At 34.3% G+C, this 57,671-nt stretch carries 44 protein-coding genes (1 of these 44 cut by a window edge); 37 read left to right on the top strand and 7 right to left on the bottom strand.

From position 1 onward, the window contains the following. Positions 1–45: 45 nt before the first annotated feature. From AC52CF_RS06340 to AC52CF_RS06355, 4 genes are all read left to right on the top strand, one after another. On the top strand, positions 46–927 hold the full coding sequence (locus AC52CF_RS06340) for a toprim domain-containing protein (protein WP_214590362.1): 882 nt from the start codon (positions 46–48) through the stop codon (positions 925–927). Next, the gene (locus AC52CF_RS06345) at positions 924–1,562 is read left to right on the top strand and encodes a hypothetical protein (protein ID WP_214590361.1); all 639 of its coding nucleotides are present in this window, start codon (positions 924–926) and stop codon (positions 1,560–1,562) included. The genes AC52CF_RS06340 and AC52CF_RS06345 overlap by 4 nt, the downstream gene beginning before the upstream one ends. Positions 1,563–1,958: 396 nt before the next feature. After that, positions 1,959–3,431, top strand: a complete 1,473-nt coding sequence (locus AC52CF_RS06350; protein ID WP_214590360.1) for a caspase family protein — start codon at positions 1,959–1,961, stop codon at positions 3,429–3,431. A gap of 110 nt (positions 3,432–3,541) precedes the next feature. Next, the gene (locus AC52CF_RS06355; RefSeq protein WP_214590359.1) at positions 3,542–4,663 is read left to right on the top strand and encodes a hypothetical protein; all 1,122 of its coding nucleotides are present in this window, start codon (positions 3,542–3,544) and stop codon (positions 4,661–4,663) included. 355 nt (positions 4,664–5,018) lie between these two features. Here the strand turns inward: AC52CF_RS06355 and AC52CF_RS06360 are convergent, their stop codons facing one another. Further along, positions 5,019–5,939 carry a hypothetical protein gene (locus tag AC52CF_RS06360; RefSeq protein WP_317195194.1) on the bottom strand — a complete coding sequence of 307 codons (921 nt, stop codon included), beginning with the start codon at positions 5,937–5,939 and terminating at the stop codon, positions 5,019–5,021. A 1-nt stretch (position 5,940) separates the two neighbouring features. Further along, positions 5,941–6,756 carry an RNA polymerase sigma factor gene (locus AC52CF_RS06365; protein WP_214590358.1) on the bottom strand — a complete coding sequence of 272 codons (816 nt, stop codon included), beginning with the start codon at positions 6,754–6,756 and terminating at the stop codon, positions 5,941–5,943. A 397-nt stretch (positions 6,757–7,153) separates the two neighbouring features. Between AC52CF_RS06365 and AC52CF_RS06370 the strand changes: the two genes are divergently transcribed. The 8 genes from AC52CF_RS06370 to AC52CF_RS06405 all read left to right on the top strand — a co-directional run bounded on the left by AC52CF_RS06370 (position 7,154) and on the right by AC52CF_RS06405 (position 20,785). Next, complete coding sequence (locus tag AC52CF_RS06370) at positions 7,154–7,378, top strand: helix-turn-helix domain-containing protein (protein WP_214590357.1); 225 nt, start codon at positions 7,154–7,156, stop codon at positions 7,376–7,378. Between the two features lie 141 nt (positions 7,379–7,519). Continuing rightward, positions 7,520–9,118 (top strand): class I SAM-dependent DNA methyltransferase, encoded by a 1,599-nt coding sequence (locus tag AC52CF_RS06375; protein ID WP_214590356.1) that lies wholly within the window; start codon positions 7,520–7,522, stop codon positions 9,116–9,118. Next, entirely contained in the window at positions 9,115–10,887 is a 1,773-nt protein-coding gene (locus AC52CF_RS06380) for a restriction endonuclease subunit S (protein ID WP_496517953.1), read from the top strand. The genes AC52CF_RS06375 and AC52CF_RS06380 overlap by 4 nt, the downstream gene beginning before the upstream one ends. Before the next feature lie 34 nt (positions 10,888–10,921). Next, on the top strand, positions 10,922–12,790 hold the full coding sequence (locus tag AC52CF_RS06385) for a DUF262 domain-containing protein (RefSeq protein WP_214590354.1): 1,869 nt from the start codon (positions 10,922–10,924) through the stop codon (positions 12,788–12,790). Further along, positions 12,771–14,924, top strand: coding sequence for a DUF262 domain-containing protein (locus AC52CF_RS06390; protein ID WP_214590353.1), 2,154 nt, complete (start codon positions 12,771–12,773; stop codon positions 14,922–14,924). The genes AC52CF_RS06385 and AC52CF_RS06390 overlap by 20 nt, the downstream gene beginning before the upstream one ends. Before the next feature lie 3 nt (positions 14,925–14,927). After that, positions 14,928–18,098 carry a type I restriction endonuclease subunit R gene (locus AC52CF_RS06395; protein ID WP_496517954.1) on the top strand — a complete coding sequence of 1,057 codons (3,171 nt, stop codon included), beginning with the start codon at positions 14,928–14,930 and terminating at the stop codon, positions 18,096–18,098. Between the two features lie 31 nt (positions 18,099–18,129). Further along, complete coding sequence (locus tag AC52CF_RS06400; RefSeq protein WP_214590351.1) at positions 18,130–19,893, top strand: AAA family ATPase; 1,764 nt, start codon at positions 18,130–18,132, stop codon at positions 19,891–19,893. Beyond that, positions 19,877–20,785: an HNH endonuclease family protein gene (locus tag AC52CF_RS06405; RefSeq protein ID WP_214590350.1), complete on the top strand. Its 909-nt coding sequence runs from the start codon at positions 19,877–19,879 to the stop codon at positions 20,783–20,785. The genes AC52CF_RS06400 and AC52CF_RS06405 overlap by 17 nt, the downstream gene beginning before the upstream one ends. A gap of 420 nt (positions 20,786–21,205) precedes the next feature. Here AC52CF_RS06405 and AC52CF_RS06410 read toward each other — a convergent pair whose 3' ends face one another. Together AC52CF_RS06410 and AC52CF_RS06415 are read right to left on the bottom strand one after the other, a co-directional pair. Continuing rightward, positions 21,206–21,403 (bottom strand): hypothetical protein, encoded by a 198-nt coding sequence (locus tag AC52CF_RS06410; protein ID WP_214590349.1) that lies wholly within the window; start codon positions 21,401–21,403, stop codon positions 21,206–21,208. A gap of 1 nt (position 21,404) precedes the next feature. Beyond that, complete coding sequence (locus AC52CF_RS06415) at positions 21,405–22,718, bottom strand: hypothetical protein (RefSeq protein WP_214590348.1); 1,314 nt, start codon at positions 22,716–22,718, stop codon at positions 21,405–21,407. A gap of 535 nt (positions 22,719–23,253) precedes the next feature. Between AC52CF_RS06415 and AC52CF_RS06420 the strand changes: the two genes are divergently transcribed. Together AC52CF_RS06420 and AC52CF_RS06425 are read left to right on the top strand one after the other, a co-directional pair. After that, positions 23,254–24,702: an ATP-binding protein gene (locus AC52CF_RS06420; protein WP_214590347.1), complete on the top strand. Its 1,449-nt coding sequence runs from the start codon at positions 23,254–23,256 to the stop codon at positions 24,700–24,702. Between the two features lie 334 nt (positions 24,703–25,036). Next, on the top strand, positions 25,037–25,237 hold the full coding sequence (locus AC52CF_RS06425; RefSeq protein WP_250902172.1) for a helix-turn-helix domain-containing protein: 201 nt from the start codon (positions 25,037–25,039) through the stop codon (positions 25,235–25,237). Between the two features lie 648 nt (positions 25,238–25,885). Here AC52CF_RS06425 and AC52CF_RS06430 read toward each other — a convergent pair. Both AC52CF_RS06430 and AC52CF_RS06435 read right to left on the bottom strand, forming a co-directional pair. Then, positions 25,886–27,376 (bottom strand): contractile injection system tape measure protein, encoded by a 1,491-nt coding sequence (locus AC52CF_RS06430; RefSeq protein ID WP_375181478.1) that lies wholly within the window; start codon positions 27,374–27,376, stop codon positions 25,886–25,888. Between the two features lie 46 nt (positions 27,377–27,422). Next, on the bottom strand, positions 27,423–27,743 hold the full coding sequence (locus AC52CF_RS06435) for a hypothetical protein (protein ID WP_271247892.1): 321 nt from the start codon (positions 27,741–27,743) through the stop codon (positions 27,423–27,425). A 510-nt stretch (positions 27,744–28,253) separates the two neighbouring features. On the opposite strand from AC52CF_RS06435, the gene AC52CF_RS06440 reads away from it, so the two are divergent. The 18 genes from AC52CF_RS06440 to AC52CF_RS06525 all read left to right on the top strand — a co-directional run bounded on the left by AC52CF_RS06440 (position 28,254) and on the right by AC52CF_RS06525 (position 51,351). Further along, complete coding sequence (locus AC52CF_RS06440) at positions 28,254–28,799, top strand: Pvc16 family protein (RefSeq protein ID WP_116098399.1); 546 nt, start codon at positions 28,254–28,256, stop codon at positions 28,797–28,799. A gap of 41 nt (positions 28,800–28,840) precedes the next feature. Beyond that, on the top strand, positions 28,841–30,226 hold the full coding sequence (locus tag AC52CF_RS06445; protein WP_375181477.1) for a phage tail sheath family protein: 1,386 nt from the start codon (positions 28,841–28,843) through the stop codon (positions 30,224–30,226). Positions 30,227–30,305: 79 nt separating this feature from the next. Next, on the top strand, positions 30,306–32,111 hold the full coding sequence (locus AC52CF_RS06450) for a phage tail sheath family protein (RefSeq protein WP_375181476.1): 1,806 nt from the start codon (positions 30,306–30,308) through the stop codon (positions 32,109–32,111). Positions 32,112–32,151: 40 nt separating this feature from the next. Then, the gene (locus AC52CF_RS06455) at positions 32,152–32,583 is read left to right on the top strand and encodes a phage tail protein (protein ID WP_076394813.1); all 432 of its coding nucleotides are present in this window, start codon (positions 32,152–32,154) and stop codon (positions 32,581–32,583) included. A gap of 25 nt (positions 32,584–32,608) precedes the next feature. Then, positions 32,609–33,997, top strand: a complete 1,389-nt coding sequence (locus AC52CF_RS06460; protein WP_375190984.1) for a phage tail sheath family protein — start codon at positions 32,609–32,611, stop codon at positions 33,995–33,997. A 41-nt stretch (positions 33,998–34,038) separates the two neighbouring features. Continuing rightward, positions 34,039–34,470 (top strand): phage tail protein, encoded by a 432-nt coding sequence (locus AC52CF_RS06465; protein ID WP_076394813.1) that lies wholly within the window; start codon positions 34,039–34,041, stop codon positions 34,468–34,470. A 2-nt stretch (positions 34,471–34,472) separates the two neighbouring features. Beyond that, positions 34,473–34,940, top strand: a complete 468-nt coding sequence (locus AC52CF_RS06470; RefSeq protein WP_087711256.1) for a phage tail protein — start codon at positions 34,473–34,475, stop codon at positions 34,938–34,940. Positions 34,941–35,139: 199 nt separating this feature from the next. After that, positions 35,140–35,301, top strand: coding sequence for a DUF5908 family protein (locus AC52CF_RS06475; RefSeq protein ID WP_165796595.1), 162 nt, complete (start codon positions 35,140–35,142; stop codon positions 35,299–35,301). Next, complete coding sequence (locus tag AC52CF_RS06480) at positions 35,301–36,020, top strand: CIS tube protein (protein ID WP_214590341.1); 720 nt, start codon at positions 35,301–35,303, stop codon at positions 36,018–36,020. Before AC52CF_RS06475 ends, AC52CF_RS06480 begins: the two co-directional genes overlap by 1 nt. 1 nt (position 36,021) lies before the next feature. Then, positions 36,022–37,767: a type VI secretion system tip protein VgrG gene (gene vgrG / locus AC52CF_RS06485; RefSeq protein WP_375190985.1), complete on the top strand. Its 1,746-nt coding sequence runs from the start codon at positions 36,022–36,024 to the stop codon at positions 37,765–37,767. Positions 37,768–37,769: 2 nt separating this feature from the next. Beyond that, positions 37,770–38,060, top strand: a complete 291-nt coding sequence (locus AC52CF_RS06490) for a PAAR domain-containing protein (RefSeq protein WP_076394823.1) — start codon at positions 37,770–37,772, stop codon at positions 38,058–38,060. A 113-nt stretch (positions 38,061–38,173) separates the two neighbouring features. Then, complete coding sequence (locus AC52CF_RS06495) at positions 38,174–38,584, top strand: GPW/gp25 family protein (RefSeq protein WP_087711249.1); 411 nt, start codon at positions 38,174–38,176, stop codon at positions 38,582–38,584. Positions 38,585–38,673: 89 nt separating this feature from the next. Next, the gene (locus tag AC52CF_RS06500) at positions 38,674–41,748 is read left to right on the top strand and encodes a baseplate J/gp47 family protein (RefSeq protein WP_375182117.1); all 3,075 of its coding nucleotides are present in this window, start codon (positions 38,674–38,676) and stop codon (positions 41,746–41,748) included. A 24-nt stretch (positions 41,749–41,772) separates the two neighbouring features. Then, the gene (locus AC52CF_RS06505) at positions 41,773–44,622 is read left to right on the top strand and encodes a baseplate wedge protein (protein ID WP_375190986.1); all 2,850 of its coding nucleotides are present in this window, start codon (positions 41,773–41,775) and stop codon (positions 44,620–44,622) included. A 12-nt stretch (positions 44,623–44,634) separates the two neighbouring features. Continuing rightward, positions 44,635–47,598: a PKD domain-containing protein gene (locus tag AC52CF_RS06510; protein ID WP_214590337.1), complete on the top strand. Its 2,964-nt coding sequence runs from the start codon at positions 44,635–44,637 to the stop codon at positions 47,596–47,598. Between the two features lie 4 nt (positions 47,599–47,602). Further along, positions 47,603–47,866 (top strand): hypothetical protein, encoded by a 264-nt coding sequence (locus AC52CF_RS06515; protein WP_214590336.1) that lies wholly within the window; start codon positions 47,603–47,605, stop codon positions 47,864–47,866. A 104-nt stretch (positions 47,867–47,970) separates the two neighbouring features. Next, complete coding sequence (locus AC52CF_RS06520) at positions 47,971–50,346, top strand: hypothetical protein (protein WP_214590335.1); 2,376 nt, start codon at positions 47,971–47,973, stop codon at positions 50,344–50,346. Between the two features lie 93 nt (positions 50,347–50,439). Beyond that, positions 50,440–51,351 (top strand): hypothetical protein, encoded by a 912-nt coding sequence (locus AC52CF_RS06525; protein WP_214590334.1) that lies wholly within the window; start codon positions 50,440–50,442, stop codon positions 51,349–51,351. An 85-nt stretch (positions 51,352–51,436) separates the two neighbouring features. On the opposite strand, the gene AC52CF_RS06530 is transcribed toward AC52CF_RS06525, so the two are convergent. Beyond that, complete coding sequence (locus tag AC52CF_RS06530) at positions 51,437–52,099, bottom strand: S24 family peptidase (protein WP_206608152.1); 663 nt, start codon at positions 52,097–52,099, stop codon at positions 51,437–51,439. Between the two features lie 933 nt (positions 52,100–53,032). Between AC52CF_RS06530 and AC52CF_RS06535 the strand changes: the two genes are divergently transcribed. From AC52CF_RS06535 to AC52CF_RS06555, 5 genes are all read left to right on the top strand, one after another. Further along, a complete protein-coding gene (locus tag AC52CF_RS06535) occupies positions 53,033–53,188 on the top strand; it encodes a hypothetical protein (RefSeq protein WP_157967284.1) in 156 nt (51 codons plus the stop codon). A gap of 350 nt (positions 53,189–53,538) precedes the next feature. Further along, positions 53,539–53,709 carry a hypothetical protein gene (locus AC52CF_RS06540; RefSeq protein WP_157967283.1) on the top strand — a complete coding sequence of 57 codons (171 nt, stop codon included), beginning with the start codon at positions 53,539–53,541 and terminating at the stop codon, positions 53,707–53,709. A gap of 49 nt (positions 53,710–53,758) precedes the next feature. Beyond that, positions 53,759–54,124, top strand: a complete 366-nt coding sequence (locus AC52CF_RS06545) for a hypothetical protein (RefSeq protein WP_336715291.1) — start codon at positions 53,759–53,761, stop codon at positions 54,122–54,124. Positions 54,125–55,271: 1,147 nt separating this feature from the next. Continuing rightward, entirely contained in the window at positions 55,272–55,415 is a 144-nt protein-coding gene (locus AC52CF_RS06550; RefSeq protein WP_496517955.1) for a hypothetical protein, read from the top strand. Between the two features lie 223 nt (positions 55,416–55,638). Then, positions 55,639–57,671 carry the 5' portion of a phage tail family protein gene (locus AC52CF_RS06555; RefSeq protein WP_496517956.1) on the top strand. The gene runs 1,945 nt beyond the window's last position, so only the first 2,033 of its 3,978 coding nucleotides appear in the window; the start codon lies at positions 55,639–55,641; its stop codon lies off the right edge, out of view.

Below are 57,671 nucleotides of genomic sequence, written 5' to 3' on the forward strand. Positions count from 1 at the left end.
GGCGAATTAAAAAAACTTTATAAACAAAACACAAAAATACAATTTATGAACTGTAAACAATTCAACAGCATATCGTTGGAAGAAGTCCTGCTTTCTCTCGGACACCTTCCTACGAAACAAAATGAAAAAGAAGCCTGGTATCTTAACCCCTTTGCCAGCGAATCGCAGGCCTCTTTTAAAATTAATAAAAGCCTAAACTATTGGTATCTCTTTTCAGAAGGAATTGGTGGAAATAACACAGACTTTATGAAGAAATACCTGAATACTTCCATTAATGGAGTTTTGAACTGGGCAGACAGCCAAAATTTTTCTTCTTTTCAAAATCAAAATGTTCCCTATCAGAAATTTGAGAATCTTCCTAAAACGTATGAGATAATAGAAATAAAAAATGTTCAGCATCCGGCACTTCTGGAATATTTGAATGAAAGAAAAGTGCAAAGCCAAGCCGAATATTTAAATGAAATTCATTACCGAATGAATGACAAAAACTATTTCGGAATTGGTTTTAAAAACGATTCTGATGTTTATGAAATTCGCAATAAATATTCAAAAATATGCCTGGGTAAAAAAGATATTTCAACAATCAAAAACGGTTCCGATTCCCTTCGGATTTTTGAGGGCTTTTTCGACTTTCTTTCTTTTAAAACTATAGAAAATCAATTGGCAAAAGGACCGTCTGATTATCTCATTTTGAACTCTGTTTCTATGATTCAAAATATTAAAAATTCACTTGGAAAATATGATAAAGTAGAGCTTTATTTTGATAATGATGAAGCAGGAAATCGCGCTGTAGAAATCATTCGCAATGAAACAAACAATCCAGAAGATTGCCGGGTTCTGTATTCAGATTTCAAGGACTTGAATGAATATCTTATTAAGAAAACCGAAGAAGTTCAAAAACAATATAAATCTGTATTTAAGAGATGAGAAATTCAAAAACTTTTGCTGTGAACTTATTTGAGAAAATGTTTGATTTAAATTCGAAAAATAAAATCGGCGCAAATACTATAGCTGTTTTTACTTTCATCCTCTACAAATGTGAAGATCCACGAAAAGAAATTGTTTTATCAGACTATCAAATGGCAAGAGAGCTTGGTCTTTCCAGGCAAACGGTCATCACTGCAAAAAATAAGCTCAAACTTTTAGGACTTTTAGATTACAATAGAAATCCGGGTTTTCCAAATCGTTTTATTTTAAATGGAAACCCAATGCTAAAAGTAACACCAAAAACCTATGAAATAATACATAAGCCGATTGATGGATTAAAAACCATTGTGGAATCGGAAAATAATACCAAAAGTTTATTTTCAAAATATCCAAACTTAGAACAGTTTATGGATTTTGCAAAAACTTTAAAAGACTATTCAGAAAAGCTGGATGATTTACTGATTCAAAAATTTCAAAAATGGGAGCAAGCAGATTGGGAAAATTCAATTGGAAGACCTATTTTGAATTGGCAAGCTACTCTCGAAAAAAATATGAATACGCTTGATGTTTCACACTTTAATGGAAACTCTTCGTTATCTAATCTTCCAAAAATTAAAAGACCGAAACTAGATTAAAATCAACTACTCCGACTGGTCTAAGTTAAGGTAGACTAAATAAAATTTCTGACTTATGAAAACTCTATAGCAAGATGTGTCTTTGTATATACAAAATTTTCATTTTGTACCTCCAAAGACTCTCTTGCCTTTTCTGCGAAAAGGGTGAAAAAACTTCGGAACTCGTTTTTTTTTCTTTGGGAATCTTTTTTTTAAGGTTGAAAATCCAAAAATTTTAAATCGATTGAGAGGATTGATAGTGAAGAGAAAAAGTATTCAATTAATAATCAGATCATCAAAATAAATTTTATATTAGTGGTGGTAATAGCTTTACTAAAGTTAAATAAATCAGATTGACTCAGTACGTAAATTTGGAACTTAGTGGCAAGATTACCATAAACTATACATTAAATTATCATGACACAAGAAAGAAGATTTGCAATTATTATAGGTATTAATGATTATGAAATTAATCCCCTTGATTTCTGCGTAAATGATGCAAATGCTGTTGCAAAAAAATTAGAAGAAAAATGTTTATTTAAAAATGAGGATATATTTTTAATAACAAGTGACGAAGTAAAAACTACAAAAGATATAACTGGGCATTTTGAAAATTCATTAAAACAAATAGGAAATAATTTAATACCAACTAAAGACTCAATATTTTTCTTTTTTGCTGGTCATGGGAAATATCAATTTGAAAATTCAGGATTACAGTTTCATGATAGTTTTACACAAATCTCTGATGTCTTTGACAAAATAAATGAATTAAAACCTAAACATCAATGTTACGTCATAGATGCTTGCGAGTCAGGAGGTAAAGTTTTAACAAGAAGTACTGCAAATCAAAATTTTATAGATAGATATATTGCAAAAAGTTTTGGGACTTTGTTTATGTATGCATCTACAGAAGATGAAACAGCTAGAGAAATTTCAGATATAAAGCACGGGTTATTTACTTATTATTTCATTAAAGCTATAGACAATGATAAGATTTACGATGAAGGAATTCTTACTCCAAATAGAATACAAGAATATATAGCTAAAGAAACACTTAAGGAAAGTGATTTTAAGCAGACACCGGTTATTGAAAGTAGAACAGTTGGATATTATCCATTTGCCTATAATAATGAGGGAAGGGAGAATCTTAGAAATAGTAAAGAATTAATTAATGATGTTAAAACGAAAAAAGAAAAGATTAATAAATTTGAATATTTCCCTGAAATTCCAAGTGACATAAGAACAAAAACTTTTGATGAACTCAAACTTACATTTGAATCTGAATTTCAAAAATGGATTGGCGAATTTCAAGCTAAAGGGTATGATATAAAAATAGGTGACAACTTTAATATTTACAATGAGTCTATTGCAGATAGATTAACTGACAGTATAGTAAAAAAAAGTATTAGTGAGAAAGTTATCTCTATCAATAATGTTTTTAGTTCAGAACGTGAAATTATTAAGCCGGATCCAGTATCATCAGTATTTAGTACCTTAAGTATGCTTGATGCTATGTTTAAAAAGAAAGAACCCGAATATATTTATCGTAATTATATTAATTGGCAAACTAAAAATATCATTTGTAAATCAATATTTTTTGATTCACAAGAAGTCACTAAAGTTTCATTTGGAATAACGTTAATTATGTATCAAGCTATTTACGGGGCTGGGTTAGCAAAATCATCCTTTTATTTAGATTACAATGGCTATTCCAATAACACAATAAATGGTCCATTTACTAAGATAGAAGCCTTTAAATTCAATAACGAAATGTTTACAAAAATTTCAAATAGTATTTTAGATGAATTAAATTACTTTGAAAGAATGGTTTATACTTGGAATGAAAACAGAATGCAATCTATAAATGACTTTGATAGGAAAAGTAAATAAGTTTTATCATTGACAATAGTAAATGGCTTTTGCTTTATGTATTGCTAATTTAAGACTTTTCACTTCAATTTCCGCCACTATCGCCAACCTAAAAATGTTCTGGAAATATTATGAAAACCATAAACTATATATCACATATGCTTGAAGATAATACTGAGGAAATAAAATCTTTAGTATTGTATTTTGACCAAATAAACATTATCGAACAAAGACATCTTCATATTGTAGCGCCCACCAATGCTAAACCTGACAAAAATGGAAAGGTCAAAGCTCAAGTAATTTCGACAAATGATTTTACTGATGAAAAGTTTTTATTACACTTAAAAGAGTTCGAAAAAAATAAAAATATAAAGTATCAAATTGATATAGATAGTATTGGACAAAGTCCAGAAAAAGGAATCAGCTCAGTAAGCAGCGACATGCAAATAAATGACCTTGTACTGTTTCATTCAGAACTCGTAGGAAAAAAGCAAAATGAAAAGAAAATTTTAGACGATAAAGGCAGAGTTGTATTAAGTTATGATTTACAACTGAATAAAGAATCTTCAATACTTTCAGAAAAATTTTTCAACAAAACTAACAATGTAAACCAGTTATTATCTTATTATGCTCGAGTTTTTAAAACGTTTGTTAACTATTATGAACAAGGAAAAAATGTTTTTACTTCTAGTAAATATGTTAACGATCTTTTTAAAGAAATAAACAAGACCGACAGATTTAAAAATGCTCAAATTGCATTTAAAAACGAATTCAACATTACACCTACATTTGCTCTTGAGGCTATTAAATTGGGTGTCCCTAATTTGGGGAAATTTCCGCCTGAAGAAATCTTAAAATTTAAAGAAAATTCAAAAGATGAATTATCAGAGTTTCAATCAAAAATGGAAAATTTAACTTTCGATTTACTAAATAATTATGATTATAATTATATTAACACGAATGCGCAAAAGATTGCAGATTTAAAAATTCGACCTCTAATTGAAAATATAAATCATACATTAAATAATTCTAAATATAAAGTTATTCAAGAATTAATCAAAGAAGCAAAAGACCCAAAATCCTACTCTCCTCTTTTACTAACTTTTTCTGACCAAATATCAAATTCTATGATCCTACTAATTAGTGCTGGTTTGATTAGTTTAAACGTTGGACTTGAACAATACTCTAGAATTAAAGAAGCAAAAAAAGATGGTATTTATTATTTATATAAGATGAACAAATACTTCGCCTAACAGTAGTTTTGCGAAATTTGGCCTTCTATTTAACAATTTTCTTCTTTTCTGCATTAGTTTGTTCTATTTTCTTACCTGTCTTTAATGAAAAAAAAGAAGCCCACGCCGTTGTATATACTATTGAGTATTTAGTGAGTGTTCATAACCTCACCCTACGGGTTTACAAGCACCCTCATTTTTAGCTATCCGATGATCAATTCGATACCAGCCTTTTCTGCTTTGTATTTTATTTTGGTCTGTAGTTCATAATAGCTCCAGTTACGAAGCACGAATTCCTGTTCTTTTGCAATCCCAATTTTGTCTTCTTGATTTTTGAGAATCAATGTGCCAGCCTGCTGCCGAATGCAGAAATCAATTAGCTTACGACTGTATAGATGAAGATGATGACTGACAAAACGGTTTTCCAGATTTTCTGTTTTGTGAAGTGCCTTTTGTTTCCGTTTCGTTCCATGTCCTGAACGGGAATAACCACTCCGGCTCGAATCCTTTTATTACTGGTCTGGATCGCCAGCCTGCGGTATAGAAATTCCTCTTTCGAGCCAATATTCATTCGCGCATTATTTGCTTTTACCACAATCGGATGTTCCAGAGACAAAGAAGCTTCAGCAATGATCTCGGGTTTTAAACCATGGTCATCCTTTTCAAACTCAAAGACAGACAGCCAAAATATTTTACCGTTTTTCAGCTGGACTTGTGAGTTGCACAGCTTGATCTCTTTTCTTACAAGGCGCTCTAGGATTAAATGTTTATCAGAGAAGTCTCTCCCTAAATAGGTTTTAACGGGAATCGCAAACATATTGAAGCAAAATGCTTTCTTTGCCGCATCATACTTCATTTTGCTGATGCATTTCACCGGAAGCGGAATAGGAATGTCTATTTTAAAGTTTCTCAGTGATTGCGATCCCTGCCAGTAGTCGCCTTTGTTTTTTGAAAAAGTGGATTGGATAGTATTGTTCAGACATCCCAGAATGTCGGTGGGAATTTCTCCTTTAAAACGGTCAAAGACAAGCCGTGCTGTGGTGTTTGTTTTCGAACGGTCGAAGATTCCCATTTCATCCTTTTTTTCATCAACCAACTTGTATTGAATTTCTTCGGTGAGGTAAAAGAAATCCTTAATCATTTCCTGTACATACAGATGGGAAACAATCAGATTAGCCGCTCGGAAACAGCGGTTCTGATAACGGTAGAGCTTTTCCCACATTTGGCTTTTATATTCAGACGAAACATCAATCACCAGTTGAATTTTTCGGGTAAGGGTTATCGTAGACTTTTCCATTTCAAAGCGGTATTTCGGAAGTGTTTTGATTTTGCAGATGCTGATAGGCGTACAGAAATTCCCGATGGACTACCTTTACCGGCAATTTGAGTTCTTTGGCAATAACTGCAAATGAAGATCTCTGCTCAAACCTTCTTTTCAAAATATCAAGTTGTTGACTACTGAGTTTTTCTGACTGCTCCTTGTTATCGAAAGCTTTTTCCTGTGGCTGTTCAAAAGAACTTCTATTAAGAATTTTCCGAAGATCATTTATAGCTCTGCTCACCTCATTGCTGATGTCTTTCACACTGCTTCCCATTGCTTCTGCGATTGGTTTGTGCTGAAAGCCATATTCCAAGCAAAGTTCGATCAGGTGTTTCCTTTTTGGATCCAGAACAGGTAAAACCTTTTTGACTTCATCGAAATTTTTCTGATCCGATTCGTGACTGAGGAGATTCTCTTTATCATTTAGGGGATCATAACCCACAAGATAATCCTGATAATTCTCAAAACTTTCAAGAGAAGCAACTAGACGGTTGAATTTATTCTTCGGCGCAGTGACATAAGATATGCAATCTCTTTTCATAACAAACCGTAAAAAGCCAATAATATGCTTCGGAGTCTCAATACTGTCGCGGTGAAGCCACAATTTGAGGAATGTATCCTGAACAATAGTGTCCACGACAAAATCATCCTCAAGCACTTGCCTTCCAACCCAGAAAAGAAGTCTCTTGTAGCGTACATGTATATGTTCCAAAGAAGCCGTATTACCTTTTTTCAGTAGTTCATATAGCTGATGATCGTTGAGCTTTCGGGGTAAGGAGTTTGTTCTTTTCATAAGCAGTGTATTTGAGCTGATTATTGCTTGAAGAGCTGCTTCGATTACTAAGATGAATTCTCTACATCATTGAAAATACTCACTCACTACATCATTTTGCCAAAAGAAAGGCGTGGAACTCAACTTACAGACTAGAGGCACTGGTATACCCGTGTACGATAAGAGAGCCCACGCCGCGGTCGTGAGCTAATTTACTTATCTTCCCGTACACATAAAAATTACCAGTTTTCTAGTCGAGAATCTAAGCAATAGCTTCGATTATTATCATTGAAGTATCGCAAAGTTACCTTTATTGTAACTTATTTGGCAAATATAAAACATTTTTCTTAATGTAGGCTAATTAAACTACAAAAATTTATTTAAATCTCATCAATTTGTCTATTCAAAGTTAACTGCAATGAATAAATTAGAATTTAGAATAGCATTTGGTAAGAGAGTGGAGATGTTTAGGAAAAAGCTGAATTTAAGTTATAGAGAGTTGGCTCAAAAATGTGATGTAGATCATAGTAATATTAGTAAAATAGAAAAAGGTGAAGTAGATCTTAGAATCTCAACTGTTCAAGAATTAGCCAAAGGTCTAGATGTGCATCCACAAGAATTGTTTGATTTTAAATTAAAGTAATGTTTACGATTAAAAAAAGTAGATATTAATTGTAAAGAATCATCTATTAAGTGTTCTGAACTTAAATAAATTGCTATATTTTTATAAATTCTAAACCAGAATTTTATAAAATTATATTTGTTTGGTTTTTAACAGGTTAAAATGACTCAAAAAGATATTAAACAGCTCGAAGTAGAGCTTTGGGAAGCAGCCGATGAATTAAGAGCTAATTCAAAATTGACTGCGGCTGAATATAAAGATCCGTTATTAGGATTAATTTTATTGCGTTTTGCTGAAAATAAATATTTAGAAGCAAAAGATAAATTGCAAGAAATACTACCTATAAATCCTCGTACTGGAAAACGCCGTGATGCTACCAAAGATGATTATGTTGCTCTTGGAGCAATGTTCTTACCGAAAAAAGCACAGTATACCCATCTTGCCAATTTGCCCGAAAGTGAAGATTTAGCCGAAGCGATAAATTCCGCGATGAAACTTATTGAAAATGAGTACAAAGAACTGGCAGGTATTCTTCCTAAAAATTATCAGGAGCTTACTCCTGAAGATGATTCTGATAATAATTTACTGGCCAATTTGATCCGTATTTTTAACAGTGACTCAGTTCAAAAAGCTAAAGGTGATGTCTTTGGAAGAGTATATGAGTACTTCCTGATGAAACTTTCAATGATGGGAGCCGGTGCACAAGAAGGAGGGGAATTCTTCACACCTCCCTCATTGGTACAGTTGATTGTAAATTTTATTCAACCGGATCACGGGATTATTCACGATCCTGCGTGTGGATCGGGAGGTATGTTTGTACAAACCGCACATTTTATCAAAGATCATCAGAACAAAAAAGTAAACGAAGCTATTCAAGTTTTCGGTACCGAATATAAAAGCAATACCACACGTTTGGCTAAAATGAACTTAGCTATCCACGGAATAAACGGGAGTATCGCTAATAATAACTCTTTTTACAGTGATCCACACGAATTATTTGGAAAATGTGATTTCCTGATGGCAAATCCGCCCTTCAATGTGGATAAAGTAGATGCTAAGAATAAATTTTTAGCAGAAGATAAACGCTTACCTTTTGGTGCACCATTGACTGGTAAAGGAACAATTGGAAATGCCAATTATCTTTGGATACAGTATTTTATGTCGTATCTGAACCCAACTGGAAGGGCTGGTTTCGTAATGGCGTCTTCAGCAACTGATGCTGGAAATGCTGAAAAACGAATCCGTGAAGAGTTGGTAAAAACAGGAAATGTAGACTGTATCGTTTCTATCGGAAACAACTTTTTCTACACCCGTTCGCTTCCTTGCCATTTATGGTTTTTTGATAAGGGTAAGCGAAAAGAAAACAAGAATAAAATACTGATGATCGATGCCCGTAATGTTTATCGAAAGGTAAGCACTACGATTAATGATTTTTCTCCTCAGCAATTGGAAGGATTAACGGCTATAATGGCATTATACCGTGGTGAAACTCCTGAAATAGCAGTTGATAATACTTGGTTTAATGAGCATTTCCCTGAAGGAATATATAGTGATGTAGAAGGTTTGTGCAAAGTGGTAGATTTGGAAGAAGTTGCTGAGCAAGATTATAGCCTTACACCAGGACGATATGTGGGTGTAAGCATTGATATTGATATGGATTTTGATTACAAAACTCGAATGCAGGAATTGCATGACGAATTAGCCAAATTGAATACAGAAGCCAACCAATTGATGAACCAAATACAAGCTGTGAGATTATGAGGAAAGGCTGGAAAGAGGTGACTTTGGGGGAAATTGCTAAAGTTAAAGGTGGAAAAAGATTACCAAAGAATCACGAATTATTAGAAATAAAAACAAAGCATAAATATATACGTGCTCGTGACATAAAAGATGGCAAAATAAATTTTGACCAACCAGTTTATATTTCAGAAAATACCCATCTTCAAATTAAAAATTATATTGTTAATTCAGGCGATCTTATATTGACAATTGCAGGAACCATTGGTGAAGTAGCGTCTGTAACTAATGAGTTTGATAATTCTAACTTAACTGAAAATGCAGTCAAGATAATTGCAAACAAAGCACTTGTTTATGGTAAATTTTTAAAATACTATTTAGGTACAAAAGCTATTTATGATCATTTTCAATTATTAGCTTCAGGTGCAGCTCAGCCTAAATTAGGAATATATAAGATTATTTCCACCAAAATCCATCTTCCAGCCCCTCCCACCCAACATAAAATTGCTTCAATTTTATCGGCTTATGATGATTTGATAGAAAACAATTTGAAACGAATTAAAATTTTGGAAGAAATGGCACAACAAACCTACGAAGAATGGTTTGTACGGATGCGTTTTCCGGGTTATGAAACTGCGGTTTTTGATGAAAATGGTTTGCCGAAAGGGTGGAGTATTGCAAAACTTAGAGATGTTCTCGTCCTTAATTATGGTAAAGCATTAAAACAAGAAGTTAGAATTGAAGGTGAATTTAATGTATATGGCTCATCTGGAGTTGTTGGTAATCATATTGATTATCTAGTAAAAGGTCCAGGATTAATAATAGGAAGAAAAGGGAATGTTGGATCAGTTCATTTTGAAAATAATAACTTTTATCCAATTGATACGGTTTATTATGCGACAAGCGAGTTAAGCTTAAAATATCTTTACTATTTGATAAAAAGCTTAACTTTTGTCAATAATGATGCTGCTGTCCCTGGTTTAAATCGGGATGCAGCATACAATAAAGAAATTATCAAACCAATTCATACTCTAATAAAGAAGTTTGATGATTACTGTGCGCCATTATATGTTATTAAAGAAAATCTTCAATCTCAAAACAAACATTTACGAGAGACTCGGGATATTTTGTTACCACGTTTAATGATGGGGATAATTGATGTAGAGAGTTTAGAAACAAAACCAATTGAGGCTAAAATCATTCCGTTAGAACAACCTAAAAAAGAAGCTCCAAAAGAATTTAAAGAAGCCGTTTTGATTGCATGTTTAACTGAAAGATTTGGTAGCGAAAAATTCCCTTTGGGTAGAAAAAGATATACCAAGCTTTCTTATCTTTTTCACAGATATTCAGACAATAAAATTCAGGATTATCTGAGAAAAGCTGCAGGACCTTACAACCCAAAAACAAAATACGGCGGTCCTGAAAAGATTGCGCTAAATAGCAAATACATACAAAACTGGAAAGGAGATAAAGGTACGACAGGATTTGTAGTTGCCGAAAAGATAGATGATGCTAAAAAATACTTTTCCAACTACTGGCAAATAGCCGATTTGGATTGGCTTGTTACAAAGTTTAAATTTAAGTCTAATGATGAACTGGAGCTTTTGGCAACAGTTGATAATAGTTTGATAGAGCTTTCTAAAAAGAATATTGAGTTTACTTCAACCAATGTTTTGGACATTATAAAATCTGAAAAAGAATGGGAGGCGAAGTTGGAGCGAACGATTTTCAGTGATGCGAATATGGAGAGCGCGATTGGGTTTCTAACTGAAACATTACAGTATGAGAAATAATTAAAATTAAAAAACTAAAAACTAAACTAATACCGTGGCAAATTTAATTTATAGTACAAGAGAGGTTTTTACTACTTTTCTGAAAGACAGATTTTATAAAATTCCAGAGTATCAAAGAGGCTATAAATGGAATGAAAAACAAATTGTTCAGCTTATTAATGACATTAATGGATTTGATGCTGAAGATGAGAATTTATTTTACTGTTTACAAAATATAACGTTATATCCATCTACAGAAGATAAAAATATTTTACACATTGTTGATGGACAGCAAAGGCTAACAACAACCTATTTATTATTTTGTTATTTAGGATTTCAGGAATATTTGGTAGATAAGTTTTCCTATGCTGTACGAGAAAGTTCAAACAATTTTATTCAGAGAATTCAGAGGGAAAATAAAACTTTTGTTGATCACATTCTATCAACTTCTAATTTTGATGATTTTTGCTTACAAGAAAAAGAAGAAGATTACGATCATCAAGATATTTTTTATATGTATTCTGCTATCAGAACATTTGATACTACAATACAGAGCTTGAAGATAAACGTTGAGGTTTTTAAAGAAAAATTTGCTAATAACGTAAAGTTTATCGTCAACGAAATTCATTCTAATATAAAAGAGCAAGAACTTTTTATGAATTTGAATACAGGAAAAGTTCCATTAGATGGAGCTGATCTTGTGCGAGCAATCATAATAACAAGAGTCGCTAAAGAAGAAATGGGATCTTTTAAAGAAGATTCTATTAAAGATATTGTCAGGTTAAATGAAAAGAGAACACGAATAGGGTGGGAATTAGATCAATTAAATCAATGGTGGTCTCAGGAAAATGTAAAGAATTATTTTACTCCATTTGTAAAGATAGAATTAGATAATCAGGAAACTATTGAATTCAATGAAGAAATTAATCCCATTAATATTCTTTATAAACTATGGGCTGCAACTCAGCTTAAGACAGATGAAAAACTCCGTTTAAAACTCTTTGAAAATACTACAATTAGTTCATTAGAGTTATATCAAGAATTAGTTTCTCTTAATAGAACATTAAATGATTGGTTCTCGGATCGGGAGATATATCATTATTTTGGTTTCATAGCTAATAATCAGCGTAGTTTTAATTTTAGAAAATATTATAAATTATGGAATTCTAAGGATATTACTCGTGATGGATTTATTAACGATTTGAAAAAAGATATTCAACAGTTGGTTTTAGGATCAGAAGATAAAAAAGATAGTGGTTATAGATACTGGAGTGAGCAAATCCTTAATTTTGATGGTAAACATAAAACCAATTGGTATGAAAGGGATGAGTTGGAGAGATTTTTAATTTTATTAGATATTATTGAAATTTCAGGGAATGATTCAATACCGTTTTTATCTCCCAAACATTTCCGAAAATACAAAGAAGATAAGGAACATATATATCCTTGTACACCTAAGAATATTAAAGAATTAGAAAAAAGTACAAACGATTATAATTCAATTGTACAGTATTTAACGGATATAAATCTGAATATAGAAGAATTATTTCCTTTTAATGAAAAGTTTTGGAAAAAAAGATCTGAGCTGGAAAAAGAAGAGATTTTAAAAGATTTAGAATTAAAGATTCATGAATTGACACCTATTAATGCTATCGGTAATCTAGTTTTGCTTCATTATTCTATAAATAGAGGTTTTGGTAACAACTATTATATTGATAAAAGAGCATCTGTAGTGAACAATGTTCACAATGGAGAATATGTAAGACAGCATACTTTAAATGTTTTCGTAAAAGCAAGAATAGATGCTAGAAATTTAAATGATTGGTCGTTCAATGATATTATTTTGAATTGTGAGGCTATTGAAGCAAAAATTAGATTATTTTTTGGATTAAAAGATATAAAAAATGAAGAATCAGCAGCTTAAAGAACAGAGTATTTTATTTTTATTATCTCAAAACAATTTTATTGTACCAGAGATTCAAAGAGAATATGTCTGGGGAAATAATCCAGACGTCTTAGAACGATTCTTAGATTCTATAATTGATAAAATTGGAAATGTTTGTGATACTTGTGGAACACCTAAAACATCTTCAAAAATAAATATGGGTTTTTTATATACTTATAAACCAAGCTATGTAAATTACAATTATGAACGTTTTTTAGATGAAAATTTAATTGATGGTCAACAAAGATTTACTTCACTTTTCTTATTGTTGTTTTATTGTGCATTAAAAGAAAATAGAGTAGACGATTTCAGAGATGCGATTCGTTACAATGAACTCAATGAGATAGCTTTTGACTATAAGGTTAGAAACTTAACACATCTTTTTATTCTGGATTTAATTTCTAAGATTGATAATGTTGAAAAGCTTGATCAGCTTTTAACATCAAAAACAACTTGGCTCTTAAAAGATTTTAATCAGGATATTACTGTTTTATCAATGTTAAAAGCTTTGAAACTGATAGTAGTAAAATTTAAGGATAGAAAAGAGAAGTATTTTGATTTTATACTCAATAATATCAAATTTTATCATTTCAAAACGGAAGTGACTAATCAAGGAGAAGAACTTTATATTACAATGAATGCCCGCGGAGAAGCATTGTCAAAGAATGAGGAAAACAAAGCGGCCTTAATGTTTGATGACTCAAATCTATTTGAGTATGGAGCAAAATGGGAAGAATGGCAGGACTTCTTTTGGAAAAACCGGGATAAAAATAATCTGCAATCAAATTCGGATAATGGACTAAATGAATTTTTAAGATGGATTCAAATCATTGAAATGACTCTCTGTGATAACGAACTTAATACGGATGAAGATGAAAAAATAGATGAAAAGTCTCTAACAAAAAAAATTGTTACACTTATTCAGGGTGAAAAAATTCATTTAAGTAGAGAGTATTTTTCAATAGAAAAAATTGAAAAGTACTTTAAAGCTGTACATTATATTTTTAATGAATATTATTCTGATGCTGATATTTTGGAAAAATATTCTTCAGTAAATTCAAATTTAATAAAAAGAGAATGGTTAAGTCCTAAAGATAAAATCATAAGCCAGATAGACTCTTTTAGGTTTATTCCAGTTTTGTATTATATATATAGATTGCTGGATGAAAATAGAGTTATTAAAAACCAAGAAATTTTTAGGCTTTTGAAATATCTTAATAATCTAAGACGTGATACAACTGTGGCTAAAACTATTAACAAACAGGTAATTAATGCAATTAAATTAATTGACAATTTATTAGAGATTAATACAGATATTGCAAAAATTATTGAGCTTGATGCAAATTTAGCTTCAAAAACATTATTGACATCAGAGGAAAGATTTAAATTCTCTGTTTATTTAGAAAAAAGCAACCGCGAGGATTTTGAGTCTGTATTTTGGAAAGTGGAAGATAATAAGATATTCAAGGGCAAAATTAGTCCTTTATTACAATTTTCATATCACTATCACGCCCCGGAAGATTTTAATTATTCCAAAGCTTTTGAAGGATTAAATGTATCTGAAATTGATTTAGAGTTATTTTCGAAGATATATGAGAATTTCAAAATAATAACAGAAGAAAATGAAAATAAACTGTCAGACGATATTTGGGCTTCTATGCTTTTAACAGATTACTATTCTATAAGAAACTATAATGATAATCATAAAATTGTTAATTGTGAAAGTATTGAAGATTTTAATTTAGTAAGGAGTAAATTCTTTTTGATGAGCTTAAAAGAAATTGAAACTTTTACTTCTGCACAAGATTATTTCCAAAATACTTTTAGTTCCTTTATAAGTAATTATAATTCATTGAATGACCTAAGTAATGAAGAGGATTTAAAAAAGCAGCTTTATATCTATTATATCGCTTTAAAAAATAATAATAGTTGGGAATATTGGAAAGGTAAAAACTTTGGGGTATACTTAAATCCTAAAAAATTCAATTCATTTTTCGATATTAATGTAAGATTCCAGCATTATAAGCAGAAATGGGCTGGTGCTGATTATAATTATTTTAATGATGATAAAAAACAGTTGATTAAGTTTTACAAACCATTATTTAATAACTAAGCTATGTCCTACGAATACTCAGAAGATGCATTGATAGAAAACGCTACCGAAGAAGTTTTAAAAGAACTTGGATGGGAAGTTACTACAGCCTGGAAGAATGAAAGTTTTGGAACAGAAGGATTATTAGGTCGTGAGAATAGAGGAGAAGTAATTTTAGAACGATATGTTTTGGAGGCTTTACAGCAGTTAAATCCAGACCTTCCGGAATTAGCATATACAAGAGCTTTAGAAAAAATTGTTCAAAAAGAAGCAGATAAAACTATTGCTCAACAAAATAAAGCCAAATATCAATTATTAAAAAATGGTGTTGAGGTTTCATTTACAAATGAGGAGGGCAAAACCCAAAAGAAAACTTTAAGAATATTTGATTACAAAGATTATTTAAACAATCATTTTCTGGCTGTTCGGCAATTCGAAGTCAATGGCGAGTTACATAATCGTCGTCCTGATGTGATTGGTTTTGTAAATGGTATTCCATTAGTATTCTTCGAGCTTAAATCTCACGCTATCGATTTACGCTCTGCTTATGAAGATAATTTCAAGGATTATAAAGATACAATCCCTCATTTATTTTATCACAATGCCTTTGTAATTTTAAGCAATGGTACAGATGCTAAAGTGGGTACTGTAACCAGTCCATATAAATATTTTCTTGACTGGAAACGTATAACAGAAGATGCTGAAGGAATTGTAAGTTTAGATACAATGCTTAGAGGAACCTGCGCTCCTAAAAACCTAATGGATATTTTCGAGAACTTTTTACTCTTCGATGAAAGCAATGGAAATATTGTAAAGCTAATGGCAAAGAACCATCAGTTTATTGGGGTAAACAGAGTGTTGGAAAATGTTCCGAATATTAATGGTCTCGAAGGGAAATTAGGAGTGTACTGGCATACTCAAGGTTCGGGTAAAACATATTCTATGGTCTTTCTTTGTGAGAAAATACATCGAAAGTTTGGGGGTTCTTACACATTTTTGATTGTTGTAGATCGTACAGAACTGGAAAATCAGGCTTACGATACATTTTCAGGTGTTGGAATTGTTAACAATAAAAATGTAATTGCCGGTAAAAAGAAAGGTATAACGGGTAGAGATCACCTTAGGGAATTATTAAGTGAAAATCATCGGTATGTATTTTCATTGATTCATAAATTTTCTATTGATCCTGAGTTAGAAACAGAATACCCGCTTATCACCGAAAGAAAAAATATAATTGTAATATCTGATGAAGCACACCGTACTCAAGGAGGGAAATATGCAAGAAATATGAGATTTTTTGGATTGCCCAATGCTTCATATTTAGGATTTACCGGAACTCCTATCATTAAAGAGGAGCAGGAAGTCACAAAAAATATCTTTGGAGAATATGTTTCTGTATATGACTTTAAAAGAGCAATTGAAGATGAAGCAACCCTTCCACTAAAATATTTGAATCGTGGAGAGCGACTAAATATTGATAATCCTGCATTGGATGAACAAATGGCTGAGATTCTTGAAAATGAAAATCTTGATGAAGATCAGCAAAAGAAATTAGCTTATCTATTTAAAAAAGAATACCCGATACTTACTGCAGAATCGCGTCTGAGAGAGATCGCTAAAGATTTGGTTTGGCATTTTAATGAAAGAGGTTATCAGGGGAAAGCAATGTTGGTAGCACTTGATAAGCCAACAGCGGTTCGGATGTATGATTACATTATGGAATATTGGCCAGAATATCTGACCGAACTGGAACAAAAAATTGCAGAATCAAAAGACCTTCAGGAAGAGCAGGAATTAAAACGTAAATATAACTTAGTTGTTTCAACAGAGGTTTGTGTTGTCATCAGTTCAGAACAAAATGAAATTGATAAATTCAAAAAAATCAATTTGGATATTGAAACGCATCGTCGCAAAATGGTTGAAAGAAATCTTGAAAAAGAATTTAAAGATGAAGAGCATCCATTCCGATTGGCAATTGTATGTGCGATGTGGATAACTGGATTTGATGCGCCTTCTATTTCAACAGTTTATCTTGATAAGCCGATTAAAGGACATACTTTAATGCAAACCATTGCCAGAGCAAACAGAGTGTATGATGATGAAAAAGAAAATGGGCTTATTGTTGATTATGGTAATGTGTATCAGCAATTAGAAAAAGCTTATGCTGTCTACGGAGAAGGAGATAAAGGTAAAAAAGGAGATGAGAATGATAATCAAAAACCATTCGAGCAGTTAGAAACAATGTCTGACGAAATAAAGGAAGCTATTGATGACGTAGTGAAAATGTTAGAAGAAGAAAACTTTAATTTAGATACTTTAATTGAAGCTACAGCTATGGGGAAAATTGCGGCAGTAAATAATGGAGCGAATGCTGTTTGTAGAAATGACGAGTCCCGTGCTAAATTTGAGATAGCGGCTAGAAACGTATTTAGAAAGTATAAAGCACTTTTTCCTGAAAAACAGGCAAAAAAATACACTCCACAATATAACGCTATCGATGCCATTTACAGTAAACTCAATCAAAAAGTAAAAAGTGCTGATGTTACAGAGATTATTTTACGTTTACAGAGTGTGGTCAATGATTCCGTTGAGGTCGATACTGTTCAGGAAAATCCTTATACAATGATAGATTTGTCTAATTTAAATATTGATGCATTAAAAAAAGCATTTGAGAAAATCCCTAGAAAAAATGAATTAGTATATGATCTAAATAAAGCTGTGGAACAAAAATTAGAACAGATGCTTAAAGAGAATCCTTTACGTTTGGAGTTTTATGAACTTTATAAAGAAATTATCGAAGATTACAATAATGGTAAATCTGAAGTAGAACTTGTACGCAGTTTTGAACAATTGTCAGAATTTATTCAATCCCTGTCACAAGAAGAAAAAAGAGCTTATCAAGAAAATTTGGATGAACCTACCTTATCCATTTTTGATCTTTTAATTCAGGATAAAAACTTGGATAAGGAAGAAAGAGAAAAAGTGAAGAAAGTGGCAGCAAAAACTTTAGAAATTCTCAAAAATGAAAAGTTAAATATTCCTAATTGGAAAGAAATTCGAGAAGTAAAAGCAGGTGTAAAAACTACTATTTATGAACAGTTATTATGGCTTCCAGAAAATAAATATACTGATGAAGAAGTAAGTTTAAAAAGTATTGCTGTTTATCAGCATGTTTATTCTTATTCATTTTTATAGAAGATTTTATTAAAATTTTAAAATAAAAAATATGCTGGATCTTGTTGAAGTTCATGAAGAATTATATTTATATCTGCTTGAACAAAGGAAAAGAAATTCTGAACTAAAATTTACTTTTAGAAAAAGTAATCATGCAAATAGATTGGAAGAAGGGTATTGGTTTTACGGAAATGAAAACTATTTAGCAATATCATTTTGGGAAGGGATGGATTGGAAAAATAGAACTCCGAATATATGTTTCATAATTGATAGCAAGGGAAAATGCACCTTGGAAATTAATGTTTCAGATTCTACTATCAAGAAAGAATTTATTGAAAGATATTTTTTAGAAAGAACACTAAATTTAGAAAAAATTGGTAAAAAATATATCATCAAGTATGATAATGTTTTTTCTGAATACAGTAATCGCATATATGATCTAAACGATTACAAGTCTGTTTTTGATTTTTTCCTGCGCACAGATAAAGAAAATATTGATGATATTATTAGGAGTAATTCTGATTTTTTTGAGATGATGGGATCAAGTGAAAATGAAATTTCATTTTTAAGTTCAGAAGAATTTCTAAAAAGACATAATAAAATTAGGCAGTATAGAAAACGCAAGCAAGAGATTGATAATGAAGATGAATTTGTTATCAAAGAGGATAAGCCTTGGAAATTATTTTCAATTAATATAAAAGATTATGGATTAATAAATGACTTATCGATTGAAATAAAAAACAAAAAAAATCAGTGGATATTTTTAACAGGTGAGAATGGATCTGGTAAAACGAACCTTTTACGAGCAATGGCAACAACATTGGGAAATAGAATGTTGTCAAAAAATGAATTTGAAGAAAATCCTAATTTTAAAGTTATTGCCAACTTCATTTATAAAAATAAATTACAAGTATACAATAGAATTGGAAATGGTGATGTAAAAGGTAAAAGAAAACCATACATTCAAGGGTTGGCAATGTATGGTCCATATAGACTTGATATGGTGGTAGATAAGATGAATAAGGCTAAATTTAAAAAAGAATTAAATAAAGAAGAGTCTTTCAAATCTTTATTTAAGGTAGGAACTCCACTATTAAGTATTGACAAACAGTTTGAGTTTTGGAGGTCTGGATCAAAGCGAGAAAAGAATCTTTTTCAAAAAAGAGAATATTATATTAAGTCTTTGATAATTGATGTTGTTCATAATTTAGTTGATATTAGATTTACCATTGAAAATAACAAAAAAATTACAAAGTACATTTTTACTAATGATCAGAATCAAGAATATTCTTTAGTTTGGGAAAAATTATCAACTGGTACAAAAAGTACTATTGCGATGCTTGGTGATATTCTGATTCGTCTTTTCAATCAACAATCTGACATTCTTGATCCAGCAGAATTACGAGGGATTGTTATTATAGATGAAATTGATTTACACCTTCATCCTAAAGCGCAAAAAGAATTAGTAATAAACCTCTCAAGAACATTTCCTAATATTCAATTTATTGTTTCTTCCCATAGTCCAATACCTTTTATTGGTGCACCTGAAGAGAGTGTATTCATTACGGTTGAAAGAGATCAGAATAATAATATCAAAGCGACAATGTTAGATATAGACATTTCAAATCTATTACCTAATACAATTTTAAGCTCACCTATTTTTGGCTTTGATTCCATAATTAATGTTCAACATAATCCAAATGAGAGTTTGATAACAGAGAACGATTATCAAGAAGCCGCATTTTATAAAATTTTGAATAGAAAGATCACGGAACGAACTATACAATTAGGAATAGATAATGATTCAGATAACTAGAAAAGATTACAATGATATTCCCGAACCTTTGACAAGACCTGGGACATTTAGGCAAATTGAGCGTGCAGTTGCAGAAATGAATGGTGATAAGTACAATACTACTTATTATAAAGATGAAGTTGTAGTTAATAAGCTTAAAGCATTTTCTGTGCATAAAGATAATCTTGATGCGGGTGATAAACCAAAATGCTATTATTGTGAATCATATGTTGATCACGTAGCGACTTTACAGGTTGAACATTTTAGACCAAAGGCTAAAGTCGATGAAATTGATAATAATAGTTTATCCCACCTTGGTTATTATTGGTTGGGTTTGGAGTGGAGCAACCTTTTGTTATCTTGTCCAAGTTGTAATGGTAAAAATGCAAAAGGTAATAGATTTCCTTTAGTTGATTTCAACAATAGGGCCAGAGCAATAAACCCAATAAGAAATTCACCACTTTCATTTGACAGAACACATTGTATTGCCAATCAATCTCCCTTATTAGATGAAGAACCATTATTAATTAATCCGGAGTATGAGGATCCGACTCCTTATTTGACATTTAATGATGTAGGACAAATACAGGGTATTGGTGAAAAAGGAGAAAAGACAGTTGATATATTGAAATTATATAGAGATCCTTTGTTGGCAGCCCGTCAGGTTAAGTTAAATGAAATTATTAAGAATATTAAATTAGCTTGCGCAGCAAGAGCAATGGGTAAAATTAATGATGATGGTCTAAAAGTTTGGCTAGAAGCAGAGTGTACTAAAGTCTTAGAATTAGATAATGTTAGAAATGAGTACTGTTTGTGGGGTAGACATATTATTGCAAATTTTGAAAGTTGCGTTGTTTCTAAAATTGCGATATATAAAGACGAGTTACGAGATGCTTTCCAAGAAGTTAGATAGATAAAAAACTGAGCTATAATTTGTTGAAATTCTGAACTTATTTTTTTCTAAAATTGATGAAAATTGAGGTGTACTGCCGAAATGTATCAATTATCACCGTTGCATTCGGGAAATGTTAATTGTCTGATATACAATAATTTATAAGATTGGAGGTGTACAGAAGCAGTACAATGAAATTTTAAATTCTTCGTCTAGTATTGTAAAATATTGTTTTACAAGTATTTAATATGACGAGATTCGTGCAGAAAAGTAGAAAAAAAAGATGTTGCAGCATCTTAATAGTGTACCACTTTTGTACACCTCGATCTATGTAAAACACCGTCAATAAGGACTTCTTTAGATACTGCATTTTTTTTAATTCAAAGAAAGTTTTCAGATTCCATATCAATTGCTTAAAATGCCACAAACATAATTTTAACATTATTTATTGGCATATTCAATTTTTGAAAATTCATGCTTAACAATATCCTCAACACGCGCAGAAACGGACTCAATTGGAATGGAATTACCAGGAGTATTCTGAATATTAAATATGAAACTAGATTCATATCTACCCTTTTTCAACATACGTTCCTTTTTTTGTTTATATGCTAACCTTTTCGACAAAAAATTTTTCATACTATATTTTAAAATATTTACTACCAAATGATTGATTAATTTCTATATCAAAATAGTGTTTTCTTTTCATCCAAATAAAACCGTCTCCTTTTGTAACAATTGCAACGTCAACAGGTCCGCCCACACTCTCATCAGATGAGTCTAATGCAGTAAATTTACGTTTTAACGAAGTAATATTGACTAATGATTCCGCTAGTTCAGACATGTCTTCTTTACCCATAAAGGCTAACGTATCTAATAAAGGTTTAGTTATACTATTAAATTGATAATCATCTAGACCTTGTATCAATTGCTGAGATATATTAGTCAATGCAGTCCGGATCTGATTAGATAGTTCAGGATTTCCCAAAAGTGCTTCTATTTGATCGGATGCGTTTTCAAAACTACTCTTTACAGAATTTTTCATTTCACTTTTAAAGATAGGATCAACGCCGGTTAAAACCGTTGTAGTGACATCTCCTTGCGCAAATGGGATTATATTGGCACTCTTAACAGTCCCGGGTTGAATATAAATTGGTTCGATAATCCGGATCCTTAATTTGTCTCCTATCAATGCACCAACTAAGACATTATGGCTTGAGGGATACATCTCATTCTCTCCAAAACCAAAGAAAACTAAACCACAAAAACTTTCGAAAATATATTCAATATTTACTATAGAAAATAAAACTTTCATGATTCTTTCTCGGTGTTCATCGTTGATTGTAAAATCATCAAATTCCGCCTTTATCTGCTGTTCAATAAAATTACCAATATCCGTCAGTTCCTGCATATAAACATTACAATAATCTTCATAGGACAATTCGCTGTAAGTACCTTGATCATAGGTAGCCAGCTCCACAAAGTATCGCTGTAATTCTTCTGAAATTGCCCCGTGATAGATTTCAGTCCGTTCCTCTGTGGTTAAAGTATCTAAATCGACATCACTTTCATACAATTTATCTATAGTTTTATTGATAATTGACAAGTGTGCCCACGCACAAAAACCATAGAAATTACTTGTTTTAACTATGGCAGGAATCGGCCCTAATTTTCCATTTATGAACCTAATAAAATCATTTTGATATTCAACAACAGTATTAAAAGACCGATCACCAAGCTGTTTTCTGTACATCTTAATTAATGTCTCCAAAGGCATGCCCAGCAGATCCGCATTACTATAAATAGCGATACCTACAGGATGATATTTTGAAAGCGTAAATATTTTATTACTTCTATTATATACCTTTTTACCATTAGTACCTGCAACAGTTACAGCACTATCGGCTGCAACTGAAATGCCTTGTGAATTTAATACTCCTACTATTGCAGTCATGAAAAATTATTTAGTTTGTAGTAAATATATAAAATTGTAACACATCATAACGATAATTTAGATAAAATCCTGAGTTTCCTTGCAGACCTCTGTAAAAATCACCTTATATAATTTTGCCAACTGCAGAAAAGATCGCAGAATCTATAAGAAAAAGGACAAAGCTCGAATTATTCCGACAGGTGTGTTAGCTCTTTATAAAAATGGAGGCAGACTGCACCGAAACAGAAGCTTTCTGCGCGCAGAAAGCTAATACACAAGGGATGTAATAGAAAAGATAAGAATCTAAAAATTGATGCAGGGTCAACCAATAAAAACACTTATCTCAATCGATACACATGATCATGAGTTTAGCTATTCGCCGATTACAGAAAAGAGGAGTATTAGAACTTGCTAGAGAAGGCGACGAATGTTAAGGAGTTATAAAGGGAAATAACAATCAAATAAACAGAAAAATCTTCTATCTCATAGTTATTTGTAAAAATAAGCACATTGCAATGTGCTTATTTTTACTAAATTTGTTTAAATAAGCAAAAAAATGAGTAAATCAAGACTTATTCCGACAGAAAAAATTATCGAAAGATTACAATATGAAAATCCTTGGTGGATAACTCAGGAAATTCCGACGGTATATAAAGAAATGTCGAAACGTTTGTATTTCGAGTTATTTTATCCTTTTGTAAAAGAAAAAGAAATTCGTCGTGCAGTGGTTTTAATGGGGCCACGACGTGTTGGAAAAACCGTTATGATGTTTCATACTATTGATCAATTAATTGCTGAAAAAATTAATCCACAACGTATATTTTTCGTACCTATAGATAATCCTATCTATGTGCATCTTAGTTTACAAGAGATTTTAGATCTTTGCAAAGAAGCTTTAAAAATATCAAACTTAGAAGATTGCTATGTTTTTTTTGACGAAATACAATACTTAAAAGATTGGGAGCGACACTTAAAAGTATTAGTAGATAGCTATCCAAATACAAAATTTATCGTTTCAGGTTCAGCCGCTGCTGCATTAAAATGGCATAGCACAGAAAGTGGCGCAGGAAGGTTTACTGATTTTATGTTGCCACCCTTAACTTTCCAAGAATTTATCCATTTAAAAAACAAAAATCATTTAGTGAAAAATGGTTTTATAGAATATGGAGAAAAACAACTTCCATATTTTATTCCACATGATATTGATGAATTAAACAAAGAATTTTTACAATACCTCAATTTTGGAGGTTATCCGGAAGTGGTTTTATCTGAAAAAATTCAGAAAGATATGGGACGGTATGTAAAAAATGATATTGTAGATAAAGTCCTCCTTCGAGATTTACCCAGTTTATATGGGATAAAAGATGTACAAGAGTTGAATCGTTTTTTCACTTATATCGCTTATAACACTGGAAATGAATTTTCTTATGAAACAATGTCAAGAGAAAGTGGCATACAAAAAGAAACCTTAAAAAAATATTTAGAATATTTGGACGCTGCATTCCTAATTAAGGTTCTCAACAAGGTAGATGTAAATGCGAAGCGATTTAAAAGAATTACAAGCTTTAAGGTATATCTTACCAATTCATCTTTGCGAACGGCTCTATTTTCACCTGTTAAAGAAACAGACAGCGAAATGGGGAACATGGTTGAAACTGCAGTATTGTCCCAATGGATGCACCGTGAAAATTTGGATTTAACCTATGCTCGCTGGAAAGACGGTAGAGTTGAGGGAGAAGTAGATTTGGTGTTGGTGGACGATAAAAAATTTAAGCCAGTTTGGGGGGTAGAAATCAAATGGAGCAATCGTTTCTATGAAATGCCAAAAGATTTGAGTAGCCTCATACAATTTTGTAAAGCCAATCAATTGAATAGTGCTTTGGTAACAACAATTGCTAGAATAGGAACAAAGAAAGTAAGTGATCTAAATTTCACTTTTGTGCCTGCATGTGTTTATGCATACAATATTGGTGAAAATACATTGAGAATGAAATCTACCAATTAACAGTATTATTAAAAATGTTTATTTAAAAGCAATTTCAAAAGATCTTGTAGCACTTTAAAACTTTACCACTTTTGTATCTTGAGCTGCAATCTACATTACTAAGCGCTTCTTTAGATACTTTAGCGGGGGTTGAATAACAAGTAAAAAAAGATTAAATTAATTTAATTTATTAAATAATTTAGAGCTATCATTAGTAATGAGCTTTTAATATTGCCGAAACAGTCAAAAATATTTGAACTGTAAGAAAATGGAAGTTATAATTTAAAAAAAATCGGTAAATTTGTAATACAATAGTATTATTTATTGCTAAAATATAACACTAAATAATACTATTATGTTACTTGTATCACTTTCCAAAACCGAAAAAAAATTAGTCAATAATATCCGTAAAAGACGATTGCAAATGAATCTAACACGGGAGGGTTTGGCTGAAAGATCTGGTGTTCCTTTACCAACTCTCAGGAAATTTGAGCAAAAAGGCTTGATCTTTTTGGATTCATTTCTAAAATTGCTTTCAGTTGTTGGTGGTTTATAAGAAATGGTTGATCTGTTAAAACCAAAGGAACAGAGTTTTAGATCTATTGATGATGTACTAAAATCAGAAGAAAAACCCATTAAAAAAAGAGGTAGCAGAAAATGAAAGTAGGAAGCGGAGAAATAAATATAAGATTGAATTGGTTGTTTAATTTAGCCTCTTGTGTGTTTGACAATTTGTAATTGATTAAAACATTCAGTATAAATTTTAGCTATTTTTGTTAGAATTCTAAACTAATCTTCATCCTAAAAATGAATAAAATTTGAGGTGTACAGGCGAAATGTATCAATTATCACCGATCGCAGTCGGGAATTGTTAATTATTTGATTTACAATGATTTATAAGGTTGGAGGTGTACAGAAGTAGTACAAATGAATTTTCAAATTTATCGTCAAATATTGTAAACTATTGGTTTATAATTGTTTAATGTGACGAGATTCGTGCGGAAAAGTAGAAAAAAAAGATGTTGCAGCATCTTAATCCTGTACCACTTTTGTACACCTTACATCACGAAAATCACCATCAATAAAGACTTTTATAGATACTGTATCGGAAAGTAACTAAAAAAAAATATACCAAGTTATATTTATTCTAAAAATAGGAAAATCAAAGTCTGTATGTTTTAACAGACTTTGATTTTAAAACTCTTTACCAGTTCACAAACATAAACTGATCCTTCCACGGCAGTTTCACAAGACCAATTCCCCAAGAAAGTCTTTCCAGTAAAATATCCTGTGTCTTTCGTTCTACGGTAAGAGTGCAGTCGTGGTCGGAGATAACCAGTTTTCCGGGACGCTGAAAAAATTCATTCCGGAGCAATTCTCCGGATGAGGTTTTCATAGCGCTCCAGTTATGCTGAACACTTTCTATCAGATTTTTAACTTGAGTTTTGTGTTTACGCGTAAGCTTAATATGTCGGTTGATGGGTTGGTGAAGAGGAATATTGCACAAAAATTTCTCAAATATCATGTCGTATTCAGGAGCATTTATTTTTCCGGTAGCAATATAATGGAGCAGATGTGCACCCAATTCCGGATCTGAAAGCTGATTAGTTTTCTTGTCCAGAAGATCACAATGCTCAAAAAAAGTTTTCATAAACGGATGAATCAGAACCAGTCCTGCATTTTGGACATATTGTCCTTCATCAGAAGCAATTTCATCATCTTTTTCTTCAGAATTATTGCTATTTTGCATTACCTCATCAATGGTTTCCTTCGAATTTTGCTGATTTTTTTTCGTTGTCTTTTTTGTATTTTGATCGTTTTTGATGAGGGTCTCTTCAATTTTTTCAATCAATTCAGCTTCTTTGACCACCGGAAATATCTTTAATACTGTTTTTACATTCTGAAGATTATCTTTTGCAGAAGATGAAACTTTTAATAAAATTTCGGATTTCAGTATTTCTTCTAAAAAATAATCCTCAATATGGATGCTCGGAGATTTCAGATGCCTCGATAAAATATTTAAAATCAGTCTCCATACAATGATTCTGTTCATCTGATCCAGCTTTGAGATCAATTGTATAATCTCAGATTGTAAATTGATTTTTAATGCTTTATCTTTTAAAATAACATTGCATAATTGGGCAATTTGTTCGTCAGAAAGCTGATGAATGATTCTTTCCTGCACATAACGTTTAAAAAAAACAGGAATAAAGCTGCTTTGAAAATGATCAGCCTGAATAATGGCGTTAAATACCTTTGGCTCAAGGAGAGAAAAACTTTTTTTATCAGAATTCCACCATGGCACACTTCCTCTTTCCAAAAAATAAATAAAGCTTTGAAGGATCTTTTCCTGGTTGGTCAACAGATACGCTTCAGAATTACTGCTCTTAACCTCATCCGAATTTAAAACAGGATTTGTAATTTCAGATAATTCTTCTTCGAAAACTTTTGCAATTCTATCTTTCAGATCAGAATTTAATGCGCTGCTTTTTACATCCAGATTCAATTCTAGTTTAGGGATCTGTAAAGTGCGGTCTGCTAATCTGTGTTCAAAAGTACTGAGGTATTTTTCTATTTTCGGAAAAACATCCATCGACAGAAAACTGTTGATGTCGTCTTTTATACTCAGTCCTTTTTCTTTATTATTTACCGTAATTTCAATAAAAACTTTCTGAATGATATGATCTTGCTTCACATTAAATAAATTTGAGTTATACAATGGTGGAATTACCGTAAAATGCCTATTTCTTGTCAAATTCTCCACCCCAGAAACCTGCAGGACAAAGGCTGTATTTGGATCTCTGTTTTGCACTCAGTCTGCATCCGCAACCTCTTATAAAGCCGTCTTTTGGACCGCTTGAAACTTCAAGAGTCTGAGGATGAATCCATTTTTGGGTATTGCAGTTGTTTCCGTTTTTTAAAGGACAGGCGTTACAGATTTCTTCTCTTACAGAAAAAACAACTTCTTCGTCCTGATTTGCCATGCCTAGTTTTGATCTTAATTCATTAAAATGGCCGCCAATGATTTCATTGCGCTTGCCAAAAAGAGTTTTAATATTCATTGTGATTAAAGTTTAAATTATAGGGTCAAAATTAGAGGAAGAAAAACTGTATAACGAATAATAAGACCTCGCTGTTCTGTCTTTGCAGTAGATCATAAATTTATATTCTGATAATAAAAACGATAAATTTTTTAATTAAGAGAAGGATGAATCTGATCAGATTTCGGAATTAGATTTTTTTGGATATCAATCCTTGAGAAATATTGAGCGGATAAAAAAATCAATGGAGGAATCTCACAACATTATACTTGAAATAATCATTTTTCACGCCTTAAAATTACCTTCAGTTAACAGTATTTATTTCACAAGCCTTAGATACGGATAAATTTTTGTTAAATTTGATAGGTGTTAATTATTTGATTATCATTATTTTATATTGATTTATTTTTTAGGTTAAAAGAAAATTCAAAAAAAGCATTTACTGCAAAGACAGGATGGAGCCCCCAAAATATTCGTTTTTTAAGTCGGGCGGATTGTATGTTTGCACCATAATACTAAAGAACAAAAATTATGATAAAAGAAGTATTAACAGTTTTAAAAAATGAGTTGCATTCTGCCGGTTTAGCAGATGTTGTTGTTAACGACATCGCAAAGCATGAAGACGGAGCTGCGGGACTTGATAATAAAGTGGTGATTACCTTACTGAACGTTCAGGAGGAATCTACCATGAAAAATATCTCAAGATATGTAAAAAATACATCCAATGTTACAAAAATGGAAAGTCCTTCGGCGTATGTAAATCTTTTCGTAATGGTTACAGCCAATATGACGGATTATGACAGTGCTTTAATAAACATTTCAAAAGTTATTGAGGTTCTTCGTGCAAAAAATGTATTGGAATATGTTGCAACCGGTATCGGAGAAAACAATTTTACTTTCAGAACAGAAATGCATGCCGTACCGTTTGAGCAGCTAAGTTACATTTGGGGTTTATTGGGTGGAAAGATCATTCCTTCCGTAATGTATAAAGTAAGTGTAGTTAAGATTGGAGCTAAAAATATTTCTGATGTTCAGCTTATTAACGATGTTGATATTAAGGATATTACGGTTAAATAATATCAGAAAACAAATAACCCTTTAATTTAAAATTTATGAACATGCCAAATCCGACAACACCCGGTGTTTCTATTGAAGAACTGCCAAAACTTCCCAACTCCATTGCATTGGTAGAAACTGCAGTACCTGTATTCATAGGATATACCGAACGAAAGCCTTCCGAAGACAATGATACTAGCGCACCTGATTATAAGCCATCAAAGATCAGCTCTCTTCTGGATTTTGAAAAAAAATTCGGGAGTGCAAAAATGGAAAGTATTACATTAAAAGATACTGATGCAGGAATAACAGTTTTAGAACCAAAGGCAAAATTTTTAATGTATCATTCCTTACAAATGTATTTTGCTAATGGAGGCGGTGCTTGCTACATCGTTTCTGTGGGAGATTACAATGCAGCACAGGTGGAAAAAAATCTTTTGGAATCAGGGTTAAATTTAATCAATAATATAAAAGAGCCACTTCTTCTTATTTTCCCGGATGCCGTATCATTAAATTCTCCAAATGACTTTCATACCTTATATAATACTGCAATTGCCAAAGCTGAAGCAGCAGGAGAATCCCAAAATATGTTTGCCCTATTAGATACCTACTACGGAAATTCCACTACAAAAATAGGAAATCTTACTGCAGTGGAGAGTTTCAGAAATACAGTAAATTCCTCAAGTTATGCGGCAGCTTATTTCCCTCATCTGAAAACGGTTTTAAATTATCATTTTGATGAAAAAATAACTCCTGTTTCTCACCTCGATACGCAGAATCAGCCCGTTGGAATTGCCAATGGGGTAACACTAGAGTCCCTGAAAACAGCAAATTCTTCATTATACAATCAGATAAAAGAATTGCTGAAATCTCTGAAAGTAGTTTTGCCGCCATCGTCCGCAATAGCAGGAGTTTACGGAAGAATAGACAATACAAGAGGAGTCTGGAAAGCTCCTGCAAACGTAAGTCTAAATTATGTAACAGCTCCGACAGAAAAAATTTCTGATGATGAGCAATCCGGTCTTAACATTGATGATGAAGGAAAATCAATCAATGCCATCAGAAACTTCACAGGAAAAGGAACTTTGGTTTGGGGAGCCAGAACACTGGATGGAAAAGACAAAAAGGAAGATGAAAAAGATAACGAGTGGAAATACATCCATGTACGGCGTTATTATAACATGCTTAAACAGTCAATAAGCATAGCGCTTAACGAAAAATTCATCAATCAGCCTCATGTCATTCATACATGGTTAAGAGCAAAAGCAATGATTGAGAATTTTCTTAATCAGCAATGGATAGACGGAGCATTGGCAGGAAGTTCTCCCAAAGAAGCTTACAAAGTTGAAGTGAAATCCGGAGGAACAGACATCATGGATGTAAAAATTGAAGTCGCTTTAGTACGTCCTGCAGAGTTTATTGTATTAAATTTTTCTCACAAACTATAACAAAACCAAAATCAATCACAACAAAATATTGAAGTTCAGCTTCGAGTGATAATTAATATTAACTTAAAATTTTTAACAAATGAATTACAAAACCCCTGGAGTCTATGTGGAGGAAGAGGCAAAATTTCCGCCTTCCGTAGCGCAAGTTGAAACAGCTATTCCCGCTTTTATCGGATATACAGAAAAAGGGACACAAAACAAACCTACGAGAATCTCGTCCATGCTGGAATTTGAAGAACTTTTTGGAAAAGCATACGCTGAAACTTTTGCTGTAGCTTTCAAAGAGGGTGCTGCAACAGCAGTTCAGCCAAAGGTAAGCGATTTCAAAATGTATTACGCGATGCAAATGTATTTTGCCAATGGAGGCGGACCATGCTATATTGTTTCGGTAGGCGATTATGATGATGATGTTACTGTTGGAACTATTGCAACTCAGCAAGGAACTCTCTTATACGGTCTTGAATTATTAAAAAAAGAAGACGAACCTACACTTATCGTTTTTCCTGATCTTCAAGATCGAGTAGCTTCTGCTGCTGATGTCGATGCTGCTAAAGCCATTTTAGCTACTGCAAAAAAGAATGAAATTTTAGCCACTGCATCTAAAGTTGCGGCTCAAGTTGTTGCAGATGCTGTTAATAATGCTGCAGATGTTGAGCTAGCTCAAACTGTTGCTCAGGCTGCAACTACTGTTACAGATGCTGTTACAGATGCTCAAGTTGCCGCTGAAGCTGCGGCTGAAGTTGCTGCGGTTACTTTTAATCAAGAAATTGAAGCAGCTACTGAAGTTGCTGCCAGAAGTGCCGCTAAAGCTGTTGCAGATGCTGTTGTTGAAAGTAAACTTGCAGGTGCTATTCTTGCTGATATTAAAGAGGCAGCTAACTCTGTAGCTCAAAATTTTGAAAACGATCTTATTACAGCTACAAGTATTACTAGCGATGCCAATGAAGAACTTGATAATACTAAAAAGATTGATGCTTCTTCTTCAGAACCTTTGGTTATCAATGCTATTAAGAATACCTACTCTTTGTATGACAGTGCCTTAGATCAGGCAGAATCTATGAAAGACAGGTTTGTTATTATGGATGTTTTAGGAGATGATGCCACTTTCAGAAATAAAGTAACTTCTACAGGACTAAAATACGGCGCAGCTTATTATCCGAACCTTAAAACAATTTTAACGTACACTTTTAAAGAAGATAAAGTTGCGGTGATGGGTGCTTCCGGTGCAACAACCTTAGCAGAATTAAAATTAAAAAATTCTGAACTGTACAATCAGGCTAAAGCAGCAATTGAATCCAAAAAAGTAGTTTTAGCTCCATCTTCAACAATGGCAGGTGTTTACGCTAAAGTAGACAGCACTTCCGGAGTATTCAAAGCTCCTGCAAATACAGGACTTAATTATGTTGATTCTCCAGTGATTAAAATTTCCAATAAACGTCAGGATGAACTTAACGTAGATCCGACTTCAGGAAAATCCATCAACGTTATCAGGTCTTTTACAGGAAAAGGAACATTGGTTTGGGGCGCAAGAACACTTGACGGCAACAGCAACGAATGGAGATACATTTCAGTACGCAGATTCTTCAACATGGTAGAAGAATCCGTGAAAAAAGCAACAGAACGTTTCGTATTTGAACCGAACACAGCCAATACATGGGTTCGCGTACAGACCATGATCGAAAACTTCCTGAACCAACAGTGGCAGGACGGAGCATTGGCAGGAAGCAAGCCGGAAGAAGCTTATTATGTAAGCGTTGGCTTAAACAAAACCATGTCTGCACAGGATATCCTTGAAGGCAGAATGATCGTGGAGATCGGTATGGCGGCAGTTCGTCCGGCAGAATTTATTGTTCTTCGTTTCTCACACAAACTGCAGGAAGCTTAAAAATTAAACAAACAAATAACAAAATTAAATCAAGACAATTATGAATACATATCCATTAGTAAAGTTTTCCTTTGAAGTAGACTGGGGCGGAACAAATATCGGTTTTCAGGAAGTTTCGGGATTAAGCATCGAGCGCGATATCATTGAATACAGACAGGGAGCAAGTCCGGATTTCAGTAAGATCAAAATGCCGGGAATGGCAAAATTCGGAAACATCACTTTAAAAAGAGGAACTTTCAAAGGCGATAACGATTATTTCGAATGGTTGCAGACGGTTCAGATGAACACGGTAGAAAGAAGATCGATTACGATTTCTCTTTTAGACGAGAACGGCGCACCTGCCGTAACATGGAAAGTGAAAAATGCCTTCCCATTGAAATTACAGTCAACCGATCTGAAAGCTGAAGGTAATGAGGTAGCAATTGAAACTTTGGAAATTGCGCACGAAGGTTTAACTATTGAACATAACTAAATATTAATTTAAAATTTTTAACAAAATGAATTACAAAACACCAGGTGTTTACGTGGAGGAACTGGCAAAATTTCCGCCTTCCGTAGCACAAGTAGAAACAGCGATCCCTGCTTTCATCGGATATACAGAAAAAGGACCAAAAAATGAGCCGACAAGAATTTCTTCTCTATTAGAATATGAGGCTGTTTTTGGTAAAGGAAAAAACGAAGGGAAAGAGATCAAAATTTCTGTTAAAGATAATACGGTCTCTACCACTTTTGATACCACTAAATTAGGTAAATTCAAAATGTACCATGCTATGCAAATGTATTTTGCAAACGGTGGCGGTCCATGTTATATTGTTTCTGTTGGAATAGCTTCAGGGTATCCTACAGATGTATCAAAAATCGAATTAGAGGCAGGACTTAAGACTCTTGAAAAAGAAGATGAGCCTACGCTTATTGTTTTCCCGGATGCAGAATCTTTACCAGCATTAGAGGCTTACGGTTTGTATGGATTGGCTTTGAATCATGCAGAGGAAATGAAAGACAGGTTTGTTATTATGGACGTTCTTGGAGATTCTGCTAATACAGTTAAGGACTTTAGAGATAATGTAACTTCAGGACAAAGCGGAGAGCGTTTGAAATACGGAGCTGCTTATTATCCGAAATTGGAAACTGTTTTAACGCATAGCTTTGAAGATGAAGATGTTAAAATTACAAGTTTTGAAGAAAAAGATGACTCAGGAAATGTTTTGTCTCTTCCAAATGGCTATGTAGACAATTTAAAATGGCTAAAATCAAACAGAACAGAGCTGTATAATAAGGCTAAAGCAGCAATCGAATCTGAAAGAGTAGTAATGGCTCCGTCCTCAGCAGTTGCGGGTGTGTATGCAAAAGTAGACAGCACTTCCGGAGTATTCAAAGCGCCTGCTAATGTTGGACTTAGCTATGTAGTGGCTCCTACAGTAAAAGTTTCTCACGAAGATCAGATGACTCTTAATGTAGATCCTACTTCAGGAAAATCCATCAACGTTATCAGATCTTTTACAGGAAAAGGCACATTGGTTTGGGGTGCAAGAACACTTGATGGCAACAGCAACGAATGGAGATACATTTCAGTACGCAGATTCTTCAACATGGTAGAAGAATCCGTGAAAAAAGCAACAGAACGTTTCGTATTTGAACCGAACACAGCCAATACATGGGTTCGCGTACAGACGATGATCGAAAACTTCCTGAACCAGCAGTGGCAGGACGGAGCATTGGCAGGAAGCAAGCCGGAAGAAGCTTATTACGTAAGCGTTGGTTTAAACAAAACCATGTCTGCACAGGATATCCTTGAAGGCAGAATGATCGTAGAGATCGGTATGGCAGCAGTTCGTCCGGCAGAATTTATTGTTCTTCGTTTCTCACACAAACTGCAGGAAGCTTAAAAATTAAAACAAACAAATAACAAAATTAAATCAAGACAATTATGAATACATATCCATTAGTAAAGTTTTCCTTTGAAGTAGACTGGGGCGGAACGAACATCGGTTTTCAGGAAGTTTCGGGATTAAGCATCGAGCGCGATATCATTGAATACAGACAGGGAGCAAGTCCGGATTTCAGCAAGATCAAAATGCCGGGAATGGCAAAATTCGGAAACATCACTTTAAAAAGAGGAACTTTCAAAGGCGATAACGATTATTTCGAATGGTTGCAGACGGTTCAGATGAACACGGTAGAAAGAAGATCAATCACGATTTCTCTTTTAGACGAGAACGGCGCCCCTGCGGTAACATGGAAAGTGAAAAATGCCTTCCCTCTGAAATTACAGTCAACCGACCTGAAAGCTGAAGGTAATGAGGTAGCAATCGAAACTTTGGAGATTGCGCACGAAGGTTTAACTATTGAACATAACTAATCATGGCTCTTTTATATCCTCCAACCAGTTTCTCTTTTATTGTTAACGGGATTTCGACAACAGAGGGTATTGACTCCAGATTTCAGTCTATATCTGGTTTATCTACAGAAATTCAGGTCGAAGAATATGCCGAAGGAGGCGAAAACAGATTTCTTCATCAGCTTCCTCTGAGACCGAAATATGAAAATTTAGTTCTTAAGCGTGGACTGATTGTAAGTTCAGGATTAATAAGCTGGTGCAGAAATGCAATGGAAAACTTCGAGTTTGAACCCAGAGATCTTGTCATTACACTTTCAGGAGGACTTCAGTCTACAGCACCTTTAATGGTCTGGAATGTAGTTGGAGCCTATCCGGTAAAATGGAACGTTTCAGAATTCAACGCAGAAGAAAGCAGGCTTGCTATTGAAACAATAGAGCTGAAATACAGATATTTCAAAATACCCTCATCGTTAGCAAGTTTAGGCTTGTAATTTCTAAATCAAATCTAAGCACTTTCCGTGTGTTAGTTTTCGGATAACATTCAGCAAAAATTTTAAGATAAAAAAAATAAAGGATTGGTCTATAACAGGACTGAACACACGCTTTATGTGCTTAGATTTTTTAAATAAATACGTTAAATAATTGGTTTTAAGTTTTTTACGTATTAATAATTAATTAAAAATAAACGAAATGCCAATAGAAATAAAAGAACTTCACATTAAAATAAATGTGGACGAAAAAGCAGCCGCAACGACAACTGAAGCGCCGGTAGACGTATCAAAAATCATGCGGGCAGTGAGTGAAAGTGTAGAGCAGTTAGTAAATATTGATAAACGTAAAAAAGAAAGATAATGATAGGTAAAAAAGAAAAAGTGGTCATTACACCATATGAAAATTCTGAATTTTTAGAAGGTAAAAAAAGTAAGCCTTTCGAACTTCTTATAAATCCTAGCGGCTATTCAATAGATTACAAAACAAATTATAATAAAGAGGAGGCGATCGGTAAAAATAAAACTGATTTTAAATTTGAATCTTCTCCTTCGCCTTTTTTAAACCTGGAATTTTTACTTGATGGAACAGGTGTGGCAAAAAGTAATCCGGGGAATACGCTGATTAATAAATTTAAAGGAAAAAATTTTACAAAGGAAACAGTTGCAGATCAATTAGACCTTTTCTATAATGCTACTGGAGAGTATGATGGGACGATACATAAGCCTCATCATGTGAAAATAAACTGGGGAACCTTGGAATTTCTAGGCGTCTTGCTAGACTTTACAATAGAATACAAACTATTTACTCCGGAAGGATATCCTTTAAGAGCGATAATAAAAGCAAAATTTGGAGGTTCGGTAAGTCAGAGATTAGAAAAGGCACTATCGAAACCAGCTTCCCCGGATCTTACCCACAAAAGAACAGTACAGGCAGGAGACACATTACCCTTAATGACAGAAAGAATTTACGGAGACACCAAATATTACCTGGAAGTTGCTAAGGTTAACAATCTTATCAATTTCAGACAGTTGAAACCGGGAACTGAACTCTACTTTCCACCCATAGAAAAAATAGCATAAAATGAACAATAGCGGATACATAAAAACATCAAAAAATCCGGATCTGATTACTTTTAAAGTAATGTCCGGAGGTACCGAGTTACCCGGAAAATATGGGGTAAAAAGTATTGTTGTAGAAAAAGAAGTAAACAGAATTCCTTATGCCCGCATTGTTATTTTGGATGGAAGCGTACCGGAACAGGATTTCAAACTAAGCAATGAAGATCTTCTGATTCCCGGAAAAGAAATTGAAATTACCGCAGGGTATCACCTTGATGAGCAGACGATTTTTAAAGGAGTTGTTGTAAAGCACAACATCAAAGTAAGAAACGGCTCTTCCTATCTCATCATAGAATGCAGAGATAAAGCGGTGAAAATGACTTTAGGTAGAAAAAGTAAATATTTCTACGACAGTAAAGACAGCGACATTATCGGAGAACTCATCAGTAATAACGGATTGACTGCCAATGTTCAGGCTACCTCAAATTCACACAAAGAATTGATTCAGTACAGAGCTTCCGACTGGGACTTTATGCTCACCAGAGCACAGGCAAACGGAAAACTTTGTTTTGTAGAAGACGGAACCGTTAAAATAGCGAAACCCGATTTCAGCAAAAAAGAAGTGGAAACAGTGGTTTATGGATCTTCGGTGCATGAATTTGACGGAGAAATAGACGCAAGAGATCAGTTCAAAAAAATTTCAGCCAAAACATGGAGCTATACCGATCAGGAACTTACAGAAGTAGAAGCTCAGGATCCCGCCGTAAAACTTAACGGAAACCTTTCACCGGATGATCTGGCAAAAGTATTTGGAATAGACGATTTGCAGCTTAAACATGGCGGAAATCTTACGCAGAGTGAACTTCAGGACTGGAGTGATGCAAAGGCAACTTTCCAGCAATTGGCAAAGACCAGAGGAAGGGTGAAATTTCAGGGGATTCCGGCTGTAAAACCGGGAGTTTCATTAATGCTGCAAGGCGTAGGAAACCGTTTCAACGGAAAAATTTACGTAACAGGCGTCCGTCACGAAATTGCAGAAGGAAACTGGCTTGTCGATGCACAATTCGGGCTTTCTCCGACATGGTTCTCAGAAACGTACGATATAAGCGAAATGCCGGGTTCAGGGATTATTCCTTCCATCAGCGGACTGCACATCGGGAAAGTATCCCAACTGGAATCCGATCCCGATGGAGAAGACAGGATTCTGGTGCAGATCCCGATCATCAATAACGAAGAGGAGGGAATCTGGGCGCGTATAGCCACACTTGATGCAGGAGAAAACAGAGGATCATTCTTCAGACCGGAAATCGGAGATGAGGTAATCATTGGTTTTATTAATGATGATCCCAATGATGCAGTAGTTCTGGGAATGCTGAACAGCAGCGCAAAACCGGCTCCCATTGTAGCTTCCGATGACAACAACGAAAAAGGATTTGTTACCCGCAGCAAAATGAAGATGATTTTTAATGACGATAAAATTTCATACACCCTTGAAACACCAAAAGGCAAAAAAATAACTGTAGACGAAGATGCAGATGTCATTAAAATAGAAGACGAGCATAAAAATACTCTTACCCTCAATAAAGACGGGATCAGTATGGAAAGTGGGAAAGACATTAAGATCAAAGCAAAAGGTGATATTAAGATGGAAGGAACCAATATCGGTATCAAAGCATCCGCACAGTTCAAAGCAGAAGGAAGTTCCGGTTCTGAGCTTAAATCAGGCGCAGTAACCGTCGTAAAAGGCTCTCAAGTTAAAATTAATTAATCATGAAACCGGCAGCAAGAATTACAGATATGCATACCTGTCCGATGGTAACGGGAACTACGCCGCACGTTGGCGGACCTATCATTCCGGCAGGAGAACCCACTGTACTTATCGGAGGTAAACCCGCAGCAAGAGTAGGAGACAAAGCAATATGCACAGGTCCGCCGGATACCATTGCTGCAGGATCTTCAAGCGTAATGATCGGCGGAAAACCAGCCGCAAGAATGGGAGATTCTACCGCTCACGGAGGCGTAATAAGCGCGGGCGAAGCGACTGTTTTAATAGGCGGATGAAACACATTCTGCAAGATTAAAAAATGTAAAAACATCAATAACAAAACGGTTAGAAAATTAAAACTCTATGTTACAGATGCGAGATGTTACAACTAAATATAATACAAGAACGTATGAAAATAAATACAGATTTTTTAGGAATAGGCTGGAGTTTCCCGCCTGAGTTTAATGAGACTGAAGGAAAGCTGGTAATGACTACAGATGTGGAAGACATCAACAACAGTCTGATCATTTTACTCTCCACAAGACCGGGAGAACGCGTTATGTTTCCCGATTACGGATGCGACCTGCAGGAAATGCTTTTCAAACCTTTGGACTTAACGCTGATTACCCAAATGAAAGGAATCATTGAGCGTGCCATTTTATACCACGAGCCCAGAATAAACATTTTAAATATCGACATCGATACTCAGGAAGAACTGGAAGGCGAAGTGTTGATAAAAATTGATTACGAAGTAAGGAATACGAATACCAGAAGCAATATGGTTTTCCCTTTCTATAAAGGTGAAGCTACTGAAATATAAATAATTACGGGATGTCTGTAACCATTTTGAATACTACCGAAACATTACATTAAGTATTGCATCTGACCATAGAATATAAATATAAACAAATGAAAAAAACAGATACATTTTCACATTATCGTGAAGGAAAATCACAAATGCAGCGCTTTTTAGCGGATCTGGATCCCGGCAATCTCGAATTGCACGACTTCGATCTGTTCGATTGGCTGCTATTTGCAAACAATTTTGCCAGTCATGTAAATTTTTTTGAAAAAGATGCTGATACAGCAATACCAGATAAGAAGTGGGGAAACTTTTTCTTTGGTGATGATACCAATGCTATTCCGCGCCGAGAAAGCGTAGAGTACAAAAGTATGAAAAAACAGGTTACAGATCTTATTTCCCAGTTTGAACAGGACAGCAATCTGACGCCTCATCTTACCCTCTTTGTATGCTTTCTGAAATTGCTGGATTTTTCTAAAAAAGCTTTCAATAATTTAACGAAAAGACATCTGGATTTCTACTATAACGAGATCCTTCAGATTCAGAAGAATGATGCTAAAGAAGACAAAGTCTATGTGATTTTTGAATTGGCAAAAAAAGCAATTCAGGAAAGAATTCCGGAAGGAACACTTCTGGACGGAGATAAAGATGCGGAAGGAAAAAAACGGGTCTACAAAACCAACAATGAACTGATTGCCAATCAGGCAAAAGTAGTTGAAATTAAAAGTCTTCTTAACGACGGCGGAAAACAAGAGCTTAAAATGGCTCCGGTTACCAATTCTGCCGATGGAATGGGCGAAAAATTACCGGAAGGCGGAAACTATTGGTGGCCGTTCGGATACAATGCTGAAGAAACAGCTTCGAACAAATCGATCTATAAAGAACTTCCGAAAGCGAAACTGGGCTTTTCTGTAGCATCATCTTTATTCGATTTAAAAGAAGGAGACAGAACAATTACCCTGAAAATAGATTTCAACCCCAATTCTGTTCAAAAATTAAAAAATCTTGAAAAAGAAGATTTTCAGAACAACATCAAAGTACTTTGCAGCGGGGAAAAAGAATGGTTATCTGACATTGCATTACAATGTACTGAAAATGGAGAAACAGGAAACAAAAGTGATAAAAAACACCGTTTAACCTTTTCTTTAACATTACCTAAAGATTTTCCTGCCATCGTAAAATACAATAAAGATGTTCTGAAGGAAACTTTCCAGACCAACTTTCCTGTTCTCAGATTCATGATTGAAGGGAAGAAATATTATGAAGTCTATGAAGCTTTTTCAGAAGCATTGGTCAACAATATTGAAGTTTCTGTAGATGTAAAAGGGATAAAATCTCTTCAGATTGAAAATGACAATGGAGAACTGAATTCCGAAAAATCCTATTATCCATTTACCGCGCAGCCGATTAAAGGTTCCAATTTTTACATAAAATGTCCTGAAATGTTCTCTAAAAAATGGAAAACCGCAGACATTACCATCAATTGGAAAAACACGCCGGCTTCCATAAAGGATTTATACAGCGGGTATATCATGGAACCTGATACAAATATCAGTCAGCAGGATTTTAACAATTTGAAAAATTCGTCAGTTGTATCAGGAGACGATTATTTTAAGATCGATACAGCTTTATTAGACAAAGAAATCTGGCACAATCAGGAAAGTGATATTGCTTTATTTAAAAAGAATGGGAATGCTTACCTGACACAATTTTCTGTAAAAAGCACCAGTGATGAAGCAGGTACAGGCGAAGCGATACGGGTAAAACTGAAGAAATCTTTATTACAGGACTTGTATCCTAAATTATATACGCTTGTTTTATCAGATCCTCAAAAACTGAAAGTAGTTCCGAACGAACCTTATATTCCTTTTGCGGAAGATATTGAACTGAGCTACAGCGCAACAGAAACTGCATACCATTCTTTAAGAAAAGATTCTGAAGGAGAACTTCTGAAAAGTGAAGAAGTACAGATGTATCATGAAGATGCTTTCGGGCAGTATGAAAAGGAAATCGATACGAAAACCATTGTTCCGGTACATCAGAAAGGAGGCGAATTATACATCGGTCTGGAAGCAGTTCCGCAAATGACGGTTTCCCTTCTCATCCAGATGCTGGAAGGAAGCGAAAATCCTTTAGCCGAAACTTTTGAAGAAAAAGAGTATATCGAATGGAGCATCCTTTCCGGAAATACATGGGTTGATCTTTCAAACTCTATGCTGCAGAATGATTCTAAAAAATTCCTGGAATCCGGAATTGTAAAATTCAAAATTCCAAAAGATATTAATTTAAATCACACAAGATTTACAGATCAGTTAATCTGGGTAAGAGCAAGATCAGGAAGAAGTTACGATGCGGTTTGTAAAGTTCAGGGAATATATACACAGGCAGTTCTGGCAACATTCCAGAATCAGAACAACGATCTGTCTCACTTAAACAACGGTTTGGAAGCCAATACGATTTCCAGACTTATTACCAGAGTTCCGCAGGTAAAATCGGTGAGCCAGCCGTATAACTCATTCGACGGAAAATACAAAGAAACAGATACAGAATTCTACAGAAGAGTAAGCGAAAGACTGAGACATAAAAACAGAGCCGTTACACAATGGGATTACGAGCATCTGGTTTTGCAGGAGTTTCCGGAAGTTTTCAAAGTAAAATGCCTGAATCATACTTCCGAAAAGTCTTACCTCGCTCCCGGATACGTTACGCTGATGGTTGTTCCGAATATTAAAAATAAAAACGCTTTTGATATTTATCAGCCAAGAGTAAGCAGAGCCACGCTGAACAGAATTCAGAATTATATCAATGAATTGAATACCATGCACATCAACGCTCAGGTAATCAACCCGAATTATAAAGAAGCGAAGGTAGAAACAAAGGTGAAATTCTTCGATCAGTATGATGAAACATTTTACACAAAACAATTAGACGAAGACATCAAAAAGTACATATCGCCCTGGGCTTTTACAGACACTAAAGATATTGATTTTAATGTGAAACTGAATGTTAATCAGCTCATTAATTATCTGGAACAACTGCATTATGTAGACTACGTTGAAGAGACCAGTATATTGGTAAATAATGTTTTACAGACACAGTCTTTAATCGAAGTAGATCCGAAATCCATACTCGTATCTGCCAAACAGCACAAAGTTACTATTGCAGAATCGGTATGCCTTTAATAACAAACAAGCAGAAACATAATTATGTCAGAAAATAAGCACATTAGTATACCCAAAAATATAGAAACGCAGGATCAGACCGATTTTCACTTTCTACGCAGAACAGGTATTGAATATATAGAAGGATTAGGAGGAAAACTTTGGACAGATTATAACTCTCACGATCCGGGGATTACCACACTGGAGGTTTTAAGCTACGCCATCACAGATCTTGGGATGAGGATGAATATGAATATGGAAGACATTCTTGCTTCAAACGATGCAAAAAAAGATATTCATACACAATTCCTGAAAGCTACGGAAGTTTTACCTTCCAGACCTTTAACCGAGCTTGATTACAGAAAACTCTTCATCGATATCAGCTTTAAATCCGGTCATCCGAGACCAATCAGCAACTGTTGGCTGGTTCCAAGAAACGAAACGCTGTATGTGGACTGCAAAACAGGACAGTTGGATTTTGAACCTATCGGAGAAAAGACACAGCATTTTAACGTAAAAGGATTGTATGACCTTTATGTGGATTACGCCGATGATATCGACGATAGCGAGAACGAAGATTGCGACAAATCGAATACAAGAGTAAAAATACTGGAGCGCTATCACCAGAACAGAGGTCTTTGCGAGGATCTTGTAGACATCAAAGAAATCGAAACCCAGAAAGTTGCGGTATGCGCCCGCATCGGACTTGTAAATAAAGTAGATGAGGAACTGGTTCATGCAAAAGTACTCAGAGCGATCAACAATTATCTGGCTCCGGAAGTTCATTTCTATTCATTAAAGCAGATGCTGGAAAAAGGTCTTACCACAGATGAGATTTTTGACGGACCGATTCTCAATAATGGTTTTATTGATACTGAAGAATTGAAAGCAAGTCAGTTAAGAAGAGAAGTCCGACTTTCTGATATCATCAGCGAGATCATGAAAATCGACGGAGTGAAGGAAATTCACGAAATTTCTATTGCCGGCTGCGACAGTGCGGTGAAGCAGACCGATGACTGGATGATCTGTATTGAAAAAGGTAAAAAACCGGAACTTTGCGATCTGAGTTCATTCAGTTACACCAAAGGCGCGCTTCCGTTGAATATCAACACTAAAAAAGTAGATGAATATCTCGAAACGTTAAGAAAAGAGGAGGAAGTACTGAGAGAAGATGCCAGACAAAATAAAGAACTGGCTCTGCCACAGGGAACTTCTTACGATATCGGGAATTACGCGACTATTTTAAATGAATTTCCAGATACGTACGGAGTAGGAATTTCCGGAATCATCGGAAATCCAACCCCGGAAAGAGAAGCTCTGGCAAAACAGATGAAAGGATATCTTTTGTTTTTCGATCAGATTCTTGCCAGTTATTTCAAACACCTTGAAAAAGTCAAAGAAGTTTTAAGTATCAGCGGAGGTTTAAAGAGAACGTTCTTTACTCAGGCTCTTAAAAATATCAAAGGTTTTGAAGAATTGGTTTCAGATTATGATGAAAACGAGGACAGACTTACAGATACTTTATACGAAGAACTTGATAACAGTGTGGAACGCCGAAATGAAGTCTTGGATCATTTAATTGCCCGTTTTGCAGAAACATTCAGCGACTACACTTTCCTGATGAAATCTCTGTACGGAAAATCTACCGATGAAATTGTACTGAACAATAAAGAAACATTCCTGAAAGAGTACAAATCACTGAGCAAAGACCGTGGATTGGGCTATAATTATACATTGGATGATAGCGCGAATGTCTGGAATACAGATAATATTTCAGGGGTACAGAAAAGAATTGCCAGATTACTGGGGATTAAAAATTACCAGCAGAGAAATCTTTCTCAAACACCTGTTTCAATTATTAAATCGGTAAGTGACGATGGAAAGGTAAGCTATTCATGGAAAGTGAAGGATGGAAATAATAATATCACTTTATCATCCGTAAATACATTCCATATCGAATATGCTGCAACTAAAAATCTGCATGAAGCTATTTATCAGACCATTCAGATAGACGAAGAAGATCTTAAAAATGCATTAAAACTTTTAAAGGAAAATCAGACTCATTATGATTTGATTGGGAATATTCAGATACGAATGTCTTCCGGAGGGAACTATTATCTTGAAATTATGGATGACAGCCAGCCGCAAAATGTAATGGCTACTCATAAAAAGACAAATCCATACACTTCTTTAGCTGAATTAAAAAAGGGAATTGAAGAATTGGTAAGATATTTCAAATACGATTTTACCGAAGAAGGAATTTTCCTTGTAGAGCATTTGCTGCTGAAACCGGCATTCAAAGATTACAAGCTTATAGGAGGAATCGGATGTATGTCTGTGGAAGATACATTCAAAGTATTTCAGGATCTTGAAGGCATCGGAAGCATGATTATAGGAAAATCTTTTGAAGTATTTCCGAATGACGATGGAGATGTTCTTTCCGGAAATCCGGTAGATTATGCAGATGCTTTAATGTCTTCCTGCGAAGAAGACTGCGAATATGATGTTTTTGATCCTTATTCTTACCGCGTAAGTGTGGTTCTTCCGGGCTTTGCCTACCGTTTTCAGGATCCTGACTTCAGACGTTATGCAGAAACTGTGATCCGACAGGAAATTCCGGCTCATATTCTGGCTAAAATCTGTTGGGTTGGAGATCGTTTAAGTGAAAAACAAACCGCTCAGAACGATTTGTCTGCATTTGAAAAGGCATTTAAAAAATATCTTTCAGATAAAGCAAAAAATAATATTAACAATTTAGGAAACAGCATTCAGAATTTACTGACGGCTCTTACCAACTTAAATAATATTTACAGACCGGGAAGACTCTTAGACTGTGCTATAGAAGATAACGACAGCCTGGACGGAAAAATAATATTAGGACAATCAAACATATAAAATTGAAAAATAATGAATGCTAAATTAGATAATGTAACAACCCAATATAGAAAGTTTAACGAAAATCAGGTACTTACAGACGGGCAGTTAAATGAATTCATAGACTATTTCGAAGATCAGGACAGGCTCTCGAGAACACTTCTCAGCGGTGTGGGAATTGTATGCGGATTTAAATCCACAATTACCAGTTCTAGTCTGGTTCCGGACGTTATGGAAAAAATCGCTCCGCAAAAGGCTGAAAATGCTTTGGATACCATTGTGATAACTCAGGGAGCAGGCGTTACCACAGACGGAGATTTAATTACCCTTCGTACAGGAAAAGATAAATCTTCAGACGTTACGATAGATTTCGATACCAAAAATTACAGATACTTCAGAGAGTATAAAGACAAAGTGAGGTATGATCATTTCCGAATCGGAGAAGAGCAGATTCCCTTATTGGAACTGGCAACCGAAGACGAACTGAAGCAAATGGAGGTTAAAGGATTAGATACAGGAAGCTTTAAAGACATTAAAACTCTGGAAAAACTGAATGAAAAAATCATCATCCTTTATCTGGAAAGCTATTCTAATGACGAGACTCCTTGTGAAGATGCCGATTGTGATAACACCGGAGCAGAGCAGGTTTCTGATCTTAAAGTGCTTTTGGCAGATTTTCAGTCTGTTTCTGATCTTATGGCGAATGGAAATGCAAAAGATACGCTGTATAAAATTCATAATTCTTACGAAGAACTTTTTGACCGCTTACCAAATATTGAAGCGAAAAGAGTAATTCTTGATCCTAAAATTGAAACAGCCGGTCAGCTAAAAGCAAGATTTCGCAGCGCTATGGATTCTGTTACCAGATTGTCTGAAGGTTTTGAGGCAATTGCAGGTACTTTTAAAATAGACATGAATTTCAGCGGCTTATCGCTCTTCAATAAACTGAATACCTTATTGTCTGCATCTTCCCCAAGACTGGATGATTTTCAGTACAGATATGATCTCCTGAAAGATCTTATTGATACCTACAACGAAATAAAAGGACTTATCTTACATCTGAATGCAGAATGTTGTCCTTCTATTGCATCATTCCCTAAACATTTGATGTTGGGATATGCCGGAGGTTCTTTGGAACTGGGAGAATATGCAGCTTTCCGTCACGGATTTTATCATTCACCCATCACAACTCAGGATGATGAAAATTATGAAAGGCTGATATTGCTTGCCAATCGTTTTGTGCAGAAAATCAACGGATTTCAATCGTATATAGGCCCCGTTAAAATTACACCATCCAATCTTTATGTAAGATTAGGAGAAAAAGCAATTCCATATTATTATAACGTAGATAAGACTTTACTGGATAATTGGAATTTTGAAAAAACAAAGACAGACAGAGAAACCTATAATTTAAGTTATCATACTGCGAACTTATCATCAGAAGATCATATTCAGAATCCCCTGAATTATAATATCGACAACAATGATTTTTACAGAATTGAAGGACATCTTGAACTGCCATACGAAACAGCGGTACAGAATATTAATGATCTTAAAGTAAAGTACGGACTGGCTTTTGACGTTAGCGTTTTACTTTTAAATAATGGTAAAAAAACGGATGATACATCTGAAGAGCCCAGAAAAGTTTCTATTGAAGAACTCAGAAATAAATTACTATCCATTTCCAATGAGATCAGCAAAGAAGCTGGCGATCCTAAAAATGCGCTCCTTAATTTATCGAAATTAGACAGCGATCTTAAATTATTGAATAAAGCTAAATTTGAAACCCCTTCCGGAACATCAGACGATGTAACGATCGTAAAAGAAGATCCCAGAAAAGAAGAAATTTCTACAGAACTTTTAAGCGATTTTTTAGAAAGAAAATCCGGCTTGGAGCATCTTTCCGGTGTAGAACCGGGCGGAACATTTGTTTTGATCGCAGAGTCAAAGGCAAACAATCAGGTTATTGCAGACTTCTCATTGCCTTATTTATGCTGTTCCAAAAAAGATCCTGTGTTCTTATCATTACCTTCAGGTAAACTTTGCCAAAATGAAAAACCGGTTCTTATGACAATCGTTCCTTTGGATGGTCAGGTAAAAGCATTTGTAAACGGAACAGAAATATCCGCCATTACCCAGACCGGAGGACAAAGTTATTTTGATCCGGCATTGGTTGGCGCAGCTTATCTCGGACAAACCATTACTTTCACAGTTAATGATGATCCTGTGGATACTCAAATGATTGTTAATGAAGTTCCAAATGTTACGGTAACAACAGGAACTCCTGTAAATGGAGAAAACCCTACAAATCCTACAGCAACGGTAACATTTACTGTTTCCGGTAATAATTTAGGTAATCTTGACTATAACTGGAATTTTGGTGACGGTCAGTTAGTTACTGTAACGAAACCAACTCCTGATGCAAATGGAGTTGTAAGTCAATCTCATACCTATAATCTGGTTGCTGGTCAGGAAGATACGTTCAACCCGATACTTTCTGTGAGTAATGGAAGTGGATGCAGCACACAATATACGATAGCCCCTATAAAACTGAAAGGGCAGTCGCTCGTTCAGTGTCTTTCTAGTCTGGAGATTACCGTTCAGTACAATGAAAGCTTAGGACCATGTCCCGGAAATCACAGATGTAATAGCGCGAAATTCAATTTAATGGCGAACGGAGTGTACAGAATCGGTGGAGTGAACCTGAATAATGCAAGTGAAAGTCTTGAAAACGGACAATCACGTCCTAATGGTGAACTTAGAGGACCAAACAGGATTAATACCTTCTTCCTGAGTCCTACGGATGCACAGTCTATCGCAGCCACAGATCTGAATGGGGAAGGATTTATATCATTCTCTTTAGTATGTGCAGACAATAGCTGTCATGATGGTGTTGCATGGACTACATTAAAACTTGGCGGAGTCGTGATTTATGACGGATGTCCTAGAAATAATTTCTTAACAATTAATCCTTGTACAGGAGAAGTAAAACCATAATAGTATGAAACTGATTGATACATATGAAAAAGACGGAATTACTATCGAGGTAAACAGCTTATTAACTACAAAAGATTCTGTGATTGATATAAAGCAGATTTTTATCCTGAACGATGTGGTGTATATAAGTTTCGATACTGTACAGGATAGAATTCTTATGTCGGAAACAGCAGAGATTTTTATCCGGAAGTATAGGGAATATTTAAATACACTTACAAAAAAAGTATTTACTGCCCAGTCTTCCTGTAAATGCCAGACTTGCCAATAAGTTCAGTTAAGAATCAGAGCAGTAATTAAAATAACACCTTAGAAAATACATCTGTCTAAGGTGTTGTTTAAATCATTTTAACAAATCATTAAAAATGAACAATAATGAATAATCAATTAAATAATATACCGAATCCATACCGGAAGTTCATTAAATTAAGTGATGTATCTACCCAATACCGCAAATTCAGTAAAGGACAGTACATTGAGTATACTCAGTTCAATGAGTTTTTAGACTTTTTTGAAGATCAGGATCGTTTATCCAGAGTAATGCTTCAGGGAACAGGTATAGTATGCGGTCTTAAACCTGAATTTACCTATTCCAATAAAAAACTCAACAGCATAAAACTTTCGCAGGGAGTTGCAGTTACAACCGATGGAGATTTGCTTACCCTCAGCAATACGGGTAAAGTAAGCGAAGAACTATATGTAAGCGATCTAAAGACAATCAGTATTGATAGTAAAGAATATACTCATTTTAAAAAATACGACAATTTTAAAGTAAATTATCCTGCATTTTATGATGAAAACGGAGGACAGATTGAACTTTGGGAACTGGCTACAGCTCAGGAAGCAACTTCAGATTTTCAGCAGGTAGCCAACTTTACGGATCTCGAAGATCAATACCTGATGCTCTATCTGGAAAGCTATGAAAAAGAAGTAAAACCTTGCAGAGGAGTAGATTGTGATAATCATGGAATCCAGCAGATCCGAAATCTAAAAGTATTGGTTACAAACGAACAGGGTGTTAATTATATTCTTCAGAAAGACCGTATTCAGCCGCATCCGTTATTTATAGAGGATATATTAGGCTCGGTAAAGCAGGAACGCGTTATTTTGGAAAGACTTATTAAAGAAAAGGGAATTGAAGCACAATTTTCCTTTGCAGATTTAAAAAGTCTTTACACAGAAGTTTTGGAAAGAAACAACTATGGTGAACTTGTTTTTAAAAAAATCAACGAAATTTCTAAATTATTTAGACTTTCTGCTGCAGATCATTCTTCCTTTAAAAAAGTTTTGGAAGGATGTCTTAGCCTGCCATCGGGTTTTCAGTATGCTTATGATGTGGTAAAAGATTTAGCGGATACGTATTCGGAAATTATCAGGCTTCTTCCTAAAACATTTACAAAATGTCTTCCCGATTTTGCTTCTTTTCCTAAACATATTATGCTGGGGAAATTAAATTCAGAAATGAAGCTGGACTCTTCAAGACATCAGTTTTACAATTCACCGGTCTTGGATGATGAAAAGGCGATGCAGAAAGTTAAAACATTAATTAGCCGTTTTAATCTGCAGGTACAGAATTTTAAATATCCAAACCGCCATGTAGAAGTAATGGAGAGTGATATACCAATAGAAGCGGAATCCGCCATTAAAATTACTCCGTCTCAAAAGTCAGACCTTTTAGGAAATAGAGCGATCCCATTCTATTACAGAATTACTGATGAGTTTCTGAAAGTCTGGGATTTCAATAAGATACGAACTCCGTCTTTCCGTAATAATGCAGGCTATAATGCGGGTATGTTTTCACAGGAAGCCTATGTAAAGAAACCATTGGATTTTAACATCGACAGAACTCCGTTTTATAATATTGAAGGACATCAGGGAATGCATTATCAGGATGCTTTTGATGAAATAAAAAAGATCAGAGACAAGCAGCAGCTGGGATTTGATATTATGCTTTTGTCATTTAAAGAATTATTGAAAAATAAAGATCTTTCAAAAGCTTACTTTAATGAATATATTGATAAATATTCGGGTTTAGAACATAAACTCGGAGTTGCAAAAGGAGGTACTTTTATCATGGTGTATGATCATATTGGGAGAGATGAAGTTATTGTGGCAGATTTCTCGCTTCCGTACATCTGCTGTACGCCGAAAGTGAAGATTAATCTGACTTTACCTGATACGACTATTTGTGCCAAAGCAGAGAAAATTCCGTTTACGGTATTCCCTTTCAACGGCATCGTAACGGCAAATGTAGATTCTGATCTGAATGGCGGAGTACAATTAATTGATGGATTGTATTTCTTTGATCCTGCATCGGTAAGTCAGGAATTACATAACCAGCCAATTAGCTTTAGCGTTAATGGAAAATCTACAGATTGTACCATTACAGTGATTACAGAACCGCAGGTGAGAATTGTCGTGGAGAAAGTTGATCTTCCTGAGTCTGATTCAACATCAACTGTTGTGAAATTCAAAATATCAGGAGATCACTTCATGGATTATCAGTACAGCTGGGATTTCCTTGATAACGGAAGTCAGGTAATTCAAAATCCGGATTCGGAAGGTTTTGTTACTCATACATTCAATAATCTTTCTCCGAGAAAAATTCCGAACATAAAAGTAAAAGTTATTGGAGGCGGATGTGAACAGAATGTATCTCTTGAAAATTGGTACGTAGAAACTCCCATCATTATAAAAGGTATCGTCTTCGAGAAAGGAGGAGATTGTTGTGAAGGCCGTGTTCCTAAATAAATATCAAAATAACGAAGGGTGCCTTTATTCGATTGAAAAATCAAAAAATCACCCTTTGTTTATTAAATTTAATAACAATATAAAAACAAAACAATGGCAGCAGAAACATGCAATATTTCGTTTAAGATAGATTACACATCTTCTAAGCCAATAAAAAGCGCAATTGCTTATTATAAAAATAAAAACGAGAATCCGTCTGATCCGTATTCCGAATACAATATAAGCCCCATTCCAAGCTCTTCAGACACCGTAAAGCTTCCTTTTATTCCGGATCAGGGAGAATACGAGCTGATTATAGAATTGATGGATGAAGATGGAGTAGCGGTTAAAGAAAAAAGCTTATTTAAAATAGGGAACTGTTATCCTGTAAGCTGTGAAACCCCGATTATCGATAAGTTGGAAGTCCTTTCAGACGGGCAGATAAGAATGGTCTATACAGTTACCGCTACCAACCTTTCAACACCAGAATATCAGATTGCAACTGACAATGGATTTAACAATATAGTCGGTTCCAGAGTTGGATTCAATTATACCCAGACTGAGAATTTTGATATGACGAATATTCCCAATAACACGGTTCTTTACGTGAGAGTAAGAAAGCACTGCTCGAATCAGCAAGGAACCTCGAATTGGTCTGTTATCGCACAAATTACTTCTAAAACATGGTCCGTTAAAACAGCTCCATACACTATGAATCCTGCAGTTTGTGTGTCAAGTGATAAAGAATCACCACTAGAAGAAGGTATTTGCTACACAGGGAATAAGTGGACCAAGCAGGTGAATCTAATTACATCCACTCCACAGATAGGAAGTCAGCTCTATCTGTCCGATGGAATCACACTGGCCACTCCAGGAAATCTTTCAAGTTTTGATATCGGAAATTTAACTAATTTCAATAGGTATGGTATTCGATGGGTTAGATTTTCCAGCTATAGTAATAATATTTATGATGTAGATCCGTCAACGGCCACAATACAGGGATTTTCTCAATTTTTTAAATGCTAAGCTGTTAATTAAAAGAAACAGTAGAAATTAAAATAAAAATCCTCAAGAAATTTTGAGGATTTTTATTCTATGATAAAGCTTTCTATCACCTTCTGTTATTTTTACGCCTTGTACTGATGATATTGAAGAGTTTTGCCACATCCTGAAGATGAATTTCAAAATCTTCGTAATATTCATTCAGAGAATGAAGGGTGATAATGCCTCGTTCCACATCATGATTGATGATTCTTTTGACGAGAATCCCTTTTTCTTTGTGTACGATGACAAAATCCCACTTATCATAATGCAGCTTGCTCATCCAGTAATCCTGACGGATATTTCTGCATAAAATAATATCGCCTTCAAGGTAACTTTCGTAGGAGCCGTCGTCCATACTGTCTCCCCGAACTTCGAAACACATATATTCGCCGCGGTGTTCCACATCATCACTGAAAGGAATCGTGGGTAAACTTTCTATATATTCCTCGTCTGCAAATCTGCTCAGATATCCGGCTTGTGCGTATTGGTTCGCCAGCGGAACGTACATGATCTTTAGATCCGAATAAGCAACCGGCGATGCGCTGTTATCAGGTTTCTGCTGCTGTTCCTGCAGCATGTTTTTTACAAAATAAGCAGTGGTTTCCGGTATCTTTCTTTCGCCTTTTTCCCAGTACTGAACAGCTCTCGTACCAACTCCTATCGCTTCGGCGATCTCGGCCTGCTTCATCTTTAATTTCTTTCTGATCTCTTTGAATTCTAAGTTGGTCATTTTGATATGTTTATCGTTATTTATGAAAAAATACGCAAAATATTTTTCTTTTTTATTTTGAAATACGAACAATGTTCGTATATTTGTCTCGTTGTTAAAACAGAATACGGCAAATGTACAAAAATTATCACAACAATTTAATAGATATTTGATGCTTTTTAATTTTTTTTGCTTTAATATGGGTTGTTAATCAAATATTTAAAATTGTTTATGTGCTTTTTGTTGACAGACAGAAGATAAAGTTTCAATAATAGAAATCACTGTAAAAAGTGCGCTTTTATATTGATATGAGTATTTTTATTATTGATTTTAAATTCCTTTTTACGAAAAATGTGCATTTTTTAAACTGGTAATGCGAACATTTGCTGTTTTGTTTTAACGACCATAAACACAGACCGTGAAAATGTAAGACAAAGCTGCTGTTCAGATTATAAAATATCGATTCATTATAACTGTCAGTAATAATTTAAATACATTCCGAAGCGGAGAATCTGAGTTTGCAGAAAGAAATTCATTTTTAATATGAATTTGTTTAAACTTTTTTAAATAAAAGAGATTCTTGTTGGAAGAAGCAAAGACGCAAGATTTTTTTTGGTCTCAAATCTTTAAGGCGCTGGAAAATCCAAGATTTTCCATAAGGATTGATGCTTAATTTTATTGTAGATAAAATTCTTGCGCCTTTGCTATTAAGTTTAAACAAATTGTATATGAAGATACTTTTCGCATACGAAGGAAATTAAAATTCAGGAAGACAGGCTCATGAAACTACGCCGGAAAACACAGAGAGCCAGCTTCTGAGAATTAAAATCAAATGACATCATTAAACCTCTTTTCAGAGGCAGACTATAAGCTTCTGAGGGATTTTATTGACTCAACTGATCAAAAAAAGACACAAAAAATTATTTTATTAAAACAACTTTTAACCTTTTAAATATGAAACGTAGTAAAGAACTTGTAGAGAAAAGAAAAGACTTTGTCAACGATTATGTAAAGCGCAATCAGGACAAACAAATGAAAGTTATTGTAACCGAACTTACGGAGATGCTGTTTTTGTCGGAAAGAACCATTTACAACATCATTCAGGAGTAAAACGGAAAAACAAAAGCCATTAAAGATCCGCATTTCGTGCGGCTTCCTCAGGACAATCTTTTACAACTGATCCACCATCACAAAAAATTAGAGCCGGAAAATTATATTCTAAAAAGCTTAAGACCAAGCGACCGCACAGTTCAGTGCTTCTAATTCAATCTGCCCATCAGATCAATAAAAGATTGTCTTTTCATTATCCATTTAATTTATAGAGAATTACAGCAAGTTAAAAACTGTTTTACTTTCCGAAGCTATGGTTTCAGGCAGAAATTAACCTGCGATGCAACAGTTTCGGAAAGAACAGGAAGAAATTGAAAATTAAAAATCAACATTAATAAATTTTGGTAGTCATGGAAAAAGAAGAGAACAAAAAAATTAAAGAAAATTTAGAAAAATTTCAGGATCCCGATAGAGACATCAGTGATCTTATAGACGAGCTGGCTTACCTCAGCGAAAACGAAAACATCGAGACGAGCAGAAAATTTCTGGATGATATGTATATGCTCGATCAGGACGATTAACAACTTAGCGTTGTAAAAAAATCAATTTTAATGAATAATAATATGAAGAATGAATTTAGATAGTATAAAAGCCCTCCTCATCGGAACTGCCATTGCATTTTCGGGAGGACTGTTAAGAGTATTGATCTCCATACAGAACAAAGAAAAAAAGAGGCCTTGGGAACATATCATCACCTTAATTATCGTGATTATTGTCGGTTTCACCATGAGCTATGTCATGAAAAGTGCCGAACTCCACAACAAATGGTATTCCACAGGAATATTGTTTGTACTCGGTTACGGCTACGACAAGTTCCTGAAAATGATTACCACCAATCTTCCGAACTGGATTGAAACAACCATGAATCTTTACATCGGAAACCAGCCAAACAGACAGCCTGAAGAAGAAAAAGAGAAAAAAGAAGAGATCAAATAAGAGCCTAAAGAACCCCTCCGAAGCACGACAAGTATCAAAAACAATTAATTATTGTTGTTAAAAACAAACATCTGAAAACGTTATGACGTGAAAGGGCTGAATTCCTTTAAAATACTATTTGAATCTTATGTACTAAGCTTTAGGAAAAGTGGGTTTGAATAAAATTGTAGTGCAGTAAGGTTAAAATAACGTGAACTCGATCTATATTCTTATTATTTTGGGCAGCTTTTCCGCCCTCCGTTCCCGCTTTTTGTAGTTTTGCCAAAGCTTTTCCAGTCACAAAAACTACAAAAGAGCTCCACTCAGGTCGGGCTGCAACAGTATTGTGCAAAAATACTCCAAAACAAATCGTAAATATTTGATATACAATTTTTTATTACTGAGTTAACGTTAAAATATAGTATACCGGAGTATGGAATGAATGAGCAGTAGTAAAAATGTACTGTAGTAAGCTTAAAATGTTAAGCAGTAAGTATCAGAAGAGGTGAGCAGTAGTAAAAATGTAGTGTAGTAAGCCTAAAATGTACTGTGTTAAGTATCAGAGGAGGTGAGCAGTAGTAAAAATGTAGTGTAGTAAGCCTAAAATGTACTGTGTTAAGCAGCAGAAAAGGTGAGCAGTAGTAAAAATGTACTGTAGTAAGCAGTAGAAAAGGTGAGCAATAATAAAGTTGCAGAACAGTAAGCCTTCAATCTAAGACAGTAGAATGTAAATGGAGAATATTTTGTTAAAATTGCTGTACAGTAAACATTCAATCTATAACAGTGGAATATAAATATACAATACTGCAATAAAAATACATCACAGTAAACTTTCGGTACAGGACAGTGGAGCGTAGAGAAAGAATACTGCAATAAAATTGCATAACAGTAAACGTCCCATTTAAAATAATCAAGACATTAAAAAATCTTTGATTTTTTTAACTTATGTGCTCTTTTTTTCATTTAAGCATTAAACTTAAAAAAATTAAAGTGTTTAAATCTCTTGCATCTTTTGTGGTAAAAAAGTTTAAAGGAGGAAGAATACTGCAATAAAATTGCATAACAGTAAACGTCCCATTTAAAATAATCAAGACATTAAAAAATCTTTGATTTTTTTAACTTATGTGCTCTTTTTTTTCATTTAAGCATTAAACTTAAAAAAACTAAAGTGTTAAACTCTTTTGCATCTTTTGCGGTAAAAAGTTTAAAGCCTAAAGTAAATTTCTGTATTACCGTCATCAGAAATCATTTCGGGAAACCACTTACTGCAACTACAGAATCCCCCGCTCCAAAAAAGGCTTATTCTCCTTAAAAATTCTGAATTTTGAATCTGGAATTTCAGCCGGATCAAAAGAAAAAAGCACAGCACTTCCGATTTCTCATCATAACGCTGTGTCACCTTACAGGCAGTAAAATCTTAAAAAACTACGTTACCGCGTCTGATTTTTCAGTTCCATCAGGTACGGTAAAGCGCAGCTCCATTGTTGTGCTTTACGTGCCTTTTAAACAAAATATAATTAAAAAACACCAAGTCAATGAAAGCAGCAAAACCTGTAGAAAAAGACAACAAAAACCATCATAGCCAGAGCAAAAAGCAGAAGGCTAAAAAGCCGGTGGTGGTACCTCTGCCCGTGGCGGAAGTGGCTCCTTTACAAACACAAAAGCCTGAAGAATCTGCAGCTCTTGCAGGATTCGCAACCCCGAATATCAATAAGACAAATGCAAACGGAATTATTGCTCCGGTTCACGGTTCACAGACCATTTACGATCAGGGTTCTGAGATCATGTTTAAAAAGCATCAGGAAAGTCTGGCAGAAACCGGAGATATCAATCATCCGGATACCCAAAAAGCAGAAAAAGATTATACTTCCACGCTGAACATCAGTCAGGTTAAAGATTATCATGATCTGAAATCCGGAACGTATGTGCCGAAAACGTTGGAGGAACAGGCAGCAGCTCATCAAATGGTTAAAAATCAGAAAACTGCTGCGAAAACGATAGACGAAAAAGAAGCATTAAAAAAGATTAGCAGTAAATCACAAACGTTAAAACCTATTATAGACCAAAAGCCAAAAGAGAGAAAAATTGAGATTAAAACACCTCCGATTAAGCCGATTTTATACAAAGTCAATACTAGTGGCTCAAAAACGAGGATTGATAAAAATACATTCACTCATTCGGGGAATGTCAAAATTAAGGATGGAAAAAAATCTAATAATAATCTAAATACAAAAACTAAGATAGAAAAAGATGACAATTTTGTCATTCCAAAAAATATTCAACCTGTTCTTACTCCAAGAATGGATAAGGCTGTTGATAGCGAACAGGCCGAAATCGCTCCCGATGCACAAACAACACTCAATATTGTTGGATTGGTTGCGGCTGCACAAGAATTTAGAGATCAGGGGGTAGAAGCCAGGTCTCAGGTGAAAACTCAAAATGAAGCAGCGAATACAATCAAAAACAAAATTAAAGAGGTTCAAAAAGAAATTCAAAAATCAGATGCTGATTTAGAGAAATCAGAAGATAGCATAGAAAGTAAAGAAGCTCTCATCCGTAAATTGGAAAAAGGACTGGAAACCTCAGTAAAAAGACAACAAAAAGTAGAACAGGAAGTAGGAATCTATCAACAAGAATATAATAAAAATAAGACCAAGGCAAGTGATTTCAATAGTGAAGCAAAAAATTTACTTAGTGGATCTCAAAAACATCAAGATCCTAAAAATGCTGATTCCGGAACCCTCACTAGAAAATTAAATGAATTAAGTACTAACGCAGGTACGATAAATCAAGCTGTAACTCAGGCAGGAAATACAACTCAAAAACTGTCTCAAGAAGCTCAACAATCTAAAGCTAAAAACGCAAAAATACAGAGCGAAATATTGTCTTCCAGAGCATCAATATTAAAATCAAAAGCTAAACTGGCATCAGATACTAAAAAGAATAATGAAGCAAAAAGAGAGTTAGGAAAACTTACTCCTAAACTAAAACAGGTAGAATCGCAAAGTAAAAAATTAAACCAGGAAGCAGACGGATTAATACAAGATTCTTATGCTATCGAACGTGAGGTTATAAAAACTCAAAATGCTTACTATGCCAACATGGCAACAGTTGAGGGACGAAACAGCTTAATACAAAAAGAAAAAGATAAAATTGAAAAGGCTCCTAAAGAGCTTAATCAGGCAGAAAGTTTATTAATTGATTTTGCAAAATTAAAAACAGAAGAGCAACAGGTAGCTTTCTTAAGAAAATTAAGCCCAAGCGAACAAAATTTACTAAAAGATAAATTTGAAGAAGTAAATGCTAATTACGATAAAGATCAAGCAGAACATCAAGGTTTAATCGAGCAAAATGTTGAAAGCATTAGAAACGCTCAAATAGAAGTTTATAATAACAAACGTAAAGATGCCTTACAAAAACCATTAAACTTAGTTACCAAAAATCTGAACAGGATTACCGGTTTAAAAAGACTATGGATGTCTATTTCTATTGCGTTTTCAGATATTTGGAATGACGTTACGTCTATTACATGGACAGATGTGGGTAAATTCATCGAATCTATTTTCAA

It is taken from the genome of Chryseobacterium sp. 2P (genome assembly GCF_059579425.1).

Coding starts and splice junctions, on each gene's coding strand:
- AC52CF_RS06505 (WP_375190986.1), top strand. CDS start 41,773: ATGTCAGAAAATAAGCACATTAGTATACCCAAAAATATAGAAACGCAG.
- AC52CF_RS06455 (WP_076394813.1), top strand. CDS start 32,152: ATGAATACATATCCATTAGTAAAGTTTTCCTTTGAAGTAGACTGGGGC.
- AC52CF_RS06475 (WP_165796595.1), top strand. CDS start 35,140: ATGCCAATAGAAATAAAAGAACTTCACATTAAAATAAATGTGGACGAA.
- AC52CF_RS06340 (WP_214590362.1), top strand. CDS start 46: ATGAACTGTAAACAATTCAACAGCATATCGTTGGAAGAAGTCCTGCTT.
- AC52CF_RS06405 (WP_214590350.1), top strand. CDS start 19,877: ATGATTCAGATAACTAGAAAAGATTACAATGATATTCCCGAACCTTTG.
- AC52CF_RS06375 (WP_214590356.1), top strand. CDS start 7,520: ATGACTCAAAAAGATATTAAACAGCTCGAAGTAGAGCTTTGGGAAGCA.
- AC52CF_RS06450 (WP_375181476.1), top strand. CDS start 30,306: ATGAATTACAAAACCCCTGGAGTCTATGTGGAGGAAGAGGCAAAATTT.
- AC52CF_RS06350 (WP_214590360.1), top strand. CDS start 1,959: ATGACACAAGAAAGAAGATTTGCAATTATTATAGGTATTAATGATTAT.
- AC52CF_RS06390 (WP_214590353.1), top strand. CDS start 12,771: ATGAAGAATCAGCAGCTTAAAGAACAGAGTATTTTATTTTTATTATCT.
- AC52CF_RS06355 (WP_214590359.1), top strand. CDS start 3,542: ATGAAAACCATAAACTATATATCACATATGCTTGAAGATAATACTGAG.
- AC52CF_RS06420 (WP_214590347.1), top strand. CDS start 23,254: ATGAGTAAATCAAGACTTATTCCGACAGAAAAAATTATCGAAAGATTA.
- AC52CF_RS06535 (WP_157967284.1), top strand. CDS start 53,033: ATGAAACGTAGTAAAGAACTTGTAGAGAAAAGAAAAGACTTTGTCAAC.
- AC52CF_RS06510 (WP_214590337.1), top strand. CDS start 44,635: ATGAATGCTAAATTAGATAATGTAACAACCCAATATAGAAAGTTTAAC.
- AC52CF_RS06380 (WP_496517953.1), top strand. CDS start 9,115: ATGAGGAAAGGCTGGAAAGAGGTGACTTTGGGGGAAATTGCTAAAGTT.
- AC52CF_RS06345 (WP_214590361.1), top strand. CDS start 924: ATGAGAAATTCAAAAACTTTTGCTGTGAACTTATTTGAGAAAATGTTT.
- AC52CF_RS06545 (WP_336715291.1), top strand. CDS start 53,759: ATGAATTTAGATAGTATAAAAGCCCTCCTCATCGGAACTGCCATTGCA.
- AC52CF_RS06360 (WP_317195194.1), bottom strand. CDS start 5,939: ATGGAAAAGTCTACGATAACCCTTACCCGAAAAATTCAACTGGTGATT.
- AC52CF_RS06465 (WP_076394813.1), top strand. CDS start 34,039: ATGAATACATATCCATTAGTAAAGTTTTCCTTTGAAGTAGACTGGGGC.
- AC52CF_RS06445 (WP_375181477.1), top strand. CDS start 28,841: ATGCCAAATCCGACAACACCCGGTGTTTCTATTGAAGAACTGCCAAAA.
- AC52CF_RS06415 (WP_214590348.1), bottom strand. CDS start 22,718: ATGACTGCAATAGTAGGAGTATTAAATTCACAAGGCATTTCAGTTGCA.
- AC52CF_RS06540 (WP_157967283.1), top strand. CDS start 53,539: ATGGAAAAAGAAGAGAACAAAAAAATTAAAGAAAATTTAGAAAAATTT.
- vgrG (WP_375190985.1), top strand. CDS start 36,022: ATGAACAATAGCGGATACATAAAAACATCAAAAAATCCGGATCTGATT.
- AC52CF_RS06495 (WP_087711249.1), top strand. CDS start 38,174: ATGAAAATAAATACAGATTTTTTAGGAATAGGCTGGAGTTTCCCGCCT.
- AC52CF_RS06460 (WP_375190984.1), top strand. CDS start 32,609: ATGAATTACAAAACACCAGGTGTTTACGTGGAGGAACTGGCAAAATTT.
- AC52CF_RS06440 (WP_116098399.1), top strand. CDS start 28,254: ATGATAAAAGAAGTATTAACAGTTTTAAAAAATGAGTTGCATTCTGCC.
- AC52CF_RS06515 (WP_214590336.1), top strand. CDS start 47,603: ATGAAACTGATTGATACATATGAAAAAGACGGAATTACTATCGAGGTA.
- AC52CF_RS06500 (WP_375182117.1), top strand. CDS start 38,674: ATGAAAAAAACAGATACATTTTCACATTATCGTGAAGGAAAATCACAA.
- AC52CF_RS06365 (WP_214590358.1), bottom strand. CDS start 6,756: ATGAAAAGAACAAACTCCTTACCCCGAAAGCTCAACGATCATCAGCTA.
- AC52CF_RS06410 (WP_214590349.1), bottom strand. CDS start 21,403: ATGAAAAATTTTTTGTCGAAAAGGTTAGCATATAAACAAAAAAAGGAA.
- AC52CF_RS06530 (WP_206608152.1), bottom strand. CDS start 52,099: ATGACCAACTTAGAATTCAAAGAGATCAGAAAGAAATTAAAGATGAAG.
- AC52CF_RS06470 (WP_087711256.1), top strand. CDS start 34,473: ATGGCTCTTTTATATCCTCCAACCAGTTTCTCTTTTATTGTTAACGGG.
- AC52CF_RS06525 (WP_214590334.1), top strand. CDS start 50,440: ATGGCAGCAGAAACATGCAATATTTCGTTTAAGATAGATTACACATCT.
- AC52CF_RS06370 (WP_214590357.1), top strand. CDS start 7,154: ATGAATAAATTAGAATTTAGAATAGCATTTGGTAAGAGAGTGGAGATG.
- AC52CF_RS06425 (WP_250902172.1), top strand. CDS start 25,037: ATGTTACTTGTATCACTTTCCAAAACCGAAAAAAAATTAGTCAATAAT.
- AC52CF_RS06490 (WP_076394823.1), top strand. CDS start 37,770: ATGAAACCGGCAGCAAGAATTACAGATATGCATACCTGTCCGATGGTA.
- AC52CF_RS06520 (WP_214590335.1), top strand. CDS start 47,971: ATGAATAATCAATTAAATAATATACCGAATCCATACCGGAAGTTCATT.
- AC52CF_RS06400 (WP_214590351.1), top strand. CDS start 18,130: ATGCTGGATCTTGTTGAAGTTCATGAAGAATTATATTTATATCTGCTT.
- AC52CF_RS06480 (WP_214590341.1), top strand. CDS start 35,301: ATGATAGGTAAAAAAGAAAAAGTGGTCATTACACCATATGAAAATTCT.
- AC52CF_RS06395 (WP_496517954.1), top strand. CDS start 14,928: ATGTCCTACGAATACTCAGAAGATGCATTGATAGAAAACGCTACCGAA.
- AC52CF_RS06435 (WP_271247892.1), bottom strand. CDS start 27,743: ATGAATATTAAAACTCTTTTTGGCAAGCGCAATGAAATCATTGGCGGC.